Origin of the sequence: Arcicella sp. BE140, assembly GCF_031456255.1 — a bacterium.
Classification (GTDB): Bacteria; Bacteroidota; Bacteroidia; order Cytophagales; family Spirosomataceae; genus Arcicella; species Arcicella aquatica.
This window is the reverse complement of record NZ_JAVDUE010000002.1, coordinates 519,043-576,713: the sequence shown is the minus strand read 5'-3', so window position 1 is coordinate 576,713 and position 57,671 is coordinate 519,043. Positions and strand designations below refer to the sequence as shown.

At 36.3% G+C, this 57,671-nt stretch carries 39 protein-coding genes (2 of these 39 only partly in view); 24 read left to right on the top strand and 15 right to left on the bottom strand.

All coding sequences use genetic code 11. The annotated features are described in order from the left end of the window. The 8 genes from secA to J2Y60_RS05650 all read left to right on the top strand — a co-directional run. On the top strand, positions 1 to 3,361 hold the 3' portion of the coding sequence (gene secA, locus J2Y60_RS05685; protein ID WP_309914570.1) for a preprotein translocase subunit SecA. Its footprint begins 8 nt before the window's first position; only the last 3,361 of its 3,369 coding nucleotides appear in the window; its start codon lies off the left edge, out of view; its stop codon occupies positions 3,359 to 3,361. Between the two features lie 282 nt (positions 3,362 to 3,643). Next, on the top strand, positions 3,644 to 4,609 hold the full coding sequence (locus tag J2Y60_RS05680; RefSeq protein WP_309914567.1) for a hypothetical protein: 966 nt from the start codon (positions 3,644 to 3,646) through the stop codon (positions 4,607 to 4,609). 41 nt (positions 4,610 to 4,650) lie between these two features. After that, entirely contained in the window at positions 4,651 to 5,718 is a 1,068-nt protein-coding gene (locus J2Y60_RS05675; RefSeq protein WP_309914564.1) for a winged helix DNA-binding domain-containing protein, read from the top strand. 3 nt (positions 5,719 to 5,721) lie between these two features. Beyond that, the gene (locus J2Y60_RS05670; protein ID WP_309914560.1) at positions 5,722 to 6,210 is read left to right on the top strand and encodes a GyrI-like domain-containing protein; all 489 of its coding nucleotides are present in this window, start codon (positions 5,722 to 5,724) and stop codon (positions 6,208 to 6,210) included. Between the two features lie 158 nt (positions 6,211 to 6,368). Beyond that, the gene (locus J2Y60_RS05665; protein WP_309914557.1) at positions 6,369 to 6,845 is read left to right on the top strand and encodes a hypothetical protein; all 477 of its coding nucleotides are present in this window, start codon (positions 6,369 to 6,371) and stop codon (positions 6,843 to 6,845) included. An 83-nt stretch (positions 6,846 to 6,928) separates the two neighbouring features. Then, the gene (locus J2Y60_RS05660) at positions 6,929 to 7,354 is read left to right on the top strand and encodes a nuclear transport factor 2 family protein (RefSeq protein ID WP_309914554.1); all 426 of its coding nucleotides are present in this window, start codon (positions 6,929 to 6,931) and stop codon (positions 7,352 to 7,354) included. A gap of 180 nt (positions 7,355 to 7,534) precedes the next feature. Next, positions 7,535 to 8,644 carry a family 20 glycosylhydrolase gene (locus J2Y60_RS05655; protein WP_309914550.1) on the top strand — a complete coding sequence of 370 codons (1,110 nt, stop codon included), beginning with the start codon at positions 7,535 to 7,537 and terminating at the stop codon, positions 8,642 to 8,644. A gap of 20 nt (positions 8,645 to 8,664) precedes the next feature. Next, positions 8,665 to 9,855: a DUF5009 domain-containing protein gene (locus J2Y60_RS05650; RefSeq protein ID WP_309914546.1), complete on the top strand. Its 1,191-nt coding sequence runs from the start codon at positions 8,665 to 8,667 to the stop codon at positions 9,853 to 9,855. A 32-nt stretch (positions 9,856 to 9,887) separates the two neighbouring features. Here the strand turns inward: J2Y60_RS05650 and J2Y60_RS05645 are convergent, their stop codons facing one another. Both J2Y60_RS05645 and J2Y60_RS05640 read right to left on the bottom strand, forming a co-directional pair. After that, positions 9,888 to 10,574: a LytTR family DNA-binding domain-containing protein gene (locus J2Y60_RS05645; RefSeq protein ID WP_309914543.1), complete on the bottom strand. Its 687-nt coding sequence runs from the start codon at positions 10,572 to 10,574 to the stop codon at positions 9,888 to 9,890. Between the two features lie 211 nt (positions 10,575 to 10,785). Further along, positions 10,786 to 12,330 (bottom strand): histidine kinase, encoded by a 1,545-nt coding sequence (locus tag J2Y60_RS05640; RefSeq protein ID WP_309914540.1) that lies wholly within the window; start codon positions 12,328 to 12,330, stop codon positions 10,786 to 10,788. Between the two features lie 1,172 nt (positions 12,331 to 13,502). Here J2Y60_RS05640 and J2Y60_RS05635 point away from each other — a divergent pair. From J2Y60_RS05635 to J2Y60_RS05605, 7 genes are all read left to right on the top strand, one after another. Continuing rightward, positions 13,503 to 15,767 carry a fasciclin domain-containing protein gene (locus J2Y60_RS05635; RefSeq protein WP_309914537.1) on the top strand — a complete coding sequence of 755 codons (2,265 nt, stop codon included), beginning with the start codon at positions 13,503 to 13,505 and terminating at the stop codon, positions 15,765 to 15,767. A 70-nt stretch (positions 15,768 to 15,837) separates the two neighbouring features. Next, the gene (locus J2Y60_RS05630) at positions 15,838 to 19,104 is read left to right on the top strand and encodes a SusC/RagA family TonB-linked outer membrane protein (RefSeq protein WP_309914534.1); all 3,267 of its coding nucleotides are present in this window, start codon (positions 15,838 to 15,840) and stop codon (positions 19,102 to 19,104) included. 41 nt (positions 19,105 to 19,145) lie between these two features. After that, the gene (locus tag J2Y60_RS05625) at positions 19,146 to 20,648 is read left to right on the top strand and encodes a RagB/SusD family nutrient uptake outer membrane protein (protein ID WP_309914531.1); all 1,503 of its coding nucleotides are present in this window, start codon (positions 19,146 to 19,148) and stop codon (positions 20,646 to 20,648) included. A gap of 62 nt (positions 20,649 to 20,710) precedes the next feature. Beyond that, a complete protein-coding gene (locus J2Y60_RS05620) occupies positions 20,711 to 22,372 on the top strand; it encodes a fasciclin domain-containing protein (RefSeq protein ID WP_309914528.1) in 1,662 nt (553 codons plus the stop codon). Positions 22,373 to 22,441: 69 nt separating this feature from the next. Further along, positions 22,442 to 23,902, top strand: coding sequence for a fasciclin domain-containing protein (locus tag J2Y60_RS05615; protein ID WP_309914525.1), 1,461 nt, complete (start codon positions 22,442 to 22,444; stop codon positions 23,900 to 23,902). Between the two features lie 42 nt (positions 23,903 to 23,944). Then, on the top strand, positions 23,945 to 27,160 hold the full coding sequence (locus tag J2Y60_RS05610) for a SusC/RagA family TonB-linked outer membrane protein (protein WP_309914522.1): 3,216 nt from the start codon (positions 23,945 to 23,947) through the stop codon (positions 27,158 to 27,160). Between the two features lie 63 nt (positions 27,161 to 27,223). After that, positions 27,224 to 29,044 (top strand): RagB/SusD family nutrient uptake outer membrane protein, encoded by a 1,821-nt coding sequence (locus J2Y60_RS05605; RefSeq protein WP_309914518.1) that lies wholly within the window; start codon positions 27,224 to 27,226, stop codon positions 29,042 to 29,044. A gap of 358 nt (positions 29,045 to 29,402) precedes the next feature. Here J2Y60_RS05605 and J2Y60_RS05600 read toward each other — a convergent pair whose 3' ends face one another. Beyond that, entirely contained in the window at positions 29,403 to 29,984 is a 582-nt protein-coding gene (locus J2Y60_RS05600) for a hypothetical protein (protein WP_309914516.1), read from the bottom strand. Positions 29,985 to 30,184: 200 nt separating this feature from the next. Then, the gene (gene polA / locus J2Y60_RS05595; protein WP_309914513.1) at positions 30,185 to 33,040 is read right to left on the bottom strand and encodes a DNA polymerase I; all 2,856 of its coding nucleotides are present in this window, start codon (positions 33,038 to 33,040) and stop codon (positions 30,185 to 30,187) included. A gap of 123 nt (positions 33,041 to 33,163) precedes the next feature. Between polA and J2Y60_RS05590 the strand changes: the two genes are divergently transcribed. Continuing rightward, positions 33,164 to 34,198 carry an AAA family ATPase gene (locus J2Y60_RS05590; protein ID WP_309914509.1) on the top strand — a complete coding sequence of 345 codons (1,035 nt, stop codon included), beginning with the start codon at positions 33,164 to 33,166 and terminating at the stop codon, positions 34,196 to 34,198. Then, positions 34,195 to 34,809 (top strand): hypothetical protein, encoded by a 615-nt coding sequence (locus J2Y60_RS05585; RefSeq protein ID WP_309914506.1) that lies wholly within the window; start codon positions 34,195 to 34,197, stop codon positions 34,807 to 34,809. The genes J2Y60_RS05590 and J2Y60_RS05585 overlap by 4 nt, the downstream gene beginning before the upstream one ends. Positions 34,810 to 34,864: 55 nt before the next feature. Here the strand turns inward: J2Y60_RS05585 and J2Y60_RS05580 are convergent, their stop codons facing one another. Both J2Y60_RS05580 and pepT read right to left on the bottom strand, forming a co-directional pair. Further along, complete coding sequence (locus tag J2Y60_RS05580) at positions 34,865 to 35,032, bottom strand: hypothetical protein (protein ID WP_309914503.1); 168 nt, start codon at positions 35,030 to 35,032, stop codon at positions 34,865 to 34,867. 18 nt (positions 35,033 to 35,050) lie between these two features. Next, entirely contained in the window at positions 35,051 to 36,301 is a 1,251-nt protein-coding gene (gene pepT / locus J2Y60_RS05575; RefSeq protein ID WP_309914499.1) for a peptidase T, read from the bottom strand. A 262-nt stretch (positions 36,302 to 36,563) separates the two neighbouring features. Here pepT and J2Y60_RS05570 point away from each other — a divergent pair, with 262 nt between their 5' ends. From J2Y60_RS05570 to J2Y60_RS05555, 4 genes are all read left to right on the top strand, one after another. Then, positions 36,564 to 37,838 (top strand): citrate synthase, encoded by a 1,275-nt coding sequence (locus J2Y60_RS05570; protein ID WP_309914496.1) that lies wholly within the window; start codon positions 36,564 to 36,566, stop codon positions 37,836 to 37,838. A gap of 402 nt (positions 37,839 to 38,240) precedes the next feature. Further along, complete coding sequence (locus tag J2Y60_RS05565; RefSeq protein WP_309914493.1) at positions 38,241 to 39,041, top strand: hypothetical protein; 801 nt, start codon at positions 38,241 to 38,243, stop codon at positions 39,039 to 39,041. A gap of 306 nt (positions 39,042 to 39,347) precedes the next feature. Then, complete coding sequence (locus J2Y60_RS05560) at positions 39,348 to 41,495, top strand: S9 family peptidase (protein ID WP_309914490.1); 2,148 nt, start codon at positions 39,348 to 39,350, stop codon at positions 41,493 to 41,495. A 222-nt stretch (positions 41,496 to 41,717) separates the two neighbouring features. Continuing rightward, on the top strand, positions 41,718 to 42,302 hold the full coding sequence (locus J2Y60_RS05555; protein WP_309914487.1) for an outer membrane beta-barrel protein: 585 nt from the start codon (positions 41,718 to 41,720) through the stop codon (positions 42,300 to 42,302). Positions 42,303 to 42,359: 57 nt separating this feature from the next. Here the strand turns inward: J2Y60_RS05555 and J2Y60_RS05550 are convergent, their stop codons facing one another. From J2Y60_RS05550 to J2Y60_RS05510, 9 genes are all read right to left on the bottom strand, one after another. After that, positions 42,360 to 42,917 (bottom strand): septal ring lytic transglycosylase RlpA family protein, encoded by a 558-nt coding sequence (locus J2Y60_RS05550; RefSeq protein ID WP_309914484.1) that lies wholly within the window; start codon positions 42,915 to 42,917, stop codon positions 42,360 to 42,362. 566 nt (positions 42,918 to 43,483) lie between these two features. Beyond that, positions 43,484 to 45,397 (bottom strand): acetate--CoA ligase, encoded by a 1,914-nt coding sequence (acs, locus tag J2Y60_RS05545; RefSeq protein WP_309914684.1) that lies wholly within the window; start codon positions 45,395 to 45,397, stop codon positions 43,484 to 43,486. Between the two features lie 258 nt (positions 45,398 to 45,655). Beyond that, entirely contained in the window at positions 45,656 to 46,042 is a 387-nt protein-coding gene (locus tag J2Y60_RS05540) for a response regulator (RefSeq protein WP_309914481.1), read from the bottom strand. A 43-nt stretch (positions 46,043 to 46,085) separates the two neighbouring features. Next, positions 46,086 to 48,794 carry an ATP-binding protein gene (locus tag J2Y60_RS05535; RefSeq protein WP_309914478.1) on the bottom strand — a complete coding sequence of 903 codons (2,709 nt, stop codon included), beginning with the start codon at positions 48,792 to 48,794 and terminating at the stop codon, positions 46,086 to 46,088. Continuing rightward, positions 48,787 to 49,002 (bottom strand): hypothetical protein, encoded by a 216-nt coding sequence (locus J2Y60_RS05530; RefSeq protein WP_309914475.1) that lies wholly within the window; start codon positions 49,000 to 49,002, stop codon positions 48,787 to 48,789. The genes J2Y60_RS05535 and J2Y60_RS05530 overlap by 8 nt, the downstream gene beginning before the upstream one ends. A gap of 658 nt (positions 49,003 to 49,660) precedes the next feature. Next, positions 49,661 to 49,885, bottom strand: a complete 225-nt coding sequence (locus tag J2Y60_RS05525; protein ID WP_309914473.1) for a DUF6814 family protein — start codon at positions 49,883 to 49,885, stop codon at positions 49,661 to 49,663. 68 nt (positions 49,886 to 49,953) lie between these two features. After that, a complete protein-coding gene (locus tag J2Y60_RS05520) occupies positions 49,954 to 51,537 on the bottom strand; it encodes an MFS transporter (RefSeq protein ID WP_309914470.1) in 1,584 nt (527 codons plus the stop codon). Positions 51,538 to 51,893: 356 nt separating this feature from the next. Continuing rightward, complete coding sequence (locus J2Y60_RS05515; protein WP_309914468.1) at positions 51,894 to 52,313, bottom strand: helix-turn-helix domain-containing protein; 420 nt, start codon at positions 52,311 to 52,313, stop codon at positions 51,894 to 51,896. A gap of 221 nt (positions 52,314 to 52,534) precedes the next feature. After that, positions 52,535 to 54,025 (bottom strand): XRE family transcriptional regulator, encoded by a 1,491-nt coding sequence (locus J2Y60_RS05510; protein WP_309914465.1) that lies wholly within the window; start codon positions 54,023 to 54,025, stop codon positions 52,535 to 52,537. A gap of 304 nt (positions 54,026 to 54,329) precedes the next feature. On the opposite strand from J2Y60_RS05510, the gene pckA reads away from it, so the two are divergent. From pckA to J2Y60_RS05495, 3 genes are all read left to right on the top strand, one after another. Continuing rightward, positions 54,330 to 55,907, top strand: a complete 1,578-nt coding sequence (gene pckA, locus J2Y60_RS05505; protein ID WP_309914462.1) for a phosphoenolpyruvate carboxykinase (ATP) — start codon at positions 54,330 to 54,332, stop codon at positions 55,905 to 55,907. A 283-nt stretch (positions 55,908 to 56,190) separates the two neighbouring features. Then, entirely contained in the window at positions 56,191 to 57,231 is a 1,041-nt protein-coding gene (fbp, locus tag J2Y60_RS05500; protein WP_309914460.1) for a class 1 fructose-bisphosphatase, read from the top strand. A 126-nt stretch (positions 57,232 to 57,357) separates the two neighbouring features. Next, positions 57,358 to 57,671 carry the beginning of a glycoside hydrolase family 30 beta sandwich domain-containing protein gene (locus J2Y60_RS05495; RefSeq protein WP_309914458.1) on the top strand. Its footprint extends 1,087 nt past the window's final position, so the window shows 314 of its 1,401 coding nt (coding positions 1-314); it begins with the start codon at positions 57,358 to 57,360; its stop codon lies off the right edge, out of view.

Here is a 57,671-nt window from a genome sequence, read left to right as displayed (position 1 = left end):
TTCAATCACAAAAGCAGTAACAAAACTGTTTGGTACAAAATCAGAAAGAGACATCAAGGAATTGATGCCTTACGTGATTAAAACCAATGCAGAATTTGCTACTCTTCGCAATCTTTCAGACGAACAGCTCCGTCAACAAACCGCTGACCTAAAGGCTATTATACAGAAAAACCTTGCAAAAATTGATGCCGAAATTTCTGATTTAAAATTAGAAGTAGAAGCTAACCAAGAGATGTCTGTTGATGCTAAAGAAACAATTTTCAATCAAATTGATAAATTACAGCTTGATCGTGATAAACAACTAGAGGTAGTATTACTCGAAATTCTTCCGAAGGCCTTTGCCGTAGTGAAGGAAACCGCCCGAAGGTTTACCGAGAATAAGAAACTGGAAGTAACCGCTACGGTTCACGATAAATTTATTGCCGCTAAGAAGAAAAACGTTGAGATTGTTGGTGAAAAGGCCATCTGGCATAACAAATGGCTTGCAGCTGGTAATGAAATCGAGTGGAACATGATTCACTACGATGTTCAGCTAATTGGTGGCGTGGTACTTCACCAAGGTAAGATTGCCGAAATGGCAACGGGTGAAGGTAAAACATTAGTTTCTACTTTACCTTGTTACTTAAATGCTTTAGCTGGGCAGGGTGTACACTTAGTAACCGTAAACGATTACTTAGCTAAACGTGACTCTGAGTGGAATGCTCCTTTATTTGAGTTCCACGGGTTAAAAGTTGACTGTATAGACAAACACGACCCTAATACGGAGGAACGTCGTCAGGCCTATTTGGCAGATATTACTTACGGAACTAACAACGAATTTGGTTTTGATTACCTACGTGACAATATGTCACGTACTCCAGAAGAGCAAGTACAACGCAAGCACCATTTTGCCATGGTCGATGAGGTCGATTCAGTATTAATTGATGATGCGCGTACACCTTTGATTATCAGTGGACCGATGGCCCGTGGTGATGAGCAAGAGTTTGATGCTTTCAATCCTTTGGTGGCTCGTATGGTTGAGCAACAAAAGAAATTGGTACAAGATTTCTTGGTAGAAGCTAAGAAATTAATTGCTGCTGGTAATAAAAAAGAAGGTGGTTTAGCTTTATTCCGTGCTTTTAGAGGTTTACCAAAATCTCGTCCAGTGATTAAATACTTGTCTGAAACAGGTATCAAGCAGATTTTACAAGAAACAGAGAACATCTATTTGGCTGAAAATCAGAAATTGATGCCTGAAGCAGATGCCCCACTGATGTTTACAATTGAGGAGAAAAACAACCAAGTAGAGATGACTGAAAAAGGTCTGAACTTCATGACTCGCATGGTTGAAAACCCTGACTTCTTCGTTATTCCTGATTTATCGGTTGATTTGAACCAAATTGAGCAAGCAGTAGGCATTACAGAACAAGAACGTTTGATTAAGAAAGAAGCTTTAATCCGTGATTATTCTGCTAAAACACAACGTATCCATACGGTTAGCCAATTGCTAAAAGCCTTTACATTATTTGAAAAAGATGTAGAATATGTATTGGATGAAGGTAAAGTAAAAATTGTAGATGAGTCTACTGGTCGTATTATGGAGGGACGTCGTTATTCCGACGGTTTGCACCAAGCCATTGAAGCCAAAGAAGGTGTAAACATCGAAGATGCTACCCAAACTTATGCTACGATTACATTACAGAACTTCTTTAGAATGTACCACAAACTGTGTGGTATGACGGGTACTGCCGAAACTGAAGCAGGTGAATTCTGGACGATTTACAAATTAGATGTTGTAACGATTCCGACAAACCGTAAGATTTCTCGTTTCGACCACGAAGATAAAGTTTATAAAACCGTTCGTGAAAAATACAATGCCGTTGCCGACGAAATTCAAGAATTAGTAAATGCTGGTCGCCCTGTGTTGGTGGGTACAACTTCTGTTGATAACTCTGAATTATTAAGCCGTATGCTTACAATTCGTAAAATTCAACACAATGTATTGAACGCGAAACAGCACGCTCGTGAAGCAGATATCGTAGCAGAAGCTGGTCAGGCGAGCAAAGTAACCATTGCTACCAACATGGCGGGTCGTGGTACGGATATTAAGCTATCACCAGAGGCACGTGCAGCTGGTGGTTTGGCTATCGTAGGTACAGAAAGACATGAGTCACGAAGAGTTGATAGACAGTTGAGAGGTCGTGCGGGTCGTCAAGGTGATGTAGGTTCGTCTCAATTCTTCCTTTCATTAGAAGATGACTTGATGCGTAAGTTCGGTTCAGACCGTATCGCAAAAGTGATGGACAGAATGGGTATGGAAGAAGGCGAGGTAATTCAACACTCGATGATTACTTCTTCAGTAGAGAGAGCTCAGAAAAAAGTAGAAGAAAACAACTTTGGTATTCGTAAACGTCTATTAGAATATGATGACGTAATGAACTACCAACGTAATGCGATTTATAAGCGTCGTCAAAATGCCCTTTTCGGTGAACGTTTGGCTTTGGATATTGCTAACAATACTTATGATGTATGTTCGGAAATCATTCAAAATAACATTAGTTACGATGAATTAGAATTACGTTGTATTGAAATTTTAGGCATTGAACCTCCGTTTACACGTGAAGAAATCGGCAGATTGAATACACAACAACGCACTACACGTTTGTACGATGCTGCTGAAAAGCATTATCATACCAAAAACAAAGGACTGGCTGAAAAAGTAGTGGCTTTTGCGAAAGAAGCCATCACGCATGGTTATGCAGGTATGCAAGTGCCTTTGGTAAGTGGTTCAATGATGTCTCAACTATTTGCTGATGCTCAAGAAACTATCGATACCAACGGTCGTAAATTGATTCAGGAAATGGAAAAATCAATCGCTTTAAGTTTGATTGACCAAGAATGGAAAGAACATTTACGTGATATGGACGATTTGAAACAATCGGTTCAAAACGCAAGCTACGAGCAGAAAGATCCATTGTTAGTCTATAAATTTGAAGCTGTTAAGTTATTCGAGCGTTTCTTAAGTAGAATAAACTTAGATACAGTAAGTTTCTTGATGAAAGCAGATATGCCAGAAGTTCAAGAAGCCGAAGCACCCGCACCGCAACGTCGTCAGGCTCCACAGCCTAAACTACAAGTACAAAAAGATGAAGCTATTTCATCTTTATTGGGTGGTTTAGCAGGTGGCAGAGGTGACGAAAATGATTATCATGACCCAAGTACTCAGGTAGTTGAAAAAGTTGCTCCACGTCAAGCAGTAAAAATTGCTGACCGTAACCAAAGAGTAACGGTTCAATATCGTGATGGTTCAATCAAAGAGAACATCAAATATAAAACAGTAGAACAAGATGTAGAAAAAGGCATTGCGGTAGTAATTGCTTAATACTGTTTTGGTAAAATTCATTATAAATGCCTCAGTCGAAAGATTGGGGCATTTTTTGTAATGCAGTTGTTCGGTTTCACCGAGTGACACCTATTCGTATAAGCCCTCTGGGCAAACTGTGAGTTCGGTACTATTTTTTGAGAACATAATAGAATTCAACACAAGGTATTTAAAACATATATCGTAGCTCAAATTTTAATCCTATTATCAAAAGTACTTTTGTAATTGTTCAAGAATTTGGGTAGTTTGCTTAAGCAAAAATTAGTAATCACTTTCAAAAAAATGACAATCAAAGAAGCAATCTTAAAAAGTTTAGAAGACATTGGTATTCAAACAAATTATAGTGATGTAACTAATCATATCATTAACCAAAAGTACTACGACTTTAAGGATGCCAAAACTCCTATGGCTACAGTTTCAGCTTTATTAGGTGATTTTATTAGACTTGGAGATACAAGAGTCAAAAGAATAAAAGAATCTGGAACATATTTTTATTACTTAACAAAAAATGAGCACCAGATAGATATTGAGATTTTAACAGGTGAATTAGAATCAAAAAATGCTAAACCAAAGAATAATAGAACTAAAACCTATGAAGAAAGAGATTTACACAAATTGCTAAGTAGCTATTTAAAAAATACAGAAATATACTCCAAAACTATCTTTCATGAACAATCAAATGGTAAAGATTCTAACCAAATTTGGATTCATCCAGACATGGTTGGAATTAAGTTTTTAAACCTTCAAACCAAAGTAAGTCAAAACTTTTTGAAATCAATTAATAGAGTAGATACTTTCAAATTATCCTCTTACGAAATCAAAAAAGAAATTAATAGTGACAGTGAATTAAAAAAAGCATTCTTCCAAGCTGTTTCAAACTCAAGCTGGGCAAACTATGGTTATTTAGTAGCATTTGAATTTAGTGATAGTTTAACCGAAGAGATGGCGAGACTAAACCAATCATTCGGGATTGGCATTATCAAACTTGGCGCCAACCCTTACCAAAGCAAGATATTATTTCAAGCAAAATATAGAGATTTAGATTTCAAAACAATTGATAAACTTTGTAAAATCAATAAAGAATTTGAAGGTTTTATAGAACAAACTGAGAAATTAATGACCGCCGAAGAACGGTATCATAAATCAACAGAAAAAGAATTGGATGAATTTTGCGATAGGTATTTCTCAAATGATACTGAAATTGAAAAATATTGTAAGGAAAAAATGATTCCTACTGAACAAGAATAAATCTTCCTGTAAAAGATAACTGAATCATTCCCTCCCAAACAATGTTACTCACTGATATCGCCCAATATCGCCTATTCAAACACCAACTTGTTGGGACAGGCTTTGCAGCGCCCAAAGACATATTGGCTTATTTTGGCGCTATGCAAGCACAAGATTATGCCATGGCAAAATGGGCTATTGGGCTAAGGCTAGGCATTAATGAAGAAGCCATAGAACAGGCTATCAATAACGCTACAATCATCCGTACACATATTTTAAGGCCGACTTGGCACTTTGTTGCTGCCGAAGATATTCGCTGGATGTTGATGCTTACTGCTCCACAGGTAAAGCAAAGAAATGCAGTGATGTGTAAAAAATTTGAACTAGACAGCAATCTCCTAAATCATTGCAAGGCGATTATCGAGCAGACTTTAAGAGATAATCAGCACCTGACTCGTGATAAAATAATGCTTGAACTTAATACTCATGGCATTCAAACGGATGATATCCGTTCGGCATTAATTATGATGGATGCTGAACAAGACGGTATCGTTTGCAATGGAATGATGCAGGGCAAACAGTTTACCTATGCATTACTTGATGAAAGAGTTCCTTCTACAAAAATGCTTAGTAAAGAAGACGCATTAGCAGAATTAGCTAAAAGGTATTTTCAAAGTCATGGACCAGCTACCTTACAAGATTTTATTTGGTGGTCGGGTTTAACGGCTGGTAATGCCAAATTGGCTTTAGAACTGATAAAACCAAGCCTTCATTTTTTTACGGTTGAACAGCAAACTTATTGGTTTACTGAACTGGCTAATTATAAAAGTCTGTCAACTCCAAGCATACACTTTTTGCCTGCCTTTGATGAGTTTTTAATCAGTTATAAAGATAGGTCAGCCTCCCTCACTCCTTCTTTAAACAAAGATATTATTACAACGAATGGTATTTTCAATCCTTCCATATTGGTAAATGGAAAAGTAGTAGGCTCATGGAAGCGTAGTTTTAAAAAAGATACAGTTCATATAGCAATGAACTTTCCTGATTCAACCATAGAAGCACAAGAAATCTTGAACGCAACAGAAAAATATGGAAATTTTGTAGGTAAGAAAGTAAACCTTAAAGTATAGAATATGACTCCAAGAATAGAGACCCTATCAGAAAAGAAATTAGTTGGCAAAGGTATCAAAATGTCTTTTGCTGATAACAAAACAAACATATTATGGCAAAGTTTTATGCCAAGAAGAAAGGGAATACACAATGCTTTAGGCAACGATTTATACTGTTTGCAAGTCTATACGTCATCTCATGATTTTATCAATTTCAATCCAACGGCAATTTTTGAAAAATGGGCAGCGATGGAGGTAAGTGATTTTGATAACATCCCAGAAGGCATGGAAGCCTTTACGCTGAAAGGTGGATTGTACGCTGTATTTATCCACAAAGGAGCTGCTGCAACTGGTCCAAAAACTTTTCAATATATCTTCGGGACATGGTTGCCAAATTCTGAATATGAATTAGACCACAGAGTCCATTTTGAAATATTGGGTGATAAATATATCAATGATGACCCAAATTCTGAGGAGGAGATTTGGATACCTATTAAGCAGAAAAATATATAATTTTGATACTAATCCACTGATTTTCTTATCTTTGAAAGCCAAGCTTTGACAACTTTCAAAAAGTTGTCAAAGCTATAATCTCATAATGCTATAGCTGCGCAGATATGTAAAATTAGCATTGCTATAAGTAATAAATTTATCAATTTAACAAAAACGCTATGCAAAATTCAATTCATAATGGAGGTGAAACACACGTAAAATATGCACACTTCCATTTTCCAAGAACAATTGATGTTCAATGCCCATTTTGTTCACAACCAAGTGAATTAGTAAATATTAATGCTTCTATGGATACCGATTTCTTTATTGATCTTGCTCCCTACCAAAAAGTATGGACACTTATTTGCAATCACTGTCTAAACAGAAAAAGTATGAGTTGGGATGATACTAAAAAAATAGAGCTATTAAATAAAATTACGATTCGTGAGGAAACTATTTGGGCTTGGAATACTCATCATCTTCATTATCTAATTGGAGTATTTTCAGGCAAAGAAGATAAAAATCACAAATGGGCATTTTATAGAAATTACATCCACAAAAAATGGTTTCAAAAGACAGCTAATAAATCCGACATTTTAAAGCTTGAGAATTTATTATCTACTAATATTAAGTCATTTAAAAGAAATGAAATATAAGTCTTATATCACGCCATTTCTGGGCTAATCCACTGATTTTCTTATCTTTGAATACCAATAAACCTTATACAAACATTAATCCCATGAAAAATACATTCCTCTTCCTTATCACCATTTTTATAGCTGTTGCTTGTAAATCTAAAGTCAATACTAACGAAGCTCTCGTAAAACAATATTTCGAGCATTTCAATAAACATGAATGGCAAAAGATGGCTGATATGTACACTGAAACTGCCGACTTCAAAGACCCTTCCTTTGGTCAAGGAATTGTGAAACAAACAAGGGCGCAAACTTTAAAAAAGTATAGTGAATTGAATCAACTATTTCCCGACTTGAGAGATTCTATCATTAACATTTATCCTTCGGGTGATACCAATATTGTAGTAGAATTTATCTCTACTGGCACTGCCCCAGATAAAACTACTTTTAAATTACCTATCTGCACGATTTTCACCATTGAAAACGGATTGATTACGAAGGACTTTACTTATTACGATAATTTTCAATAGTAGCCAAAAAGTGGTTTTCTAAAACAAAACGGCAATATAATACTTGTTCATTAATATTTTTCTATCAAATAAGCCTTAAACTGACCTGTTTTGCCTGCTTTTAGGCTTAATTGCCCTTGCTATCCTTAGTGAATTTAGCCAACTTGTAAGTACATCCAATTTAATTACACTCTTATAACTATGGCTAGATTTTCTCTTATCTTACTTGTTAGCTTTTGTGCGGCTTTATGGAATAACTCGAAAGCACAATCAAAAATAGATAGCCTTCTTCCTACACGTGGTTTTTGCATTACTGCTCCTAAAGCCCAAAAAATCGATAATTTTATTAAGTTTATCCAAGAGGAACTCGCTCCGCGACAAGTAAATACGTTGATTCTACGTGTTGATTATAATTATCAATTTGAAAGTCACCCCGAACTCAGAGACCCTGAGGCTCTTTCTAAAAAAGATGTTAAAAAACTGGTAAAGGTTTGCCAGAAAAACAATATTCGTATTATTCCACAAATCAATTTATTAGGGCATCAATCTTGGGCAAGCACTACAACAAATCTACTAAAGGTATATCCAGAATTTGATGAAACTCCTGCTGTAAAAATGCCTGAAAAATACGTTTGGCCAAATCCAGACGGATTGTATTGTAAAAGCTATTGTCCTTTACATCCAGGAGTACATAAAGTAGTTTTTGAGCTTGTGGATGAAATCTGCGAGGCATTTGAAAGCGAGGCATTTCATGCAGGAATGGACGAAGTGTTTTATATTGGCGATGATAAATGTCCACGATGTTCGGGAAGAGATAAAGCAGAGTTGTTTGCGAGAGAAGTAAATGAAATCAGAAATCATTTAGCATTAAAAAACAGAAAACTCTGGATTTGGGGCGACCGTCTCATTGATGGCAAAACAACGGGTATTGGTATGTGGGAAGCTAGCTTTAACAATACTCACAGAGCCATTGACTTGATTGCGAAAGACGTTACCATCTGTGATTGGCACTATGAACGTCCCGACCAAACAGCTGTTTATTTTGCGATAAAAGGGTTAAACGTAATCACTTGCCCTTGGAGAATGCCCAAATTTGCAGTAGCTCAAACACAGGATATGGTGAAATTCAGACAGTCGGCAACATCAACCATGAAACCGCATTTTCAAGGAATGATGCAAACGGTTTGGTCTAGTGCTGAAGGTTTTTTAGATGAATTTTATGGAAGAAATTCCAATAAAGTAGCTGAAGAAAACACTTCTGCTAATTGTTTTAGAGCGATGTTTACAGAGATAAATCGCCTTGACAAATAACAATCTAACTTTATAAACTGATGGAAATCAAACGTATTTTTTCAATCGATATATTCAGGGCATTAACAATGCTGTTAATGATTTTTGTAAATGACCTCTGGACTTTGAAAGATATACCTCTTTGGTTAGAACACACCGAAGCCGAGCAAGATGGTATGGGGTTGGCTGATACGGTATTCCCGTGTTTCTTATTTATTCTTGGCATGGCTATTCCTTTTGCCATTAAAAATCGTATTGCCAAAGGCGACACTCCCCTACAGCTAACCAAACATATCATTACGCGTTCGATAGCTTTACTAATAATGGGTGTGTTTACGGTAAACGTACCAGAAATCAATGAAACAGCCACGGGGATGAGTAGTGAAGTATTCCAGATATTGATGGTGCTAGGCTTCTTTTTGATTTGGAATGTTTACCCCAAAACTGAAGGGTTGAAAGGTAAAATATTTTTGGGGCTGCAGGCTTTAGGAGTAATCCTATTATTGATATTAGCATATATTTTTAAAGCTGGAACTCATGAAAATTTGGCAGGGATGACGGCCCAATGGTGGGGAATTTTAGGGCTTATTGGTTGGACTTACCTCACGGCAGCCATCATTTATTTATTTACCTATCGAAAAACATCTTTACTCGTTTTTTTTACGGTATTTTTTAATCTCTTCGCCATTGCTGGTCATGCAGGATTATTACAAAAAATTTGGAGTACTGGCCCTTCTGATTGGATTTTAGCCAATGGTGCTTTCTTTGCTTTCGCTTTTGCAGGTATCATGGCTAGTGTGTTGCTAGAACAATATGCTAGTTCTGAAAATCGTCAAAGATTGGCAGGGATTTATGTGATAATCGGTATCGTATTATTAATACTGGGCTTTGTACTAAGACAGTATTTTATTATTTCTAAAATTTTAGCAACGCCTACTTGGGTTTTCCTTTGCTGTGGGATATCCTTTATTTTTTATGCTTTAATTTACTACGTCGTTGACATCAAAGAAAAAGCTCATTGGTTTAGAAGCATCAAAACTGCGGGTACTAGCACGCTGACTTGCTATTTGATTCCTTATTGGTATTATAGCATCGCTAACTTATCAGGCATTGCCTTACCCGCTTTCTTCACTACAGGTATAGTGGGTTTAGTAAAATCATTGATTTACTCGTTTATCATTATTGGTATTGCTACTTTGCTGGGTAGAATAAATATTAAGTTAAAAATTTGAGGTTTGTGGCTCGACTTGGAAAGTCGTGCTACTCATCCTTTTAATCTATCTTTAATCAAGTCTAGGTTATCTTCATAAGATGCGCCAATCGGAATTTCTATTCCTTGAATAGAAACTGTTTGTCTCGCTATTTTCTCTACTTTGCTATAAGCAATAATATACGAACGATGGATACGGACAAATAGCTTTTCTGGCAATACTTGTAAAATATCAGACATGGTTTGACGACTCAGCAATTTACCATTTTTCAACATAAAAGTGAGGTAATTTCCTTCGGCTTCGATGTAGAGTATATCATCAAAAAACACTTTTTCTTCTTCATAGCCTGTCTTGATAAAAATAAAATCTCGCTCCTCTCCTTCTTTCAATTGTTTGATGGATAGCGCTTTGTTGCAGGCTTTCATAAAACGAGCTAGCGAAAAAGGCTTTAAAAGATAGTCGAGGGCATCTAACTCAAAACCTTGAACAGCATATTCAGAATAGGCCGTGGTAAATATTACCATCGGTACCTTCTGCAAACAGTGTACAAACTCTATCCCCGATATGTCGGGCATTTTAATGTCTAAAAAAATAAGATCTATTTTATTGTTTTGTAGATATGGAATCGCTTCGAAGGCATCAGTAAAAGTTGCCTTCAAATCTAGAAAGGGAATTTTGGAGGCATGAATTTCGATTACTTCTAATGCTTTGGGTTCGTCGTCGATAGCAATGGCTGTCATTTTTTTGAGTGATTAGTTTTTTTAGTGATTAGTGATTGGTAAATAGTGATTAGGTTTTTGTTTATAATTGATTACATTTTTCAAGTGTAATATATTTAAAGTAAAACTAAGTTACAGGCTTTTTGGATTAAAGTAACCACATGAATATTACTAATTATGTCAACCTATTTTAGGCAAGCACAGCTAATCACCAATCACTATTTACTAATCACTAAAAAATAACAAACGTTAGTGCCACAAAATAATCCTGCTCTGATTGTTGAATATCTAAGCTATATCTTTGGGGGTAAATCAACTCTAGTCGTTTTTTAACATTTTCTAGCCCAATCCCAGACGAGTGTTTTTCTGTGTCATTTTCCTGTTTAGGATGCAAGGAATTATGTACTTTAAAATAAAGTTTATTGGCATCAAAAGTAAGCGTAATATATATCCAAGAGGGTTTTCTGAAACTAATACCGTGTTTAAAAGCATTTTCTACAAACGGATTCAGTAACATGGGGGCTATGTAAATTTCATGATTGAGTGTCTGTATATTTACCCGAATTTCTATCTCATGAGATTCATCCAACCGCATTCGTTGAATATCAATAAAATTCTCTAAATACTCTATTTCTTTACTAAGTGGAATACGGTCTTGGTGGTTTTCGTGCAACATAAACCGCATCATATCGCCTAGTTTCTGAATGCCCGTAGATGTTTTCTCGGCATTTTCGTTCAAGGCTACAGCATACAGCGTATTTAATGCATTGAACAAAAAATGCGGATTAATTTGTGAGCGTAGTGTAGTCAGTTCGGCAGACTTTTGAAAAACCTGTGTTTGTAATTCCTTCTTTTCTTGAAATAATATCCAGCGAATGATAGCAGATATACCCCCAAGCATATTAGGCAAAACAACTATTCCTACGAAGTACCCTCGATGAAAAATTCTATACCACCCAAAATACAGGACAATTACCGAAAGGAAATATATAAAAACCAACAGGGCGGGTACTACCAAGTGTTCTTGTTTGCTGTAATTGATTTTAGCAAAATAAGGAATTACTCTTTTATAAAAGAACTGATGAACACCAATCGTTAAGAGAATCTGCCCTGTGCCAATAATTAGCCCAGTACTTCCTACAATCAGTTCAGGCACTTTTCCGAAAAGGGCAAAAAAGGCAATGACAAATACACTTATTCCTAGAATAACATTACTCAATACCTGATATTTGCCCTCTTGCTTGGCTTCATACAATTCGGCAGTATAATAATATGCTTGAGCCACTACTTCGTAAAAACCGATAATAATCATTACTCCCACAGCGTCTGTTAGTACGTGTAACTTTCTGTAAATTGAATACACATTAAACCCAATAGGATTAGCGAAATCATCATACCGAAATCGCCAGAAAAGCTTAAACTCCTTAAATACATAACAGCTAGCTAATACCAAACCCATTGATAAAAGCAATAACATAATTGTTGATGCGTCGAAATTCTTCTTTTTGATTTCAGGGGAAACAATAAAATGAAAAATACCCCATGCTGTAGTAAAAAGTATTGCAGCAACTACTGTTGGAAATATATTATTAACATATTGGTCATAGGATGAAAGGTCTGCCCAAATAACACTGTTATCTACAGGAATATTTTGGAGGTATTCTATATCAGAATCAAAATCAGAAGCGATACCAAAGAGCCTCCTGACGACGTAAAGGGTAATGGCTAAAAGAATAAAAAACAATTCGTAAGGTCTGAGTCTCTCGTGTGCATTCATGTCGTTTTTTTTTCTTCAAAACTAGTATGCTAGCCTTTTGCGTATTTTAAAATGTTTTAAACACATGGATATTTGGGGTGAAATGTAAGATGTTATCATTTTTGAAGGGTAAAGTGAGTATTATTTTATCAAAGTGTCCTGTTTTTTCCCAAAAGAATAATAGAAAAGGACAGAAAATAAAAAAAATATATTTTTTTATTAAATAATTTGGTATTAGAAAAATACAACGATTTCCCATATCTCTATCCTGATTGATATGCTTTAAAATTGTCTTTTTCTCGTGATAATTGGCAATTTATAGGGTTTTAAGCTGCTATTTTGGGTATATATATCATTAGCAATTTTTTTATACCTCCGCGTAGTGGATGTTGATTTACAGCATATTTACACTAATTAACTATTCAAATCTATACATTCGCTTGTCTGTTAAAAAGTATGGTATAACACTTTATTTCAGCTTTTTACATAATCAAACCTGCTAGTCTATGGATTCAATTTCTTTCACTAATCTTTCATTTTTTTTTCACAATATACTAGCTAGGCTATACAACGCATACTTAATTGTTTTTTTATTTTTTTAAAATATGCTCCCTTCTTATTTACCTTCTCAAAAAAATAATTAAAAAAAAATTACAATTTGATGAGTATCAAAAATTGTACTATTCTGATATTTAACAGTACTTACAGGATGGTACATGATGGTCAGCGAAACCTTAATAGGTTATTTTACAATAAATAATTCATAAAATACAAAAATGCTTTTTATGAATTAGGTCAAATAAGCCTTTAATAGGCTAGCAAAAACAAACAATTTCAAGATTATTAAACCATAAATCAAACTTTTTTTATCCCTAAAAGCTAGTCTCAAAGGGTTTTCCCGAGTCCAAAGTATCATTAAATCACTATATAAAACAAACTATTTTCTATGAACAAAACTGTACTCCTTCATAAATTAGTCGAAATGTGTTAAGAAGACACATACTCAACCAAGCCACTTTTGATTACCACAATAATTGCTACGATTACATAAGATAACACTCTAAAAAGAGTTTCATCCAATTTCAACTTAAAATTAATGAAGGTCAAAAATCTTCATGTGAAACCTGTTTGTTTAAAATTAACAAAATCAAAAAATTAAATCACAATCCTATAATATACATAAACCATAAAGAATGATGTATCAATACTCTTTTCGTTATTTTTTTGTCATGCTTGGCATCGTGTTCACTTTGCTTAGTAGTTGTACTAAAGAAGAGCTGGATATATACAAACGTCCAGAAACATTAGAGCCACCCATTTATCAAACACTCCAAAACAAAGGGAATTTCACCACACTGCTAGGAGTTATTGATAAAAGTGGCTATCAACGTACCCTTAGTAGTGCTGGCTATTGGACATTTTTTGCACCCAATGATGAAGCCTTCAAAGCTTATTTTACGACAACAGGCCTTACATTGGCTAGCTTAGATTCTACGAAAGCTCGCGAACTTATACAAAACGTTTTAGTTTTTAATGCTTTTGACAAATCTCGTCTAGCCGACTACCAGTCACCCCTTGGCTGGCAAGAATCAAGAGCTTTCAGAAGAAAGACTGCCTTTTATACAGGCTTCTATGACGAAACTACTTTTGATGGTACGAAATTAAAAGCTGTTTCATTAAATCGCCCTAATAACAACTATATCGTCGGTGATAACAACAACAAGCATATTTCATATTTCATTGATGAGTATTTCACTGCCGTAGGATTAAGCGCTGCCGACTACAATTACTTCTATCCAACTTCAACCTATGCTGGTTTTAATGTGATGGAAGCAAAAGTAGTGAATGCCGATATTTTTGCTGAAAACGGTATGATTCATGAAATTGATAAAGTATTGACTCCTCAACCTTCTATCGACGAGTTTTTACGTACTAAACCTCAATACAGTGTGTTTAGAAACCTGATTGAGAAATATGCTGCTACGTATGCCTTGAACGATGCCATGACGACTAAATATAGTAACCTGACTGGCAAAGGCGACAAGGTATATGTAAAGACATTCAATAAACAAGCTAGTAGTGGTAAGTTTTTGACCTTTGCGACTAACTGCGAAAACTTTTTGAAGAATGCTGATAATGATTCACAATTAGATATGTGGACGGCCTTTATTCCTACTAATGATGTGCTGACACAGTATATCAATACTGTATTATTAGAAAACTATACGTCATTGGATGCAATGCCTCCGGGAATTGTTATCGATCTTATCAATGCGCATTTATTTCCAACTACAGTTTGGCCAACTAAATTCAAAAACAGCTTTAACGCATTGGGCGAGGAAGCTCGCTTTGATGCCGCTAGCAACGTTATCGAGAAAAAAGTATTGAGTAATGCCATGCTTTATGGTACCAACAAAGTGCAAGAATCTAACCTTTTCTCTTCGGTTTATTCAAAGGCATATCTAGACCCTAAGTACAGTATCATGACAAGAATATTGGATATGGACTGGAAAAATACCATTCTTAACCCACGAGTAAACTATACTTTGTTCATGATTAGTGACGAAGCATTCAAAGCGGCTGGTTATGACTATGACCCTTCTAAATTTGTATCAAACGTGGCTAACAGTGAATGGGGCTATACAGCACCGGGAACTACTACTCGTACATCGGGTACTTCTATGTTAGCCAACCTTCAAAGAATTGTGGCTACTAGTGTTGTTTATACACCACAAAACCAATTGAATGATTTATCTGGAAAAGGCGTAATTGATGCAATCAATGGTGAGTATATCAAATACGAAAACAACAAAGTAACCTCAACAGGTATCAAATCGGCTCCGTTAAGTATTGTAAAATCTAAAACTGCTTCAAACGGAAAAGTATATTATACTACTGGCTTATTGAATTTTGCACCAGCTAATACTAACATTGCCGACCCTATCGGTAAAGACCTTTCAGTATTAGGTGCTACTTCAGACTCACCATACTATAATTTCTATCAATACCTTAAAAACTCAACCATTTTCACGGCTGCAACATTTGCGATAAGCAACGTAAACGAGGGTAGTTTTTATACATTCTTTGTGCCAGACAATGCGGCGATTCAGGCAGCAGTAAATGATGGCGTTTTACCGGGAACAGGTACTGGGGCAGTAAAAACACCAAATTTTAATCCTACAAGCTTGCTTGATAAAAAGAAGGTAGAAGACTTCATCAGCTATCATATCTTAAATAAAAAATCAATTGCACCAGACGGTAAAGAATCAGGAGCGATGGAAACTTTGCTTAAAGATGCTGTAGGAGACCCTGTAAAAGTTACCGTACTCAATAGTGTAGGTTCGATGCAATTGGCAGATGCTACTTCAAAGAAATCTAATGTTAGAGTTGACAAAAGTAACAACCTTTCTAACAGAGCGATGATTCATTTGATTGATGGTTATTTAAAGGCCAACTAAACCCCAACGGTATACGACTAGTGGATTTATAGGTCATACAACTCGTTTAAAAAAACTTGCAAATAAGCCAATGAAAATTTTTACCAAATTACTAATAATAACAGGTGTATTGCTATTATGCCAACATTTGTCAATAGCACAAACACCTAATTTACATACTGTTAGAGGTAAGATTATTGACCTCAAAGATAGCTCTGCTGTGATAGGTGCTACAGTAGCTGAGATTGACCGCGACAACCGTATCATTAAAGGGGTAAGCTCGGATGTGGAAGGGAATTTCGTTATCAGGGTTTCTAATGCCAATAACAGACTCTCGATTTCGAGTATCGGTTACAAAACCCAAAAGATTGATATCAAAGGACGTACTTCGATAAAAATCTGGTTTGAGGCTACCACTTCAGACCTTGACGAGGTAGTCGTTTCGGCTCGTCCAACTGATAACGGGTTGATGTCTGTTTCTGAAAGAAATACTACGATTGCCGTTGCGAAAATTGATGCAAAGGCCGTGGAAGATATGCAGGGAACATCTATTGACCAAATGTTGCAAGGTCGTTTATCAGGGGTAGATATTACGGCTGCTTCTGGTGACCCTGGTACAGGGATGCAAATCAGAATCAGGGGTACGTCATCAATCAACTCATCAGTTGACCCTATGATTGTAGTAGATGGTATGCCTTATGAAACATCTATTCCATCTGACTTTAACTTTGGTAGTGCCGACGAAATGGGTTACGCTTCTTTATTAAACTTAGCACCCTCGGACATTAAAAATATTGCAGTGTTAAAAGATGCTGCTGCTACAGCGATGTGGGGTTCAAGAGCAGCCAATGGGGTAGTAGTAATTAATACGAAAAGAGGTACTGTTGGTACACCTAAGGTTACTTATACTTTCAAAGGTTCTGTTTCTAAACAGCCAAATGCTATTCCAATGCTTTCGGGTGACCAATACTCAATGTTGATTCCTGAAGCTGTCATGAATAGAAACGGTGTGCCATTGAATACACAAACGGTAAAAGAATTTCAGTATGACCCAAATGACCCTTATTGGTTCAACAACTACGGACAAAACGTAAACTGGGTAGATGCCATTACACAAATTGGTTATTCACAAGACCATAATGTTTCTATTACGGGTGGTGGTGAAAAAGCTAAATATTATGCTTCTACTGGATACTTTACTCAAAAAGGAACAACGATTGGTACTGGCTTAGACCGTTTGAATACGCGTATTAACCTCGACTATAACGTATCAAACAATATTCGTTTCAAAACCGACTTATCGTTTACACACTCGTCAAATGCAAGAAACTATGTTTCAGCTTTAACAAGTAATAAAGATTTAATTCGTTCGGTAGCGTATAGCAAAATGCCTAACATGAGTATTTTTGAATACAATGATTTAGGAACATTGACAGGTAATTACTTTTCGCCATTAACCAATATTCAGGGTGCTTTCCCAGGGACTTATAACCCTGTTGCGATGGTTGAATCTGCGAAAAATAATATTATTTCAGAAAGAATTATTCCTCACTTTCAAGTACAGTACGATTTAGTACCTGAAAAATGGATAGCTACTTTTGATATTCAGTTTGATATTAACAATAACAAAACAAACTCTTTCTTACCACAAGTTGCTACTGGACAAACATTTACTAGCCCTGCGGTAAACGTTGCGACAGATGGCGATGCCGATGGTTTTGCCGTAACCACTAAAACAAGTTTGATTTATACGCCAAAATGGAAAAACACTAAACATGACTTTACAAGTTTATGGGCGTTGAATACTTCAGATATTAAATCTGTTTGGCAAGAAGCTTATGTTACCAATACGGCATCATCTGATTTGACAGATGTTACCAACCCAGCTCGTTTAACTACTTCAAAATTATCATCAGGTGTTTCGCAGACTCGTAACATTGGTTTGTTATGGAACATTCACTATGGCTTTTTAGACCGCTATATCTTTGATATTGGTATTCGTGGTGATGGTAATTCTCGTTTTGGTCCAGATTATCGTTATGGTTTATTCCCTTCTATTTCAACAAAATGGATTATTTCGGATGAACCTTTCATGAAAAGATTCGACAACTTAATTGAGCACTTAGGCTTGAGAATGAGTTACGGACAAAGTGGTAATGCTCCACGCAAAGACTATCTGTTCTATGGTAAATACAATACTTTGGGTTGGTCTTACCTTGGTTCTGCTGGTGTTGTTCCACAAACGATAGAATTGAACAACCTCCGCTGGGAGCGTATCATTGGTAGAAACATTGGTATCAACTTAATTACTCGTAACAGAAAATTAACGATTGATGCTGAATTCTATAAAAACAGTACTAAAGATTTATTCTTTGAAGACCTACAGATTCCTGCCTTTACTGGTTTCAACACGGTACAAATGAACGTGGGTACAATGGAAAACTCTGGTTGGGAGTTCAGCTTAAACTTGAATGCCTACAAGACCAAATCATGGTTGGTAGATTTCAACATGAACATTGCTCATAACGTCAACGTAATCCGCGAAATCTCTGATTTATATCCTCGCCAGGGTGGTATTTCAACGTTGAATGGTGCTTACATGACTTATATGCAAGTAAACAATCCTTTTGGTTCATTCTATGGCTACCGCTATTTAGGGGTCTATAAAGACAAAGCTGCTACCGTAGCGAGAGGTAAAAGTGGCGAGCCGATCATTACGCCAGATGCTCAGTCAGTTTATATGCGTTTCAATTACCCACAAACTGACTATGTATTCCAACCTGGAGATGCGATGTATGAAGATGTTAACAAAGATGGTAATATCAACTACATGGACTTAGTGTATTTAGGAAACAGTAACCCAGCTTTCACAGGTGGATTTGGAGCAAGTGTTACCTATAAATCTTTCAAATTGACTACCTTCTTCAACTTCCGTAACAATTACGACGTAGTAAATGCTACCCGTATGAATACTACTAATATGTATGGTTTCGGAAATCAGAGTACTGAAGTATTGGCTCGTTGGAGAAAAGAAGGTGATGAAACTATGGTACCACGTGCTTTATACAATACTGGTTATAACTGGTTGGGATCAAGCAGATACGTTGAAGATGCTTCATTCGTACGTTTCAGAACAGCTACTATAAGCTATACATTCAAGAAAGAGCTTTTGAAAACCTTGAATATTACAGCATTGAGAGCATATGCAACCGTTGAAAACTTAATGACTTGGACAAACTATAGCGGGCAAGACCCAGAAGTCCAGATGCGTGGGAGTGACCCATTCAGAGTAGCGACGGATAACTCGATGACGCCAGCACCTAAAACGGTGACCTTTGGTATAGCGGCTACTTTCTAAGTATAATCAATACAGATACAACAATTATAGATAAAAATACAATGTTGAAAAAGATATTTTATAACCTGATTTGTGTAAGCTCATTACTGATTGCTAGTTCTTGCGACAGTTGGTTAGCACTGAGCCCACAAGACGGAATCGTACAGAGTCGATTCTGGCAAAATAAAGAACAAGTAGAGTCTGCGGTAAGTGGTATCTATGCTTCTTTGATAGATGGTTTGCCTGAAAAAATGTTTATTCTGGGTGAAATCAGAGCAGATATGGTTACTAGTTCATTCAGAATTACCAATGCTGAACTAGACATCATGAGTAGTAATATTCTACCAACGAATGCCTTGACAGACTGGAGAGATTTCTACCGTATTATCAATTACAGCAATACTGTAGTAGCATTTGCTCCAAGTGTATTAGACAAAGATAAGACTTATACAGAAGCTGCTTTAAAAGGACACGTTGCTGAAGCAAAAGCAATGAGAGCGTGGATGTATTTTTATCTGGTAAGATTATTCGGAGAGGTGCCATTGAAATTGTCGGCAACTAGTAGTGATGATGAGATTGTTGCGTTAGCAAAATCGGGTAAGGATGTTATCCTTGCACAGATTGTAAAGGATTTAGAAGAAGCTGAGAAGGATATTCCAAGTACTTATGGCAACAAAGAAAAAGACCATAGTAGAATAACTAAACACATGGTAAATACCCTACAGGCTGATGTGTATTTGTGGATGGAAAAACCAACTGAAGCCTTGGCTGCTACTAATAAAGTAATTGCAAGTGCTAAATTCGGTTTAGTGTCAAGCCCCGAAAGAAGTATATCTTGGTTCAATACTATCAAAGCAGGAAATTCAAACGAAGGTATCTTCGAGTTGGCTCATGGTAGTGATTATGTCATCAGATTTGTAGCTACTACTTATCCTTTCTATGCCATTTTTGGTTCGGGTGCTTCTAGTACTTATAGGAGATACCAGGCTACCACTTATGTAACTGAAACACTTTTTACGGAAGACATCATAGACCCTACTAATTATGACACACGTGCTGATGATGCTTCTTTAAGCACAGCTACGGGGGTAATTAGAAAATACGACCGTCTGTCGGGTGATACTCCTTTCAACTTTATCGTGTATCGTTATGCAGATGTCCTTCTGATGAAAGCCGAAGCGTTGGCTTTGTTGAATAGAGGAACAGAAGCTTTAGCGATTGTAAAGCAAATTCGTCAGAGAGCTTGGGCAATTCCACAAACTGAGAAGTCGCCAGAGCCTACTAATATTGATGGTGTAGGCGGTGTGTTGGAATATATCTTAGAAGAACGTGCCAGAGAATTTGCCTTTGAAGGAAAACGTTGGTTTGATGTCCTTAGAAATGCCAAAAGAAGTAATTATAAGCGTCTTGACTTATTGATTGATTTAACAGCCAGAAGTGTTCCTAGCGAAAGACAACAATCTGCGATTGCTAAAATCAAAGACCCTAATAGTCACTATTTGCCGATTTATCTATACGAACTTCAAACAAATACACTTTTGGTTCAGAATCCATTCTATAAGTAACCATCAGAGGTTAAAACAACATTTTTTCAAGATGATTTTGAAGACATTAAAAAAATAAGAAAATGAAAAAGTTAATACAATCGCTCACATTACCATTACTTAGCCTATTAATAGGGCTAGGTATTATGAGCTGTACGGACGTAAAAATTGTTGAAACCACTACGGGTGATGCCAACCTATATAGTTACCTCCTGAAATACCCTGAAAAGTATTCAGATTTTGCCAAAGTTATTGACAAATCTGGCTATAATGGGTTCTTGGATGCTTATGGAGCTTATACGATGTTTGCTCCTACTAACACTGCCGTAAAAGCCTATTTAACACAGATTGGCAAAACTACCGACCAGCTTACTAAAGAGGAGGCTCAGGCTATCGTGAAAATCCATGTTATCAGAGATACCCTTACTACCAACTCTTTTAAAGATGGTAAATTACCACTAGTAACGATGTATGGACAATACTTGCTATCTGGCGTAACGAATGGTACTGAAGGTTCAAGCTATACATTAAATCGCCAAGCGAATATCGTTGAGTCAAACATCAAAACTGGTAACGGTATGTTGCATATTTTGGATGCTGTATTGAAACCTGCTACTAAGACAATTGCACAATTTGTGGGTGACAATCCAGACTATTCAATTTTTACACAGGCACTGAAAGAAACTGGATATTATGATTCGCTAAATGTGATTAACGAGAATATTGATAAACGCTTTATGACTTTGGTAGCGGAGTCGAACACGGTATTAGCAAAAGCTGGTTTTACCGATTATACGAAGCTGAAAGCGAGATATTCCAAGACGGGTAATCCAAAACTTAAAACTGATAGCCTTAATATTTATGTGGCATACCATATCCTAGATGGAGCTAAATACTTGGGCGATATTATTACCGCTACTTCACACATTACAAAGGTATCAACTGAACCTACAGTAGTTAGTTCTAAATTAGAGGGACAAACTGTGTTATTGAACGATGATATTTTTAATGGAATCAGAGAAGTAGGGGTTGAATTGTCACGTACGCTAAGCGACAACACTGCTACTAATGGTGTAGTACACAGCAGTTTGGGCGACTACAATGTAAAATTACGTTTGCCTATCAGAATTGACTGGGACGTTTGCGATTTCCCCGAAATCAAAAAGCTTTCTGCATATTATGGCAAAAAGACTTATGCTTTCCCTGTGGGTACGGTATTGAAAGACATCACTTGGGCAAATGCCAGCTTCCCTCCTACGTATGTATATGCTGGTTCTGAAAACGCAGCCAAAAGAGATTACCTACAAGTACCGATGGGTGTACCTAGTAGAAACTTATGGCTTGAAATGAAAACGCCAATTATTCCAAAAGGTAAGTACAAAGTATGGATGTGCTACAGACGTCAACGTACATCAAACAGCTTTACGATTACTTGTACAGGAGCAATTGATGGTGAAACGCTTACACGTCCTTTCTTATTTATCGACCAAGTTCCTTCATTATCAGCGGGAGAATTAGAATCACTAGGCTGGAAAATTTTTATGTCACCAGGAACAGACATCAATGCTGCAGCACGTTTGCTTGGAACAATTGATATTAAAACAACTGACAGGCATACTTTCCGTTTGCAGGCTATCAATGGTACGCACTCGCCAAACAACATTGATATGATTCAGTTCATTCCAATCAACCAGAATCAGCTTAGTCCTCGCCATTTACCAGACGGTACGCTGATTAATGAGTAACAGCTTGTATTTCGATGATAGAAACTGGTCAATAAAGAGACTTATATTATAAATATTAAAAGCATTCAAATGAAAATAAGATACTTATACTTTTTACTAATTGCCTTTTGGGGAACAATCCTACTATCGTGTAAGACATGGGATGACCGTTTAGTATCTGCAAATGATGATTTAGGAAAAACCTTATTTGCTGAAATTAGTGCACAAACTAACTTAAGTAAGTTCAAAGAGATTTTAGAGAAATCGGGGTACAGCAAAGTGCTTTCTTCTTCTAAAAACTATACGGTGTGGGCTCCTACCAACGACGCCTTAGCTAGTTTGAGTACTACCATTATCAATGACTCGGTAGCATTAAAAGCCTTTGTTGGCAACCATATTGCTTTGCAAAGTCATGTTATGCCTACAACTACCACTACTGAATCAGTTGGTTTGGTAAATGGTAAATATGTTACTTTCGGAAAGGATATTTTTGGTACAGCAGCCATTACATCGTCTAATAAATATGTAGGCAATGGTGTATTGCATATTATTGGTTCGGCAGTTCAGGTATTGCCTTCGTTGTGGGAATATGTTAATACGACCAAAGGCACTTACGCTCAGAACTCAGCTATTATCAACCTTACTTCACAAGTATTTAATGCTAGTAAGGCTACGATAGATAGTATTAGTGCTACAACTGGTTTGCCAGTATATCGCCCAGGAACAGGTTTTGAAACAGTAAACGCTTTCACTCAGAAAGTATATGATTTGAATGATGAGTCGAAAAAATATACTTACTTCCTTTTGGCTAACGATGTGTTTACTCAAGAAGTAACGAAGATTTCTCCATATTTCAAAACAAGTACCACTGATAGTACCTACAGAAAAGCCGCTTATGAAACCATCAAAGATTTAGCCATTGAAGGGGAATATTCAATCAACCAACTACCTGCTACTTTAAAATCAAAGTTTGATGTAACTCTTGCGATTGATAAGTCGGCCATCGTGCAAACGATAAAAGTAAGTAACGGAACAGTGTATGTATTGAATAAAATTGGCGTAACTATCAACGATAAGTTTAAGCCCATCATTGTTGAAGGTGAAAATTATGCTAGCAGAATGACGACAGCATCAAGCCTTGCCTCTACTGTAATTGCGGTACGTACACTATTAAACCCATTGACTAATACAAATTTCAAATCGGTCTTTGTAGTTGGACATGGAAACAGCGGTTTTTGGCTTCGTTACAATTTGCCAGAAACACCATCTATCAAATACAAAGTGTATTGGGTAGCCGTAAACGACTTGTATGGTTCTAACACAGCAACGGGGGAAACAGCCACTTTTGCCATTAACCAAAAGTTATCGATGGGCTCGTTGAGTTCAGCAACCTTTGCTTATCCAGCAGCGGCACTGCCAGTGAAGAATTATACAGAACAATTACTCGGTGAGTACACAGTAAGTTCTTATGGTACACTAAGCCTATATTTAGTAGCCAACGGAACCAATGCCATGGCCCTTGACTACATTAAGCTTGTACCAGTTCTTTAGTTTGCTACATAATATTTTGCCAAAAAACGAACGATGATTCTAATGAAGTATTTCATAAAAAATATACAAACATTCCCCAAAACGACTGTCGCTTTAGCATCTTTTTGTGGATTAGTGCTGTGCGGCTCGGCTGTACAGGCTCAGGATACCCCAATTCAGGAAGTAGTTAAAATTCATCCAAAATATAATACCGAAATTTCGGGGGTTATTATCAGTGCTTCAACAGGTAAACCTGTGACGGGTGCAAGGGTGTATTACAAAAGCATGACTTCGTCTATTACTGCTGAAGATGGTACATTCAAATTAAGTATTCCTAGCCCAATGGTTTCCATTTCGGTTGAATGTCCGGGGTATGAAAGTACTGAAATTGCTGTAGCTAAACGTAGTAAAATCAACATTGTTATTCAAGACCAAACTGGGCTTGAAAAATCGTATGTTTTGCCTACAGGAATTTCAATAGGAAAGCGTGTAATAGGTGCTGCAAGTTCATTGCCTGTACCTGATGCTTGGTCAAAAATCACAGATTCTCCAGATAGCTATTTACAAGGCAGAGTAGCGGGTTTAAACAACACTCGCTATTCGGGTACTGCTAACAGCGGAACATTTACTACTTTGCGTGGGTTAAATTCATTGCAAGGTACAAACCGCCCGCTTTATGTAGTTGATAATATCATTTATGATGCTGGCGTATATGGAAACTCACTGAATAGTAATTATTTCGATAATCCATTAGGATACATTGATGTAAGAGATATTACGAACATTACTGTATTAAAAGATGCTTCAGCGGCAGCTTTGTATGGAACGAAGGCAGCGAATGGCGTGATTTTAATTACGACGTCAAGAGCGAAAGAACTAGGAACAAAAATTGACTTTGCGATGTATGGCGGAGTAAACATGGCTCCTAAAGACTTGCCTGTAATGAATACAAATAGTTATAGAAGTTATTTATCAGATATTTTATCTTCATCGGGCTATTCAAATTCACAGATTGAAAGTTTGCCTTATATGAATGATAATAAGGCAAACAATCCTGACTATTATACATATCATAACGAAACTGATTGGCAAAAGAAAGTATATGCTAGCAAGCCATTAACCAACATGTATTTACGTGTAACAGGTGGTGACAACATTGCAAAATATGCCCTTTCAATCAATTATCTGAGCAATAAAAATGGTGTGGCTGGTTCTACTTTGGAAAAATACAGTACCCGTTTTAATGCTGACATGAACCTTAGCCGCAAGCTTACTGCTGCTGCCAATTTGAGTTTCTCTTATAACGAGGCTGAAACAAAAGATTTTGGTTTTGCTTCTAAGACCAACCCCATTTATTTATCATTGGTAAAAGCACCTTTCTTGACAGATTATAGTGTTTCAAATACTGGGATATTCTCGCCATTTTATGCAGACGAAGATATTTTTTCAGTAGGTAACCCTGCGGTGGCTGCTACAAGTACTATTGGTGGTAACAAGGCGTATCGTTTCTTTGGTGTACTTGATTTCCAATATGCTTTTTCGAGTGCATTAAAAATCGGGACTAATATTGCTGTTACGTTTGATAAAATCAAAGAAAACCGCTTTATACCAAACTATGGTTTAGTGAGCGATACCCTTAAAAATGTACTGGCTCTTAATCAGTTAAGTTCACAAACGAAGCGTTTGTTCAATGTTTCAAACGAAACGTATTTAGCGTTTAATAAGACTTTTAAAAACGTTCATGATTTATCAGGACGCTTAGGAGTACGTTTTATTAATTCAAGAGTAGAACAAGACAAAATCTTTGGGTATAACTCAGCTACTGACCAATTAATCAGTGTGGGTAATGGTTCTGTTATTTACAATGATATTAAAGGGGGTATTGGTACATACAACTGGATGAATACCTATTTAAACTTGAATTATGTTTATTCAGACAAATATTTCTTATCATTCAACGTAGCCATGGATGCGTCGTCTCGCTTTGGTAAAAGTGTATCAACCAGCGATGCTATCAGCATAGGCAACACGCCATTTGCATTGATGCCTTCGGTTTCTGCGGCTTGGTTGCTTTCGTCTGAACAATTCTTAGCAGATGGGCCTTTCGATTTATTAAAACTTCGTGTATCTACTGGTCGTGTTGGTAATGATGATATTGGCAACTATGCTTCTAAGCAATATTATGTTGGACAAAACTTATTGGGTCTTCAAGGTATCGTACGTGGAAACATTGCTAATCCGAACTTGAAATGGGAAAGTGTATCAAAATTCAATGCAGGTTTAGACATGAATATTCTTCATGAGCGTATAAGCTTAAGTGTTGATGTATTTAGCAATAAAACAACGGATATGATTGTGGCTGAAAAATTGCCAACAGTAACGGGATTAAGTTATGTAATGACAAACAGCGGAGCCATGAGTACTACAGGGGCTGAAGCTAGTTTGAACATTAAATTATTGAACAAATCAGACTTGAAGTGGGATTTTGGTGTTACTATCGCTCAATCAAAAACAAAGTTGGATAAGCTACCGAACGGTAATGCAGACATCGTTTCTAACTACGGACAGGCTTCGTTCTTGAGCAGAGTAGGTGAAAGTCCAAATGCATTCTATGGTAATGTTTCAAAAGGTGTATATGCTACAGATGCTGCTGCGGCGGCAGATGGTTATATGTCAAGACTGGCTGATGGTTCTTTAAGAGCATTCAAAGGTGGTGATATAAGATTTGAAGATGTAAATGGTGATAAAATAATCGATGACCAAGACAAAAAGATTATCGGTGACCCAAATCCTGATTTTTATGGCGGTATCAACAACCGTATAATCTATAAAAACTGGACGTTAGATGCCCTTTGTAGTTTTGTATCTGGTAATGAAGTATATAACTATACACGCAGGGTGTTAGAGTCGGGTAATGGTTATTTAAACCAATCGCAAGCAATGGTAACGCGTTGGAGAGGAGAAGGACAAATAACAGATATTCCAAGAGCTACGTATGGTGACCCTGTTCAAAATTCACGTTTTTCGAACAGATGGATTGAGGATGGTTCATATTTTAGATTAAAATCAATTTCAGTTTCTTATAACTTCTCTGTCAACAAAAGTCTTTTGAAGTATTTAACCGTGTATGCTTCGGCAAACAATGTGTTAACACTGACAAAATACCTTGGGTATGATCCAGAATTTAGTTCAACAAATGCAGTAGTAGGACAAGGCGTTGATAATACTTTAGAGCCTATCCAAAAATCATTTCACTTAGGCGTTAAAATAGGTTTATAAGATTAAGCCTAACAGAATCCTCAGTAAACTGAAATTATTAATCGTTAAAATTATCGAAATAAGATGAAATCAATTTTTAGAAAAATAATCATCAATCTAGGTGTACTTTCTTGTGTGTGGATTGGTACTTCTTCGTGTTCAAAGGTATTTGACCTTGACCCTGAGGAAGCCCTAACTACCCAACAAATGTATCGTGACATCTATGATGCCGATGCTGCCATTATTGGCTTATACGGTAAGTTTTCAACGCTTGCTAAACAATATGTAGTATTGAACGAACTTCGTGCTGATTTGCTCGATGTTACTGAAAACGCTGATTTATCACTCCGTGAAATCAACAATCACAGCGTTTCAGCCAATAATGCTTATGCTGACCCTCGTCCTTATTATGAGGTGATTCTTAACTGTAACGATATCTTGAAGAATTTCAAGATGATGGTGGAGTCTAACAAAATAAAAAGAACTGAATACAACCAACGTTATGCCGACGTAATAGCCCTAAGAAGCTGGCTTTATTTACAATTGGCTATTCATTTCAATAATGTACCCTACATTACTGAAACAATAGAACAAGTTTCAGACGTTTCGGCTATTGCTAGTAAGCCTACTATTCCATTAAAGGAAATGGTAAAACAGCTTATTACGGCAATGGAAACGATTCCAAGTGTGTATCTTGACCCTTATTCGTTAGATAATACTTTTGTTTCAAACAATGTGGATGGCTACTCTCCTACTACTTTCTTTATTGAAAAACACGTTTTGTTAGGCGATTTGTACTTATGGGACAACCAATATAATAAGGCAGCTACAATGTATAAATATATCATGACTACATCCGACCGCCTTGGTTTTGAAGCCACAGATATTAACGTTTGGTATCATTTATACAAAATTACTCGTGGACAAATATCAAGTGGTATGGGTCCAGTAGCGGTAAGCTATGATAGCAATATCAACGACGAAAGTAGATTACTTGATAACAACAATACTGGATGGCGTTCACTTTTTGCACGTGACCGTTCGAACACTAACTACAATGGTACTTCTAATACATCATCTATCTCGCGTGACCCTGAATGGCTTTGGTTACTACCATTTGATAATAAGTTTTTACCTCAAAACCCGTTCATTGACCTTTTCTCGAACGTAGGTGGTAGCTATTTATTACAGCCTTCGCAACAAGCACAGGATATGTGGAATACACAAACACAAACTAATAATTTCTCGTTTGATGCTCGCGGAAGAATGTCGTACAAAATTGTCAATGGTAGACCAGTTGTGTATAAGTACTTATACAACTATCTTAATCCAAACTTAACAGGTTCTGTACTTAGTTTAGTGGGTAAAAGTCTGCAAGAAAAGAATGGTCGTTGGTTCTTGAACAGAGCAGCTAACGTACATTTAAAATTTGCAGAAGCAGCTAACCGTGAAGGTCGTAGAAAATTAGCCTTTGCTTTAATGAATAGTGGTGTTGCCAATATTTATAATGGTTCATCTAGTGATAAAACCAACTTGATGAATACGTTTGATGTTCCTCCTTATGACTTTGACGCAAGAAACGGTGATGCCCCAGTTCGTTATCGTTCATCATGGCACTTAGCTACGGGAATCAGAGGTAGAGCGATGTTGAAGGACGTAGCAGTAGTTGGTGACAGCACGTTATCTATTGAAAATTCTATCATTAATGAAGGCGCTTTGGAGTTAGCTTTTGAAGGACACCGTTGGAGCGACTTGTTAAGGGTAGCCCTTCGTAGAGAAGACCCAACTTTCTTGGCTGATAAAATCTATGATAAATTAAGAAAAGCTAATAACCCTAACGCTGCAGCAATAAGAAGTAAATTGATGAATAAAGACAATTGGTTTTTGCCTTTTAAGATTCAATAGATATATTGAATAGGCGGAGATTTGTCAAATATCACACACAGATTGGTCAACTTTTAAAAAGTTGACCAATCTAAAAGAGCCTAATAACATGAGTCATTCCGAATTTTAAAATCATAAAAAAGCGGTCGAAAAACTAATTTCGACCGCTTTTTTATGATTGATGGGCAACGAATTCCTACTGTTTGAGCGCAGCGAGTCGGTTCGCCGATGCGATTAGGAATTCTTGATTTTTTTACGGTCCGCCGTTGCGGTTACTTTTTGCATCAAGGCAAAAAGTAAGGACGAGGATAAATTGCAAAAACTCAAAATCATCTAAAACTCACTATTTTTAGAGAAAATTTTGGATGACTCATGTTTATTAATCTCTCCTAACCGCACTTCCATATTTTTTATACAAAACCAGCGATACGATAGCGGTAACAACAATCAATACCAACAAAGCCATTACTGTTTTAACATCCTTGAATACCGAGCTAAGAATGCTGAACAATAATGATTCAATAAAGAAAATAACCCCTGTGTATATCCACCATGTATTATAAGTAGGCAGGTTTTCGAGTTCAATATTTACGGTAAAGTTATCTGAGAAGAAAAGCGTTTTCCATTTAGGGAAATCCCAAAGTAATAATCCGATTGAGGCTATCAATAATAGGAACGTAATATAGACTGTCCCCGTAAAATCCATTGAAAAGGTTATCAAAAAGATGTTTGTAATGATACCCAAGAAAATAAGGTTTCCGAGGGTAGCAAACCGTTGGGTCATCAATAATAAGGCAGCAATTATTTGGGTAAAACCTAAGAATTGCCAGTAGATACCTGTTTGGTACATGGCTTCAAAGAAGAATCCGATTGGGTTAGAAATTGGGATAGTTGTAAAACGATTTCCCATTAATTTAGTCAATCCAGAGGGGACAAAGGCAAAACCAATGAGGTACCTCATCCAGATTACAAAAAATGAGAGGTACTCGTTACGTCGTACACTAAGGTAAAGGTTGAATAGTATATTCACAAAGCTGTGGGAATGGTTTAGTTGAAGATAACCAAATATAGTGAATTAATAAACTTGAAATAGCTTTGACAACTTTTAAAAGTTGTCAAAGCTGTATTTCTCACTACACATTCCAAACGCTACACTCCAAATCAATGTGCTTCTAACCAATTCAAGCCAACGCCCATACCTGTTTCCATTTTTACAGGGAAAGGAAGCGCATTTACCATCAATTCATTTACTTTTTCTTTCATCAATTCCAGTTCTGATTTATGTACGTCGAATACTAATTCGTCATGCACTGTCAGAATCATTCGTGATTGTAATTTTTCTTCTTTGATAAAGTTGTTTACTTTAATCATCGCCAACTTAATCATATCCGCCGCCGACCCTTGAATCGGTGCGTTTACGGCGTTACGTTCGGCAAAACCACGCTCAACCATGTTGTTTGAATTGATGTCCCGCAGGTAACGTCTTCTTCCCAAAATGGTTTCTACATACCCTTTATCACGGGCGTCGATTACAGCAGTATCCATGTAGCGTTTAATGGCAGGGAACTCTCGCCAATAACTATCAATAATTTCTTTGGCTTCCGTTCTGGAAATAGCAATTTGCTGTGCCAAACCAAAAGCCGAAACGCCATAGATAATACCAAAGTTTACGGTTTTGGCTTTTCTACGCATATCAGAGGTTACTTCATCCAAGCTTACATTGAATACCTTGGCTGCCGTTGTTGCGTGGATATCTCTCCCTTGGTTAAAGGCTTCAATCATCGACTCGTCTTTGGCAACAGCCGCCATGATGCGTAATTCTATTTGCGAATAATCGGCTGAAAGAATTAAAAAGTCGTCATTTTTAGGAATAAAAGCCTTCCTGATTTCACGACCTCGTGCTGTACGAATAGGAATATTTTGCAAGTTAGGATTGGTACTTGACAAACGACCAGTAGCGGTAACAGCCTGATTAAAGGACGTATGAATACGACCAGTTCTTGGCGAAATCATCAATGGCAGGGCATCTACATAGGTAGATTTAAGTTTTTGTAATTCTCTAAAATCCAGAATCTTACGAGCAATCTCGTGTTCAGATTCCAATTTAGACAATACCTCTTCACCCGTCATATATTGACCAGTCTTCGTCTTTTTGGCTTTAGGGTCAAGTTTTAGTTTTTCAAATAAAATCTCTCCTAATTGTTTTGGCGAGCCAATATTAAATTCTTGTCCCGCTAATTCAAACACTTTGGTTTGTACCTCTAGCATATCTTTCTCCAAAGTTTTTGACATCACTTTCAAGAAATCTATATCTAGCTTAACACCCTCCATTTCAATATCACAAAGCACTTGGGTCAAAGGCATTTCTACTTCTTCCAATAGCTTTACTGCACTCGGGTTTTGAGCTAGAATAGGATGTAATTTCCCTTTTAACTGTAAAGTAATATCAGCATCTTCAGCAGCGTATTCTTTGATTTTTTCAAATTCCACTTCACGCATATTGCCTTGTTTGGCACCTTTTTTACCAATCAACTCTTCAATCGAAACAGGAGTATATTGTAAAAAATCTTCTGCCAAAATATCCATCCCGTGGCGTTTTTCAGGTTCGATGATATAATGTGCCAGCATCGTATCATACGTTTTACCTTTTACCTCCACACCATATTGAGAAAGCACCATTAAATCATATTTGATGTTTTGGGCTATCTTCTCAATTTTCTCATTGGCAAAAATAGGCTTAAATTCATCTACGATGGCTTGTGCCTCTTCCCTGTTTGCTGGAGTAGGTACATAATATGCCTCACCTGCTCGATACGCAAACGACAATCCTACTAATTCGGCTTCTACGGCATCTACACTGGTTGTCTCGGTATCAAAACATATTTCATCTTGTAAACTCAAAAAATGAATTAACGATTGACGTAGTTCTGGTGTATCAATCAAATGGTATTGATGTACCGTAGTATTGATTGTTGCTTTTTGATGGGATGCATTATCATCACCTTCGGTAATATCAAAAAGCTCTAATTTCTTTTCTTCCACAATACTTCCGAACAAATCAAATTGTCCAGTCGCCGTTTTTGCTTTCCCAGAAGCAATAACTTTTTTCGGTTCCGTATTGATAGAAACTTGCTCAGTGCTTTCCTCACCTAATAATCTTCTGCGTAATGTTCTAAATTCTAGTTCGTCTAAAAGTGGAGAAAGTAGTTCTTTGTTTACCTCACAAACTTTTAAATCTTCCTCATCAAAAGTCACAGGCACTTCACAGTGGATTGTCGCTAATTCTTTCGATAATAACCCTTGTACTGCAAAATTTCTAACGTTTTCCTGCTGTTTTCCTTTCAGTTTATCTACGTTTTCGATAAGGTTTTCCAAAGTACCATACTCCTGAATGAGTTTCTGAGCAGTCTTCTCTCCGATTCCCGGAATCCCTGGAATATTATCCGATGCATCGCCCATCAAGCCCAAAGTATCAATCACTTGCGAAACATTCAGAATACCCCAACGGTCTAGAATCTCTTTTACACCCAATACCTCCGCTGGTTTACCCATAAAGGCAGGCTTATACATAAAAATACGTTCTTCCACGAGCTGACCGTAATCTTTATCGGGTGTCATCATGTAAATTTCCATATCTTCATGTTCGCGAGCTGCCCTTTTGGCAATCGTTCCGATAATATCATCAGCTTCATAGCCCTCCATGATTAACATGGGGATATTCATGGCCGCACAAAGACGTTTGATATAGGGGATGGCAATGGTAATATCTTCTGGTTGAGCCTGACGCTGAGCCTTGTAAGCTTCAAACTGAATATGTCTGAAAGTCGGAGCAGCCGTATCAAAAGCCACACCAAGGTGCGTAGGTTTTTCCTTCGTGAGTACTTCCAACAAAGTATTAGTAAACCCAAACACCGCACTGGTATTCAGTCCTTTAGAAGTAATACGAGGAGTTTTCTGGAAAGCAAAGTGCGCACGATAAATCAAGGCCATTGCGTCGAGAAGAAATAGTTTTTTCATCTGATTGTAACGAAGAGTATATGTCTTGAAAGACAAGATTTCCTCAAAAATACCAAAATCTATTGGTTCTGTTTCACGAAGATTGAAAAGATGGTTAATATTGTGTAAATAAATGAAAAGAAGATGTTACGAAAAGTAAGAATACAGAACTTCAAGAGCCTTAAAGATGTGACGCTCGAACTCCAAAAAGTAAATCTCCTGATTGGTCCAAACAATTCAGGGAAGAGTAATTTTTTGAAGGGGTTGGAGTTTTTTACAAAAGAAGATAAAAGTATATATGACAGTACTTTACTTTTTAAGAGGAATTTGGAAAATATTTTAAGCATTTCTTTCTACATAGAAAATTATAACAAAAAAAGCTTAATAAAACTTGAAGGTACAAGTGATAAATTTGGTTTATTCTTATCTGAAGAAATTAATATAAATCTTCCTGACAAAAATTTAGAAGATACACTAGTTAAAAATGGGCATGATTCAATATCTTCTTATGTTGAGGAATCCAACATTTATAAACCAGACCCAAATACGTTTACAAAACTTGCGGATTTAAACTCGGCGGATAAATTATTACCTAACTGCTCAAACTTAGTTCCTTTCTTATTTAATTTAGGTCAGAATCATAAAAAGTTATTCAAAACCCTTGAGGATAATTTAGCCAAATGTATAGAGGATTTAGTTTCAATTGGTACACCAGCAGAAGGAAATAAATTAAGATTAAAGCTTTTTGATAAAGAGGATAATGATTACTGGGCAGACGAAGTCTCCGAAGGCGTTTTATACTTTCTAGCTCTTCTCTGTATTATCCACCAACCTAATCCTCCAAAATTATTATTATTAGAAGAACCTGAAAAAGGGATTCATCCACGTCGTATCCATGAAATCATGAAATTTATTTTTCAATTAGTGGAAGATAAAGATATTCAGGTAATTATGACAAGTCATAACGAACATGTTTTGGAAGAATTTACTACGATGCCAGAATCTGTTTTTATTTTTGATAAAGATGAAGAAGGAGCAACATTTGTTAAAAACCTTCAAAAAGATATTATTGAACCTAGTATTGTTAAAGCAAAAGAATTTGGTATTGAACCAATTAATTATACTGATAATATTGGCGAAAATTGGTTTATGGGCTTAATGGGAGGTGTACCAGCATGAAAGAAAAATTAATCTACACCTTACTTGGCGAAGGATACGCTGAGTATGCATTTTTAGAAACCTATTTGAAAAGAGTTTTTGAAATAGAAAAACCTAATATTCAATTGGTTTCAAGCAGACAAATGAAACCGAGCGGAGGAAAATCTAGTTCATCAGTCATTTTATCGAAAATTAAAGACCATTATATCACATCATTTATAAATAGAAATGATGTAAAACTCTTTATTGCGGGTATTGATTTAGATGAATCAGATTTTGAAGATAATATGCCCAAGTATAATGCAAAAATCGAAGAAATGAAAAATAAGTTAGGAAATCTTTACAGTAAATTTGAAGATAAAACTATATTATTCGTACCGATTCAAGCCATCGATTATTGGATTTTATATCAGCAAAAAAGTGAAAATAAAATCTCAAACAATTCAATTGAAAGTAGAAATAAAGATGAGATAAAGACAAGGTTATACGGAGATAGTAACGCAAATCAAATTAAAATCGAAAAGATATCCCTTAAAATTGCAACTAAAGCAAACTTTGAAGAACTAGCCAAACAATCAAAAAGTTTCAAGCTTTTCCACAACCAAGTAAAATCATTTATTGAAACACTCTAAAAACAACAACGGCTGTCTCCCTCCCAGAAAACAGCCGTTATTTCTTTACATCCTTTCAATACTCATCTTTCAACATCTTTACAAAATCATCTTCATAGGCTTTTAGCGCCTTTAATAATGCTTGTAATTCGTTGTATTCCGACGAGCCTTTTTTGGCATTGTAAAGTTTGTCTGCTCGTTCCGAGGCCTTTTCGTATTCAGCTTCGTTTTTAATCTTTATCATCTGATTTATCGGTAATTGTTATTGAGTTTTTTCTTCCCAAATTTTACACAAATTTATAATAGTTTCCGTAGCTTTTTCCATATCCTGTACAGAAACCCATTCGTGTTTTCCATGAAATGCATGTTCGCCTGCAAAAATATTCGGGCAGGGCAATCCCATAAACGAAAGCCTTGACCCGTCTGTACCTCCCCTGATGCTCATCTGTTTAGCTTCGATGCCACTTCTTTGAATAGCTTCTAAGGCATAGGCCGTTACTTGTGGCGTTTTGTCCAATACTTCCTTCATATTGCGGTATTGTTCAAATACTTCAAAGATAGCTTTTGAATGTGGATAATTAGCCAAAACGCCCTCCATTATTTCTTTCAATTTAGCTTCGTGGGCATGTAATTTTTCTTCAGAAAAATCGCGGATGATAAATTCAATCGTAGCTGTTTCTACCATACCCGTAATCCCAACAGGGTGGATAAAGCCTTCCATGCCTTCTGTTGTCTCTGGCGATAGACTATCTTTTGGAAGATTAGCCACAATATCTGCTGCAATTTTCAACGCACTTTCCATTCTGCCTTTGGCAAAACCAGGGTGTTGACTTACACCTTGAATCGTGATTTTTACGCCATCAGCCGAGAAGGTTTCATCTTCTAATGAACCCAACGTTTCGCCATCGATGGTATAACCAAAATCTGCCCCTAATTTCTGTAAATCTACGGCGGCTGTCCCTCTCCCAATTTCTTCATCTGGTGTAAATAAAATCTTGATAGTACCATGTGCTATATCAGGATTATTGACTAAGTGATAAGCCGCATCCATTATCTCGGCTACACCAGCTTTATTGTCTGCACCCAATAAAGTTGTCCCACTTGCCGTTATAATATCGTTACCATATTGATAAGCCAAATCTGGATGTTCTGCCAATTTAAGGATTTGTGAATGATCATCTGGTAAAACAATATCATGTCCTTGATAGTTAGGATGAATAATAGGTTTTACGCCTGCACCCGAACAGTCGGGGGAAGTATCCACATGTGAACAAAAGCAAATGACAGGAACATTTTTGGCTGAATTACTAGGAATAGTAGCATAAACATAGCCAAATTCGTCTAAATGGGCATCTTTCACACCCATTTCAATCAATTCCTGAACTAAAACTTTGCTTAAATCCTTTTGTTTTAAGGTAGAAGGTTGAGAAGAAGAATTGGGGTCAGACTGCGTATCAATTTGTACGTATCTCAAAAATCTTTCTGTCGATGTATTTTTATAATTAGTTAACATTTAGCGTGTTTTAAATTGTCTGTTTAATTATTAAGGTATTTTATTTACAAAGGTAACAAAGGTTTAAATTTTCGTGATTAACTTGCGACGAGATTATTGCAGAATATAAGGTTCTTATTGAAAAATAGAATTTTTTCAACAACTATCTAAATTTTGCAAAGAAAAACCGACTTATCCATTAGAAAGAGGATTTTTCATTTAATTTCGTATCAACAAAATAAAAACATATTTTTTCAAGATAAAGCCCAATAAATTATAGGTTATGTCAGAATTTGCAGAACTCTCGTTAGGTGACAAAAAGTATCAATTTCCTGTAATAACAGGAAGTGAAGATGAAAAAGCAATTGATATTGCCAAACTCCGTGATGAAACAGGTCATATCACCATTGATTCTGGTTACAAAAACACTGGAGCAACAAAAAGTGCTATTACGTTTTTGGACGGTGAACTAGGGATTCTTCGTTATAGAGGTTATTCTATCGAAGAATTAGCAGAAAAAGCTACTTTCTTGGAAGTTGCTTATTTGTTAATCTACGGTGAACTACCCACTACAGAGCAATATGCCGCCTTCGAAAACGAAATCAAAATGCACACCATCGTTAACGAGGATATGCGTAAAATTTTTGAAGGTTTCCCTGTAAATGCACACCCTATGGGCGTACTTTCTGCAATGGTTTGTGCAATGTCTGCTTTCTACACAGGCGACAAAGCGGGGGCTGATGAATTAAACATTATTCGTTTAATGGCTAAAATGCCTTCAATGGCTACTTGGTCTTACAAAAAGTCTCAAGGTCACCCAGTAAATTATCCAAACAACTCGTTGGATTATTGTTCAAATTTCTTGAACATGATGTTTGCTTTACCAGTTGCTCCTTACCACGTTAATCCTGTGGTTTCGGCAGCTTTAAATAAATTATTGATTCTTCATGCTGACCACGAACAAAACTGTTCTACTTCTACAGTTCGTTTAGTAGGTTCTTCTCATGCTAGTTTATATGCTTCAATTTCGGCAGGTATCAATGCACTTTCTGGTCCATTACATGGTGGAGCAAACCAAGAAGTAATTGAAATGCTAGAAGCTATCAAAGCAGATGGTGGTGATACTTCTAAGTACATTGCTATGGCGAAAGATAAAAACTCTGGTTTCCGTTTGATGGGCTTTGGTCACCGTGTTTATAAAAACTTTGACCCTCGTGCTAGAATCATCAAAAAAGCAGCAGATGATGTGTTAGCAGCTTTAGGTATCAATGATCCAGTATTGAAAATTGCTTCAGAATTAGAAGCTGCAGCTTTGAGTGACGAATACTTCGTAGCACGTAAGCTATATCCAAACGTAGATTTTTACTCAGGTATTATCTACCGTGCATTAGGTATCCCAACCGATATGTTTACAGTAATGTTTGCGATTGGTCGTCTTCCAGGTTGGATTGCACAGTGGAAAGAAATGAAAGCTAACAAAGAGCCTATCGGTCGCCCACGTCAAGTATATGTAGGAGCTACTGAACGTGCTTATGTTGATCTTGCTGATAGAAAATAGTTTTTTCTTGACAGATATATTGAAAGAGGTGTTTTGCGATAAGTGAGACACCTTTTTTGGTTTTTATGGTTTGTGAGTTTTTTTCTACTTTACATGATTTATCTGATATACTGATTGTTTTCTTTTGTAGACGATGTAGTTTTCTAAAGAAATTTAAATTTTTACTAAAACTTATCTTTAAATTAGTTTTTAGGAATATCTCAATTTTGATGTTTGGAATAATACTTGAAAACACATATATTATTTTGCGATAAAAAGTAACTAATACAGATCTAAGTATTTAACATAACTTATTGGGTATCATTTAAAATATTTTTTGTTTCTTAAAACAATAATTTCTTCATGAAACAAGATATTGCCTACTTATGACTATTATAATTCAGATTATTAAAAATAAGGAGTATGGAATATAGGATTAAACAAGAACAATTAATAGTTGCAGCTTCAAAACAAATTTTAAAATCAACCTGCTTGTTTTATCGTTTTAAAGATAATACTACAGAACTACCTATTCCTAATGGCTGTGGTATTTTAATAAAACAGAATGAAAATTATTACATCTTTTCTAATGCTCATGTTTTAGCAGATGAGTATTTAGCTAAAACATTTATAATGTTAGGCAACGGTGAGATTATGACTATTGGGGGACAATATTTTTATAATGAAGCTCCAAGTAATGGGGGAAGAAATAAGGATCCTATTGATGTTACAATTGTAAAATTATGTAAACAAAGTATTGATGGATTAACCAAGTGTGGTTACGATTTTTTAGATGTATCAAATATTTTAACTAATTACTCAATTTCTAAAAATGACAACATTATGGTTGCTGGATATCCTAATGACTCAATAAAAATCAACAATCAATATAAAACTTTGATAGCAAAACCATTTATCTTTAAGACAAAACCTTCTTTAAATAATCTATCCAAATTAGGTTTTCATAAAGATTTTCATTTCGTTGCTAAATACTCAAAAAATAATTTATTCGATATAGGAACTGGTAAAAAGAAAGTTGGCACCAAACCACATGGTTTAAGTGGAAGTGGTTTTTGGCTATTAAAAATCAACTCTTTAGGCTATTATACTCCTTTACTTATTGGAATATTTTCCACATATCTTGAAAATAGAGCTTTATTAGTTAGTACAAAGGTGGATATATTTATTGAAGTAATTAAATATAAAATTAATTGCCCCAATTAAATCAAGGTTATAACTAATCTTAGTATTTCACAAGACATCAAATGGAACGAGCATCTCTCTCAAAAGACTAGTGATTAATTCTCAGAACATACACATGCCAAGAGTGACTTTAACTAGTCTTAGGATTTCCTAAGACCGAAAATGAAAAGAGCGTCTCGCTCAAAAGAAACATTACTCATGGTATGACTTTACTAGTTTTATCATAATTACCAATTAATTAGAAGTCATGCCATGAGTGACTACTTGTTTGAGGGAATACAGCCTTTTTTTATTAGATTTGTTAAAATCTAAAATCCTTCATCAATCATGAAAAAAACGCTTCTATTTTTAGTTTTAGTATTATCTCATCTATCCTTTGCACAGAAAGGTAAGGAGAAAATTTTGGTTACTGACATGACCAAAATCAAACAAGCAGGCAATGTATCTATCTCACCCGATGGCAAAAGAGCCATTTACGTGCTAAGAACCAACGAAGGCAACGAAACAGATAAACTAGACTTTGATTATCGCTCGCATTTATGGCTTACTGATTTTCAAACGGTTAAACAGTTAACACGTGGTACTGAAAGCGTCGGCGGTGCAACATGGTCGGCAGATAGCAAACAGATTGCTTTTGCTCGAAACGTTAAAGGAAAATCACAAATATTTATTATGCCCTTGGATGGCGGAGAGGCTTATCAATTAACAGACTTCAAATACGGTGCTAATAATCCCCAATGGTCGCCAGACGGCTCTAAGATTCTCTTTTCAATAAGCGTTACTTTCTCTGATATTCTGAAAGATTCCTTGTTGAACCCCACTAAAAAACTGCCTTCATGGTCAATTGAAAAAGCTGGTTTTAAAAACAACGATTTCTTGAAAGCTGATAAAAAGATTAAAGCGAATCCAAATGGAACCATCGAAGAAATCAGGGCTTATCTTGAAAAAGATGTGGAAGACAAGAAAGCGAAAGTAATTAACCGTCTGAATTTTCAAGGAGAATCTACCACTGAACCTGAAATTCGTTTTAGCTTATTGTTTGTGATTGATGCGAAAGAAGGAGCAAAACCTGTACAGATTACAAAAGGCTTCTGGTCGTATAGTGGTGGAACGTGGTCGGCTGATAGTAAAAAAGTATATGCTTCGAGCGGTAGAGATAGCTTACAACACCCCGACCGTGAGCTTAATTCAGCTATCGTTTTATTAAATGCCGATGGTTCGGGTCTAAAACAGCTTATTGCTGAAAAAGGTATTTCGTATAGTGGTGCTACGCCATCGCCAGATGGAAAATTGTTGATTGCTACGATGTCTAAAACAGATTGGTTAGGGTTTAATCAAATTATTTTAGCCAATGCCGATGGGACTAATAAAACCAATGTAGTATTTGATAGGGCTGCCAATAATTTTGAATGGACTGACGACAGTAAATATGTGTATTTCACAGCAAGCTCAAACGGGGGTACTCCTATCTACAGGTTAGATGTGCAAAGCAAGAAAATAGAAAGATTAAGCGATTTTGATTCAGGCGTTAGCAGTTTTGACATTTCTAAAGAACGTATCGTTTTTGCAAAAACAGAAGTAAAAAACCCTTCTGAGATATACACGGCTGACATTCTGATGAAAAACGCCATCAAATTAAGTGCGCATAATGATGAATGGTTACAAAATAAAGCCTTGAGTTTTCCTGAGAAAAGAGTTTACAAAAACTCTAAAGGACAGTCGGTAGAATACTGGATTATGAAGCCTAGTAACTATGAAGCTGGCAAAAAATATCCTTTATTGTTAAATATGCATGGAGGCCCAACGGCGATGTGGGGACCGGGAGAAGCGTCGATGTGGCATGAATTCCAATATTTTTGTGCACAAGGATATGGACTTGTCTATGCGAATCCACGAGGTTCTGGGGGATATGGTAAAGATTTTCAGTTTTCAAATTATCAGGATTGGGGTAAAGGGCCTACGGAAGATGTATTAGCTGCCGCAAGTGATGCTGCTAAAGAGAGTTGGGCTGATACTTCCAAACAGGTAATCACGGGTGGTTCGTATGCTGGCTATTTAACTGCATGGATTATTTCGCACGACCACCGTTTCAAGGCGGCCTTTGCACAAAGAGGTGTTTATGAATTATCAACCTTTATGGGTGAAGGTAACGCTTGGCGACTAACGCCTAATTATTTCGGGGGTTATCCTTGGGAAGAAAACATTAAGCCTATCTTAGCAAGAGAATCTCCGTATACGTATGTTGATAAAATCAAAACGCCGTTTTTAATCAAGCATGGTGAAAATGATTTAAGAACTGGCGTCATACAATCTGAAATGATGTATAAATCATTAAAGATTATGGGTAAAGAAGTGGAATATGTACGAATGCCAGGAGGTACACACGAGCTTTCGAGGTCGGGAAATGTTCGCCAGAAAATTGATAGAATGCTTAGAATTTATGAATTCTTTGAAAGATACATCGGAACAAAGTAAGTAAGTAAGTAAGTAAAGTATTTTGATAGCTAAATGGGGAAAATCAACATGATTTTCCCCATTTCTTTTTTGCCCATCTATTCCTTAATAGACGTATAGTTATGCAATCGTGTAAAAAATGCCACACATTAAAGGAATTATCAAGATGGAATAGGTTTTTTCTATATCTCTACATCAAACAGAAGAATAATATTTCTATCTCTTCATTAAAATTATTAAAACATGAAAAAGCTATTTTTAACATTCGCCATCTTAGCTACTGCTTTAGTTGCTACAACTCAGAAAGCTGCTGCTCAATTCTCATTAGGTATTCATGGTTCATATTTCGCACCTGATGCTAAAGATGCTAAGGGTCTTTATGGTGGTGGTTTACAAGCAAAAGTATTTGTAACTGAACAATTTGCGGTTGGTGTGGGTGTAAAATCTATCCAAGAAGAATTTAAAGGCACTGGTTACGAGTTCACTAATACCATAATTCCTGTTACTGGGATGCTTGAATACTATTTAACAAAAGGTATTGTTCGTCCATATATTGGTGCTGAAGCAGGGGTTTTTACGTCAAAAGTAAAAGGAAATGTATTAGGTGTAAGTTCTGAAAGTAGTTCTTCAAAATTCGGAGCAGCTCCAAAATTTGGTATCGCTATTCCAATCGGGAATCTAGGTATTTTTGCAGAAGGTACTTATAACTTTATCTTCGATAACAAAAACGGAAATGATAATGGCTCACCTACTAATGCAGACTTTAGTACTTCTTCTAAATTCTTCATGGTAAATGCAGGTTTAACTTTCGGATTCGGAGGAAAATAATTTAAGTGATTAGTTTTAATCAAAAAAAATGCTTCGCTGTTCGGCGAAGCATTTTTTTTATTCTTTTACTGGTAAACTCATTGGTCTGGTAGCAGTTGAATCCAACCTAAACCTTCCTTCTGAATCTCTTACAACCATCATATACATTGGTTTTCTGCTTAATAACACATCAACCATTGATGTTTGTTGAGTACTATCTACACCCATTGGTGTTTCATCTTCCTCTTCATTCAAACTCACAACACCATCGCCAAAAGAAAGTACTTTAATCTTAACTGAGGCTGTTCCTATACCTATCAACCCTAAATCTTTAGCCGCTGCATAAGAAACATCCAAAACTCTTCCTCTACTATGTGGCCCTCTGTCGTTTACTTTCACTACCGTCACCAAACCATTTGAAGGATTGGTTACTTCTAATAAAGTACCAAATGGAAGGTATTTATGAGCAGCGGTTCTGCGAGTGGCTTTGTAGCGTTGACCGCTTGAAGTTTTTCGCCCTTCGAACTTACTAGCATAATACGAAATCTTTCCATGTAAAGTCTTCTTAGGTTTGGAAGGAGTTGATAAACTAGTAATTGTGGCTGTAAAAAGCAGGAAAACTGTTTTTAAAATCATAATAACATATTTAGAAACCTACCGCAAAAGCCTAGCGATGTAGTACAATTGATATTGAAAAAGATTATATCAAATCGTTTTACAATAAGGGTTTCGTGAAACAATCATTTAATATTCAGATACGCTACCGTTAACTTAAACCTTAAAAAATTGCAAAAAAAATTCACCAAATACTATTTCTTTAAATACCATTTGTTAAATCAAGGCTGCAATTTACACTTTTTTATCCAAAATTCGGATGTATAGACCATGACAATCCTTAACAAGTATCAAGGCTAAATCTATAAAATCAGGGTAATATCTTAATTTCTCAACTATTTTCACTTCAACCACTACTCCTATTCCGTTTGTAAATTAGCTGATTATCAGCACTTTTCAAATTTTCAGGCAATAATTCTCCTACCCTGCCTACCTATCACCTATCTTTTATGAAGTTTTCACATTAAATTTTCAAAATTTGGCTAGTTTAACAAACTTTAACAAAAAATCTAAGAAGTATATTTATTAAAAAAAGAGGTTTCGTTGATAACGAAACCTCTCCAAAATTTCTTTTTAATCTTATTCTACTACAAAGCTCCCGCTTTTATTTCTTCCACTACTGCTGGGTCTAACAAAGTAGAAGTATCACCTAAATTATTGGTTTCTCCTTCGGCTACTTTTCTTAGAATCCTTCTCATGATTTTTCCAGAGCGTGTTTTAGGCAAGCCACTTACAAACTGGATTTTATCTGGCTTGGCGATAGGCCCAATTAAACGGGTTACAGTCGCTAAAATATCTCTACGGGTTAAGTCAGAATCATCACCTTGCACTTTTTCGCAAATGACATACGCGTAAATACCTTGTCCTTTAATATCGTGTGGATACCCTACTACCGCAGACTCTACCACACCCAAGTGCATATTAATCGCATTTTCTACCTCTGCCGTACCAATTCTATGACCCGATACATTGATTACATCATCTACACGTCCTGTAATTCTGTAATATCCGTCTTCATCACGCATACAGCCATCGCCTGTAAAATAAAGATTTTTATAAGTAGAAAAATACGTTTGGATACAACGATCATGATCGCCATAGGTAGTACGGATAATCCCTGGCCACGGGAACTTGATACATAAATTACCAGAAACGCCGTTGCCTGTTATCTCCTCTCCTTTTTCATCCACCAAAATTGGTTGTACACCCGGCAAAGGCAGCGTAGCATAGGCTGGTTTTGTTTTGGTAACGCCCGCAATCGGTGAAATCAAAATACCGCCTGTTTCGGTTTGCCACCAAGTATCTACAATCGGGCATTTGCCTTTACCGATATTTTCGTTGTACCAATTCCAAGCTTCTTCGTTGATTGGTTCTCCTACTGAACCTAATACTTTCAACGAACTTAAATCTTTTCCGTTGACATAGTCTAACCCAAAGCCCATCAATGAACGAATGGCTGTTGGTGCAGTATATAAAATATTAACTTTGTGCTTATCAATCACATCCCAAAAACGACCCGCATCTGGATAAGTGGGTACACCTTCAAACATCAAAGAGGTTGCGCCATGACACAATGGCCCATAAACGATGTAAGAATGTCCCGTAATCCAACCAATATCTGCCGTACAAAAATGAACCTGCCCTTGCTGATATTGAAAAACATTGGCAAACGTATAGGTAGCATATACCATATAACCTCCACAAGTATGTACTACGCCCTTAGGCTTGCCTGTTGAGCCTGAAGTATAAAGGATAAACAACATATCCTCTGCATCCATTTCTTCTGCTGGACAATCAGACGATACCGTTTTGACTTCATTTTCCCACCACACATCACGTCCTTTCAACATCGAAACTGGTGTGCGGGTACGGGTAGAAACGATTACTTTTTGTACTGATGGACATTGAATTAAAGCATCATCTACTGTTGATTTCAAGCCAATCTCTTTATTTCCTCTGAACGAACCGTCTGAAGTAATGACAATATTACATTGTGCATCGTTGATACGGTCGGCGATTGACTGTGCCGAAAAACCTCCGAAAACTACCGAATGGATTGCTCCAATTCTGGCACAAGCTAATACTGCAATAGCCAATTCTGGAATCATTGGCATGTATATACAAATTCTATCTCCTTTTTTAGCCCCGTGTTTCTTCAATACATTGGCAAACTGACAAACTCTTTGATGAAGCATTTTGTAAGTAAGCGTCACTGATTCCTCATTAGGGTCATTAGATTCCCAAATGATGGCCGCTTGGTCTCCACGGGTTGCCAAATGACGATCAAGTGCATTCTCAGTAATATTCATTTTACCACCAGCAAACCATTTTGTAGTAGCTGTTGTAAAATCCCATTCCAATGTTTTTTTCCAAGGCTTACGCCATTGAAAATTTTGAGCTACCTCTGCCCAAAAACCTTCAGGGTCTGTTACTGACTGATTATATGCTGATTCGTAATCTTCAAAAGAGCTAATTTGTAAATTCATCATTAATTTGGATATATAAATTGTATGATATTGACTCGCTTCAGAATTTAATATTTTGTACCGTAAAAGTACAAGACATTTTTTTTATTCAAATACACTTTTTTAGGTTTTACGCTAAAATAATATAGCTATTCTTACTAAACAAAGTATAGTTTTTTGATTGATATTTTGAACTTTTACCATAAAAGTATCTTATTTTGCTTAAAAAGCTGTCAATGGCATATCTATAAGGTAAAATACAAAATCTTGTAAGCCTATGCACACTCGTGCCTTCTAATTTGAAACAATCCCTAATGCCAAAGTATTGATTTTTGCCACTAATGTTCTTGTTGAAAACGGCTTTGATACATACAAATCCGCGCCTGTCAAATACCCTTTTTCAATATCTGCTTCTTTGTTTTTGGCACTTAAAAACACAATTTTGATATGCTGAAACCGAATGCTTTCTTTGATAATTCTACATACTTCATAGCCATCCACACGGGGCATCATAATATCTAATAGAATAATAGAAGGTACTTCTTTTTCAATAATTTCTAAGGCTTCAGAGCCATCACGTGCGATAAAAACACTGTAGCCTTCTTTCTTCATTAAAAATTCTAAAGACATCAAAATGCTAGGTTCATCATCAACGATTAATACTTTTATTATCTTTTTCATATCTTTATTTCAATAGTATATGTGATTATTATTGATGGGTAAGCTAAACAACCGAAATCATAAAAGTGAATTTCGCACCCTTTCCGACTTCACTTTCTACCCAAATTTCTCCGTTATGTAACTCTACAATCTTTTTGGTAATAGCCAACCCTAAGCCACTCCCGATTGGTTTTTTAATGGTTTGATCTTCTGCTTGAAAAAATTTATCAAAAATCAATCGTTGAGAATGCTTATCTATTCCAGCGCCATTATCTTGCACACTGATATAAATATTGTTGTCTGAGTAATGGGTTGCTAATATAATTTCTCCTGTGTGGGGTTCGCAATATTTAATAGCATTCGATAATAGATTTACCACTACCTGAATCAGCTTGTCTCTATCAGCCTTGAACCTCGGTGCAAAACGGTCGGGAATAAAAGCTACCTTTATTTCCTTTTCCTTAGCTTGTTGATATAGGGCATCGATAGAATCTTTTACAATCTCTTGAATATCAACATCTTCTAAAATCAGCTTTTGCTTGCCCGATTCGTATTTTTCTAAATCCAGCACTTGGTTGATTAACCTGCTGAGTCTGTCGGATTCCTTTACAACGGTGCTTAAAAAATGTTCCCGTTCCTCCAAGTCCATATCAGGGTTATCATAAACAATTTCTGATAATGCCCTGATGGAAGTAAGTGGTGTTCTGATTTCATGGGCAACGGTAGACAGAAAATCGTCTTTGAGCTTATCCGTCTTTTGCAGTATCTCGTTGGCCTCTTTTAGTTCGGTGGTGGCTCTTTCTAACGCGACAGATTTTCTTTTTAGTTCTTTGTTGGCAGACAATAAACTTTGTGAGGATTTCAGGATTCTAATTACTTCTTCAGTTGAGATACTTTCTTCTTTTGATACCGACGAAATCATCATTCTGGCCGAAGCTGTTCCTACAATACCTGCTAACAGTTTTTCAACATAAGTCACAATTTGTGGGTCAACCTTCGCATTAATCAACCTTATCTTATGTTTTTGGGCATAGAGATTTAATATTTTCTCTGCTCTTTTTTCGCCCAGAAAGTTACTTAATAACGATTGAATGTCTGATAAATGAGCCGTCCCTCGCCAAATCGTTGGGTTTTCTACTTGTTCTGAATATTCAAAAATATCTACAAAAATTAAGGCCTGATTATGCTCTATCGAACTGACATGACTATTGATGGAGAAATAAATATAACAGAAAATATTCAAGAGTAAACTCCAAAACAAACCATGCGAGATGCTATCCATGCCTTCTAAACCAAACAATGAATACGGTTTCAAGGCCGAAAAGCCCATCAATCCCGTTTCGACTATTGATTCTGGCAAGAAACCCGCCCTCACCATCGACGGAACGACCAAGGTATAAAACCAAAAAAATGTACCTACTAATAGCCCTATTAAAGCTCCTTTTTTAGTAGCATTTTTCCAAAAAATTCCGCCAATAATGGCAGGCCCAAATTGGGATACCGCCGCAAAAGACACCATTCCGTTGGAAACCAACGAGTAATGTTCGGCAATAGTTTTATAATATAAATACGCAAGCAACAATATCAAGATAATAGAGGCACGACGGATGTATTTTACTAAAGCACTTAAATTCCCTGCAAACCTATCTTGCAAAGTCGTTTTCTTGAGTATCACTGGCATGACGATATTGTTGGAAATCATCACGCTCAGGGCGATGGTTTCCACAATAATCATACTAGTGGCTGCCGAAAACCCACCTATGTAGGTAAGGAGGGTAATAAAATCTTGGTTGAATTTCAGCGGAATCGCTAACACGTAGCCATCAGAATTCACTAGATGATTGGGAAATAGCAATGCCCCACCCATGGCTATGGGTATCACAAAAATATTGATTAACAATAAATACAAAGGAAAAAGCCAAAGAGCTTTATTAAGGTGTTTTTCATCCACGTTTTCTACGACGGCTACTTGAAACTGGCGTGGTAAAAACATAATGGCCATCATAGATAACAATAAATGCCAAAACCAACCAGAAGTATCCTGTTGAGCATCTATGACAAAAACCTTGTGTAAGGCAGGGACTTTTGATGCTTTTTGAAAAATATCTCCTAAACCATCAAAAATAACATAGCTAACAAATATCCCCACCACCAAAAAAGCAACTAACTTGATGATAGACTCTACCGCAATAGCAGTTACCATGCCTTCGTGACGCTCGGTAGAGTCGATGGTGCGTGTACCAAAAATAATGGTAAAAACGGATAGTACGATAGTAATATAAAAGGCTAAATCACCCGTAAAAAAGCCTTGATTACTAATTTCGCCTGAGGCTTCGGCTACAATCAGGAAGCTATTTGAGATGGCTTTTAGCTGAATAGCAATGTAGGGCAAAATACCTAAAATACAGATAATGGTTACGATGACTCCCAAGGTGGCATTTTTGCCATAACGAGAAGAAATGAAATCGGCGATAGAAGTAATCCGTTGAACTTTACAAATTCTGATAATTTTACGAAGGACTATCCACCAAAGGGGCATCATTAAAGACGGCCCGATAAACACAGTTACAAACTCAATGCCATTGGTTACGGCCCTACCTACTGAGCCATAGAATGTCCATGCCGTACAATAAACTGCTAGAGATAAGGCATAAATATAGGGATTGTTAACAATACTTTTGCCTTTAGCAGAACGCTGTTCAGCCCAATAAGCTACTCCGAAAAGGAAAACCAGATAGAGCAGAGAAGTTAATATCAAAATAGCACTATTCATCTTTATTAATTTCTTGCTCTTTGTTGCGGACGCTCCAATAAATGATGATGATGAATAATACCCAAATAGAAAAGAAATAGAAGTAGAGTGTAGGAATACCATTAATCTTTGTGTCGTGATTGACAATCGAAAGAATAGGGAAATTAAAGAGAATTGTAAACACAACTCCTAAAACCAAAAGTTTTTGATTCTTTAATTTCTCTTTCATGATAAACGATAAGACCTTTGACACCAGACCTTAATTTTATCACAATTTAAGGTAAAAATTTAACTCTTCTCAGAAAGACATAACTATAATTGGTAAAATACTATACACAATCACTTTAATAGAAATATCTAAACAAAAAAAATATGAGTCATTTTGATTTTCAATTAAAATAGAGAGGTTTAATAAGCCTCATAGAGGCGATATATCGGTAGTGTTTAAACAACATTTTTCTCCTAGCCCCATCGGGGTGAAATATTTCGCCCCGATGGGGCTGGGTTGGGATATTAATATGATATTTCTACCGATATTCTGTTCCTAACGGAACTATCAATCATAAAACATGAGTCATCCGGAATTTTAAAATCATAAAAAAGCGGTCGAAATTAGTTTTCCGACCGCTTTTTTATGATTGATGGGCAACGAATTCCTACTGTTTGAGCGGAGCGAGTTTAGGAATTCTTGATTTCCTTTTGTTACTTTTCTTGTATCAAGGAAAGAAAAGTAAGGACTTGACAATAATAAGTAGAAAGCTTCTCAAATTGTCCCCAAAACGCACTACATTAGGAAAATTCCGTATGACTTAAGTTTATTAAAAATACCTATTCTAAAAAAACTGTTATTTAAATAAGATAAAGATTCTCTTTAAAAAGTCTTCCAATTAATCCTCAGTATCATATTCTCCCGAAAGAGCATACTTTCCAAAAATCAATAATCCCCCAGTAATAATTGGTGTCAGTACCAACATAATAATAATACCAAATACTAAATCTTCCTGATTTCCCGAAGCAAATTTGGGAATGCCCAATTCAAAAATCCCGAAATAGGCAGTTGCCAATCCTAAAAGTATCCAAACGATACCTAATATTTTCTTGATGCTGTTCATCTCTTTTTAATGATAATGTGTTTTAACATAAATGTTTAATAGCGTTGAAATCGTTTAGTATTGAGCTATTAATCTCTGATACTTTTATCCTCCTTGATATACAACAAGCCAATCACAAAACATACTGTCGCTATCAATATTGGGTAGTTCAATCCTTCTAAATAAGGCTGAGTATTAATAACGGCCTGCCCAGTTTTTTCAGCTATTTCGTTGGTATCTTTTGCTTTAGTAACCAAATAAGTAGCAATGGCTGGCATTAATCCACCGAATACGCCATTGCCTATGTGATAAGGCAGAGACATAGAAGTATAACGGATTTTGACAGGGAACATCTCTACCAAGAATGCAGCAATCGGGCCATAAGCCATTGTGACAAATACTAATTGAACAAATACTAGCCAAACAAGTGTCCAATGGTCACTATCGTTGATTTTAACAGTTTTACTAATTTCAGGTTTAGGCTGTTCAGCTTCTGATTTTCCAGCTATCAAAGTCTGTTTCTTTACTTCTTTATAAGTTGTACCATCTGTATAAACCTTGCTAGTAGTTGTAGTAATCAACGAATCTGTCGTTGAATTGGCTACTAAAATATGCTTTGTTTCTATTTTCGTTTCATTACTAATCTCATCTTTATGATTCAAATTAGTAGTCTGGTACATTTTCTCATAAATAGGTCGATAGGCAAGAATTGCGAACAACATCCCTGCTAACATGATAGGCTTACGACCCACTTTATCTGATAACCATCCAAAAAATACAAATAGCGGTGTACCCATCATTAAGGCAATGATTAATAGTGTATTGGCTTGGTCAAAATCTACATTCATGATTTTCAACAAGAATGTTTGTGCATAAAACTGACCTGTGTACCACACTACGCCTTGTCCCATTGTAGCTCCAAATAAGGCTAATAATACAAATTTGAAGTTTAATTTATTACCAAAAGATTCTTTCAGTGGGTTGGTTGACGTTTTTCCTTCCGCCTTAGCTTTGGCAAAAAGAGGTGATTCCGACATATTTTTACGAATCAACACCGATACATAAACCATGATGATAGAAACCATAAAAGGTATACGCCAGCCCCAATCTTCCCATGATTCTTTAGACATCATGTTTTTAGTCAATAATATAACGCCTAAGGAAATAAACAAGCCAGCGGTAGCTGTAATCTGAATCCAAGACGTCCAAAAACCACGTTCATTAGCAGGGGAATGTTCGGCTACATACGTGGCTGCGCCGCCATATTCACCGCCCAAGGCTAAGCCTTGTAAAAGTCTAAGTATCAAAACAATCAATGGTGCAAAAAAGCCTATCGTTTCATATTTGGGTACTAAGCCGATGGCAAAAGTAGCTCCGCCCATCAACACCAACGTGACCATAAAAGTATATTTTCGACCAATCAAATCACCCAAACGACCAAAGAATAATGCCCCGAACGGACGAACAACGAAGCCAGCGGCAAAGGTAGCTAACGTAGAAAGGAAGGCTGCTGTAGGATTATCTTTTGGAAAAAACTGGGTTGAAATGATTGTTGCTAAACTACCAAATATATAAAAATCGTACCATTCAATAAGTGTTCCTACCGACGACGCGCCAATAATTGCAGCGAGTTGTTTAGTCGAAGTTTTCTTTACTGTGTGTTCTACTTTCATAATGTTAATTAGATAAGGGGTTTTATTTTTAGAGTGAATATTGTATAGTGATTAATAGCATTAGTGATTTATTTATAAGTTTATTGATAACAGTTATTTCATATATATCCAAGAATCTAGCGAATGAAAACAAATAGTACAATACTAATTTTTATCATTTTTCAGCCCTATAAACTTTTGTACTTTAGCGTGTTTTTATTGAACACGAACTGCCAAAGGTCAAAAAAAAAACTATCTCTTCAACAGTTTTGGTATAGTAACGCTATTTAAGTATAGTTTAACAAAAAGAAGGACTAGAAAAATATCCTAGTCCTTCTTCAAATATGTATTTTTTGTGTTGACAGCGTATTGAAATTTTAATGTTTCAGACGCTCCCATTTAATCAACATAAATTTATCTCCTAATTCAGTGACAATCATCCCAGAATCTCTCAGATTTTCTCTATCCGCATAAAAAGCAGCTAACTCTTTATGATTCATTATCTTATAAGTAGGGTAATAATCAGAGTTTTTAGGTATTTTGATTTGATATTTTTTCACCCAATTCATCACCGACACGTGTGAAACGCCTAGTAGTCTTTCTATTTCACGGTAGCTTACTCCTTCTATATACAATTGTAAAGCCTTGATAACATAATAGGCTGAGATTCCCTTCCCTAGCTTCTCTACTGTAAAGTTATAATTACAGTCTTTACATTTAAAACGTTGTTTTTCTTTGATTACGCCACTTTTAGTAACATTTTGGGAGTCGCAGCGGGGACAATTTGGATTTTTCATAGAAATAATACGATATAGTATATTTAGCAAATATATATCAATTAAGCAACAATACAATACTTAGGATAAACTTATTTTTACACGTGAAAATGGTTTTAAAATCATTTTATTTCAAAATAAAATTTTGAAATAATTAAAATATCAGAATTTTATTCGTTTTGTACAACAAACCATAATAACCCTTGTACATTTCAAAGAAATCAATCTATAAATGCTTATGCTTAACTCAATTTTGCGATTGATTCTTTTATTTTTTCTCTGGCTTGTCTTTTTTGCAAAACGTACGGAGGCTTCATTCTTTCAGCACAATCTACTGCTCCGCATCTTTCACAAGTTTCATTTACTTTTCGATGTTTTAGGGCTGAATCTTGTAAAAATTGAGCCATCCCTTTTAGGGTATCGTCAATGGCAAAACCTAAAGTAACGCTACTATTCATCCTTAAATTTGGCGGCGAAGGCTTTGCCAAACAGATGACTAAATAGTGATTGCCAGTATCCATGTATTCCGAGACTTGGGCTTTGCATAATACCTTTTCAGCATCATAGCCTTCTGCCTTTTGTATTTTCTCTAAATCCTTTAAAATCGTTAACGCCATCCATCTCCTGCAATAATGTTCGGGTAGTGCCGTGCCATGTGGGGTATGGAGTTTAGCAAGGTGCATTTCTTTGGTTAAATAGAACAAATCATCATCTATTTGATTATTGAAACGAAGGAAGAAAAGATTGTTAATCTTGAAGTGGCTCGTCATCAAGTTAGATAACCTGTGCATAAATATCTCAGGCGTTACATTAAACAATCGCATGATGCTCAACAACATATTTTCGTCCCATTTTGGCGAAGCAAAAAAGTACGTCAGCCTATCAATCAGAATATCTTTGTTAATCAAAATCGCTCCAGCGAAATAAGATGCTCTAAAATTATTAAGTACTTCTTCAAAAGAATCTACTTCAATAACAGAGGAAACATTCGACCTTTTTTTCAATTGTAAAAACTGATAGCCTATTTCTCGCCCATACGTAAAGGTTTTTTGTTCGGTACTCAAATCTTTGTTGATGAGTAATTTTGAAGTAGCTGGATTGAATACTGACCGAATCGTGATTAATTCAGGATATTGTTCTTTTGAAAACTCTTCGATATGATAGCCATAGAAATTTTGAAGGATTTCGGCTAAGAGTTTTTCATTGGGCGAGGTAGTAGCAGATATTTCAAAGAGTTTCCTAAACTGTTGGGCTGATTGTTCTAAATCTTCAAAATAGTTGTCATACATTTCTTGATATGACCGCAAGACTGAAAAGTAAAACTGCTCGACACTCATATCATAATTCCGCCCAATTTCTACAATCGTACTGATAAAAGCACTGATTTTAGCAGGAGCTTCCGACATCAACTCAATAAAGTCAGATGGTTCAACACCAAAAATCTCTAAGGGCAACTCCGTCAGAATATTAGAATTTAATAGCTCGGCAATGGGTTCTAATTGCTTACTTAGCTTTAAGGAAACAAGCGAATCGTAATCTATTTCTAAGGCTTCAGACAAAGCCATTATTTTTTCAGTTTTAGGATATTTCTTCCCTTTTTCAATTTCATTTAAGTATGAAATCGAAAGTTTGGATTTTTCGGCTACTTCGCTTAACGAGAGTTTTTTATCCAGACGCAACTGTCTGATTTTTAGTCCGAATATTATTTTTACTTTATCGCTGTTCACACTCATTGTTATAAAATTTCCACAAAGCTAATACTATTTACTAGAACATTTCCCACAAGAAAACTAAAATAGCGAATTTTCGCTTTATTTCTACCTACTACTATTTCATTCCTTTCTCTTATTTATTTCCAAAACCATAAAATATTTTATACTATACATATATTAAATATAAAATTTACGATAAAAATAAATTTATATTTATTTTAGCGAAATTTCGCTTGTTTTTAATTTTACGCTAATATACTTTTGTAAGGCTTTCGAAGGCTTGAATATTTTCAGTTTCTTTTTGATCAAATTAACAATTACAAACATGAAAAATGATACGCTTACTTCTAACTTTAGCCCTATCGCTAAACCAAAAGTGAACCACCCCACCCTAAGCCTTCATGCTGATATTCACTTGAATCTCAGTGTTTCAACCTTGATTGAAGAGGCTTTGAAAAACGGAGAAGGAACGCTTACCGACAAAGGAGCATTTATGTGCGACACTGGTACGTTTACTGGGCGTTCGCCAAAAGACAAGTTTACTGTCTATGACGACAAGACAGCGGATACTGTAAATTGGGGCGAAATTAACCAAGCCTTTGACCCTGATAAATTTGAGGCACTTTATCAAAAAATGTTAACATTTGTAGCTAATAAAAAGCTATATGCTCGTTATAGTTATGCTTGTGCTAGTTCCGAACATCGTATCAATGTTGTAATTATCAACACATTGGCTTGGCACAATCTGTTTTGCCATCATTTGTTCCTCAGACCCACGATAAGTGAAATAGAAACATTTGAGCCTGAATGGATAATTCTGAACGTTCCTGAGTTTGAAGCAAATCCAGTGATAGATGGTACTCGACAAAGTAATTTTACCATCATTGATTTTACCCGAAAAATCATCCTGATTGGCGGAACAGCTTATGCAGGGGAAATGAAAAAGGGAATTTTTACGGTACTGAATTTTATTCTTCCTGAGGAGAAAAAGGTGCTTTCGATGCACTGCTCTGCCAATATTGGTGAGGATGGCGACACGGCTTTATTCTTTGGTTTGTCTGGTACAGGAAAAACTACTTTGTCGGCCGACCCTCACAGAAACCTGATTGGCGACGACGAGCATGGCTGGGACGACAAGCAAGTTTTTAATTTTGAAGGTGGCTGTTATGCTAAAGTAATTAACCTGAGCGAAGAACAAGAACCAGAGATTTTTAGGGCTATTCGCTATGGTGCTATTTTAGAAAATACGCGTTTCATTACAGGTACAAAAACGGTGGATTATAGCAATCAAAGTGTCACAGAAAATACTAGAACGGCGTATCCGATTAATTTTATTCCGAATGTAGCGATGCCTTCGGTAGGAAGTGCTCCGAAGAATATTTTCTTTCTTACCGCAGATGCTTTTGGGGTATTACCGCCCATTTCAAAATTGAGTACAGAGCAAGCCATGTACTACTTTGTGGCAGGGTATACTTCTAAATTGGCGGGTACGGAAATGGGTATTAAAGAACCACAAGCCACTTTCTCTGCTTGTTTTGGGGCTGCTTTTTTACCGCTCTATCCGCTTAAATATGCCCATTTACTGGGAGAGAAAATTAAGACTGGTAACGTCCAAGTTTGGCTCGTCAATACTGGCTGGTCGGGTGGTGGTTATGGTGTAGGGTCAAGGATAAAATTGACTTATACCCGTGCGATGATTCATGCAGCATTAAAAGGTAATTTCGAGCATACAAATTTCAATAAACATGATATATTTGGTTTAGAAATGCCCAAAGAATGCCCGAATGTGCCTACAGAGTTGCTTAACCCTAAAAATACGTGGGAAGACAAAGACGCTTATGACCAAAAAGCTAAAAGTTTAGCGAAGGCTTTTGAGGAGAATTATATGAGAATTGCTTTGTAGCTATGAGCCTTGAACTGTCAGCTTTCGGTCGTCGGATTTTTTAGCTTTGAGCTATGAGCAGTGAGATTTGAGATTTAGCACCGATTTGCATAAAAAAACCAAATTCAGTACTTGTATATTCAATACGTGCATATATTATACTTAATATTTAAAAGCTGAAATCCCAAAGCTCATAACTCACGGCTGACAGCTCAAAGCTAAAAAAATCCGATGACCAAAAGCTGATAGCTCAAAGCTCACGGCTCAAAACTCATATCTCACAGCTAATAAACCCCTTTATACTATGACTAATAATCTGACACTAGCTTTACCTGTTGGCACAACGCTTGATAGATTTATTAATCGTCAACAGGAAGCTTTCCCTTATGCAAAAGGCGAGCTTTCACAATTGTTAAGAGACATTGCCCTTGCTTCCAAAATCATTAATCGTGAAATCAATCGAGCAGGCTTGATTGATATTACGGGCGCTTTAGGAAGTTCAAACATTCAAGGGGAAGCGCAACAAAAACTGGATATGATTGCTAATATCCGATTTATTCGGGCATTAGTTAATGGTGGTGAAGTAGTGGGGATTCTTTCTGAGGAAGATGATGAGATTATTCAAACAGGGAATTATAATGCTAAGTATGTAGTAGCGATGGACCCGCTAGACGGCTCCTCCAATATTGATGTAAATGTTTCTATCGGAACCATTTTCTCGATTTATAGGCGCGTGAGCGATATAGGTACACCTGCGATTGAAGATGATTTTTTACAAGGCGGACGCAAACAAGTGGCGGCAGGATATATTCTGTATGGCTCGTCGACCATCATGGTTTATACCACTGGCAAAGGTGTTAATGCTTTTACTTATGAAAATTCGTTAGGAGAATACTTTCTGTCGCACGCTGATATAAAAATGCCTGAGGATGGTAAAATTTATTCGGTAAACGAGGCTTACTTTGAAGAATTTACTAATCCTGTCAAAGACTTTATTCAAGATATGCGCAAGCATTCGGGTTGTATGGCTCGTTATATTGGTTCTTTAGTCGGCGATTTTCATCGAAACCTCCTCAAAGGTGGTATTTATATGTATCCACCAACCCGAAAAGCAAAAGAGGGTAAACTAAGATTGTTGTATGAATGCTATCCGCTGGCTTTTGTCATTGAGCAAGCAGGCGGATTGTCGTCTGATGGTATGCAAAGTCTTTTAGATATCGTTCCTGAAAGCATTCATCAGCGAAATATCGTCTATTTGGGTTCTAAAAATCAGTTAACACAGTTACAGAAGAAACTAGAAAAATATCATACTTTTTTAATGGAACAAATAAAAGCTGGGCTTTAGTAGCCTTCCAAAAATCAATCTCTAGTCATTAGTAACATAAAACAAATAAGGCAGGATAATACTTCCTCAACAAAAAAGATTATTTTGCACTCCGTTACAATCTCTGTGCAAAATAATCTTTTTAACATGAAAAATATTTACATTATCATCTTCATCATTGGCTTATGCTTCATTAACCATTTTGATATAAAGGCTCAATCTAAAAATGCAGAAATTTGGTTGACAAGTCCTGATAAATCTATCTTATTCCAGAAGCAAGCAAAGACTTTTAATTTTGAAGTTACCACCAATACGTTGCCGAATATCATCGTAGACGAAAGTAAAACCTTTCAGAAAATGGATGGTTTTGGGTTTACCCTTACGGGCGGCAGTGCGATGTTAATCAATCAAATGGGGGCTAATGAAAGAAGTACTTTATTAAAAGAGCTTTTTGCTACCAA

Coding starts and splice junctions, on each gene's coding strand:
- J2Y60_RS05540 (WP_309914481.1), bottom strand. CDS start 46,042: ATGAAAAAGATAATAAAAGTATTAATCGTTGATGATGAACCTAGCATT.
- J2Y60_RS05525 (WP_309914473.1), bottom strand. CDS start 49,885: ATGAACAGCATCAAGAAAATATTAGGTATCGTTTGGATACTTTTAGGA.
- J2Y60_RS05620 (WP_309914528.1), top strand. CDS start 20,711: ATGAAAAAGTTAATACAATCGCTCACATTACCATTACTTAGCCTATTA.
- pepT (WP_309914499.1), bottom strand. CDS start 36,301: ATGTTAACTAATTATAAAAATACATCGACAGAAAGATTTTTGAGATAC.
- J2Y60_RS05670 (WP_309914560.1), top strand. CDS start 5,722: ATGACTCCAAGAATAGAGACCCTATCAGAAAAGAAATTAGTTGGCAAA.
- J2Y60_RS05630 (WP_309914534.1), top strand. CDS start 15,838: ATGAAAATTTTTACCAAATTACTAATAATAACAGGTGTATTGCTATTA.
- J2Y60_RS05605 (WP_309914518.1), top strand. CDS start 27,224: ATGAAATCAATTTTTAGAAAAATAATCATCAATCTAGGTGTACTTTCT.
- J2Y60_RS05655 (WP_309914550.1), top strand. CDS start 7,535: ATGGCTAGATTTTCTCTTATCTTACTTGTTAGCTTTTGTGCGGCTTTA.
- J2Y60_RS05520 (WP_309914470.1), bottom strand. CDS start 51,537: ATGAAAGTAGAACACACAGTAAAGAAAACTTCGACTAAACAACTCGCT.
- J2Y60_RS05645 (WP_309914543.1), bottom strand. CDS start 10,574: ATGACAGCCATTGCTATCGACGACGAACCCAAAGCATTAGAAGTAATC.
- J2Y60_RS05580 (WP_309914503.1), bottom strand. CDS start 35,032: ATGATAAAGATTAAAAACGAAGCTGAATACGAAAAGGCCTCGGAACGA.
- J2Y60_RS05640 (WP_309914540.1), bottom strand. CDS start 12,330: ATGAATGCACACGAGAGACTCAGACCTTACGAATTGTTTTTTATTCTT.
- pckA (WP_309914462.1), top strand. CDS start 54,330: ATGAAAAATGATACGCTTACTTCTAACTTTAGCCCTATCGCTAAACCA.
- J2Y60_RS05635 (WP_309914537.1), top strand. CDS start 13,503: ATGATGTATCAATACTCTTTTCGTTATTTTTTTGTCATGCTTGGCATC.
- fbp (WP_309914460.1), top strand. CDS start 56,191: ATGACTAATAATCTGACACTAGCTTTACCTGTTGGCACAACGCTTGAT.
- J2Y60_RS05650 (WP_309914546.1), top strand. CDS start 8,665: ATGGAAATCAAACGTATTTTTTCAATCGATATATTCAGGGCATTAACA.
- J2Y60_RS05515 (WP_309914468.1), bottom strand. CDS start 52,313: ATGAAAAATCCAAATTGTCCCCGCTGCGACTCCCAAAATGTTACTAAA.
- J2Y60_RS05660 (WP_309914554.1), top strand. CDS start 6,929: ATGAAAAATACATTCCTCTTCCTTATCACCATTTTTATAGCTGTTGCT.
- J2Y60_RS05600 (WP_309914516.1), bottom strand. CDS start 29,984: ATGAGGTACCTCATTGGTTTTGCCTTTGTCCCCTCTGGATTGACTAAA.
- polA (WP_309914513.1), bottom strand. CDS start 33,040: ATGAAAAAACTATTTCTTCTCGACGCAATGGCCTTGATTTATCGTGCG.
- J2Y60_RS05590 (WP_309914509.1), top strand. CDS start 33,164: ATGTTACGAAAAGTAAGAATACAGAACTTCAAGAGCCTTAAAGATGTG.
- J2Y60_RS05560 (WP_309914490.1), top strand. CDS start 39,348: ATGAAAAAAACGCTTCTATTTTTAGTTTTAGTATTATCTCATCTATCC.
- J2Y60_RS05585 (WP_309914506.1), top strand. CDS start 34,195: ATGAAAGAAAAATTAATCTACACCTTACTTGGCGAAGGATACGCTGAG.
- J2Y60_RS05625 (WP_309914531.1), top strand. CDS start 19,146: ATGTTGAAAAAGATATTTTATAACCTGATTTGTGTAAGCTCATTACTG.
- J2Y60_RS05570 (WP_309914496.1), top strand. CDS start 36,564: ATGTCAGAATTTGCAGAACTCTCGTTAGGTGACAAAAAGTATCAATTT.
- J2Y60_RS05615 (WP_309914525.1), top strand. CDS start 22,442: ATGAAAATAAGATACTTATACTTTTTACTAATTGCCTTTTGGGGAACA.
- J2Y60_RS05555 (WP_309914487.1), top strand. CDS start 41,718: ATGAAAAAGCTATTTTTAACATTCGCCATCTTAGCTACTGCTTTAGTT.
- J2Y60_RS05510 (WP_309914465.1), bottom strand. CDS start 54,025: ATGAGTGTGAACAGCGATAAAGTAAAAATAATATTCGGACTAAAAATC.
- J2Y60_RS05530 (WP_309914475.1), bottom strand. CDS start 49,002: ATGAAAGAGAAATTAAAGAATCAAAAACTTTTGGTTTTAGGAGTTGTG.
- J2Y60_RS05565 (WP_309914493.1), top strand. CDS start 38,241: ATGGAATATAGGATTAAACAAGAACAATTAATAGTTGCAGCTTCAAAA.
- J2Y60_RS05665 (WP_309914557.1), top strand. CDS start 6,369: ATGCAAAATTCAATTCATAATGGAGGTGAAACACACGTAAAATATGCA.
- J2Y60_RS05680 (WP_309914567.1), top strand. CDS start 3,644: ATGACAATCAAAGAAGCAATCTTAAAAAGTTTAGAAGACATTGGTATT.
- J2Y60_RS05550 (WP_309914484.1), bottom strand. CDS start 42,917: ATGATTTTAAAAACAGTTTTCCTGCTTTTTACAGCCACAATTACTAGT.
- J2Y60_RS05675 (WP_309914564.1), top strand. CDS start 4,651: ATGTTACTCACTGATATCGCCCAATATCGCCTATTCAAACACCAACTT.
- J2Y60_RS05535 (WP_309914478.1), bottom strand. CDS start 48,794: ATGAATAGTGCTATTTTGATATTAACTTCTCTGCTCTATCTGGTTTTC.
- J2Y60_RS05610 (WP_309914522.1), top strand. CDS start 23,945: ATGAAGTATTTCATAAAAAATATACAAACATTCCCCAAAACGACTGTC.